We start from the raw sequence: 56,262 nt of genomic DNA, 5'->3' as shown, positions 1-56,262 counted from the left end.
ACCGGTCCCGTCCGCGCTGCCATGACGCACTTGCTGGTGTAGGTCTCCTGGTAGTCGACCGGCCGGCCGTTCCACTGCCCGCGCGCGTGGACGGTCACCGGGGCGAAGATCATCGGGCAGAAGACCTTCCTGTGCGGAATGCGCGCGATGTCGCCGTCGACGGCCGCGAGTTCGGCACAGGCCTCGGCCGCCTGCGCGAACCCCAGGGGCACGGGGTCGCACAGCAGCAGCTTGCCGCGCGTGTTGCTGGGCTGGGTCTCGCCCGGGGTGGCGGAGAGGTAGAGCCAGTTGCCGGGAAGAGGAAACGCGTTACGGGGTGCCGCCTGGGCCGGGCCCGCGGCAAGGAGGCCGACGGACGCCAGCAGGGCGCCTGCGGCCGCTGTCGCTCGGGTGATGTACGTCATTCCCGAACCATCGGCTCGGCGGCCCGCGTTCCCCACCCCGACTCACCCGAACGGAACCCGTACGGGCCCACGGTGGCGCGTCAGTTCGAATGCGGAAACGTCTCCTGGTGCGCAGCGAGCCGGAAGGCGATCCGCCCGAAGGCGACCTGGTCGCCCTCGTGGACCACGACGGCGCCCACCACACGGCGGCCGTTGACCGTCGTGCCATTGGTGGAGCCGAGGTCCCTGAGCACCCACATGCCGCCCTGCCGGCGCAGTTCGGCATGTACGCGGGAGACGGTCTCGTGGTTCAGGCGCAGCCCGCTGGCGGGGTCGCGGCCTATGCGCAGCGGATGGCCGCCCGCCGCCTGCGGCAGCAGCAGCTTGGGCAGCCGCTCGGCCTGCCAGGCCCGGCGCAGCCGTACGGTGAATCCGGAGACGGCCTCGACGGTGCCGAGGACCACGCGGGAGAAACGGTTCTCGCGAGGCAGGTCGGCGGTGAGGGCGGCGAGTTCGTCGGCACGGCGCGCGGCGAGCGCGAGTTCCATGCGGCGCACGAACGTGTCGTGCGACAGCCGGCCCATCGCGACGCCGTCTCGCAGCACCTGCACCGCCTTGTCGCGCTCCGCGTCGGACAGCCGCGCGGGGTACGTGGGGAACTCGAAGGACGACGTCACGCTGGTGATTGTCGGACAGTGAACCCCTGGTGTCCAGAAACGGGGGAAACGGCCGCCATGGGCGTGCGCTTCCACGACACCTGCCGGGAAAGGGCGGATTCGACGGCGGATTGATCGCTTTCGCGGCACGATGGACGGGCTACATCACGGTGAGCAGACGAAGGGGAACCGTCCGTGCAGTTCGAGGTGTGGGCACCACAGGCAGACCGTGTGACGCTCCATTGCGACGGCGCCACGCGCGCGTTGGAGCGCGATCCGGAGCGCGTCGGCTGGTGGACGGGACAGGCTCGGGCGCAGGACGGCTCGCGGTACGGGTTCGCGCTGGACGGCGGTCCGGTCCTGCCCGACCCGCGCTCGCGCCGCCAGCCGGACGGCCCGGACGGGCTGAGCGCGGTGGTCGACCACGGGCGGTACGCGTGGCGTGCCGCGTGGGCGGGGCGCGAGCTGCCGGGCGCGGTGCTCTACGAGCTGCACGTGGGCACGTACACCCGCGAGGGCACCCTGGACGCGGCCGCCGCGCGTCTGGAGCACCTGGCGGAACTGGGTGTCACGCATGTGGAGTTGATGCCGCTGTGCCCCTTCCCGGGGCGGCACGGCTGGGGCTACGAGGGCGTGTCGCTGTGGGCGGTGCACGAGCCGTACGGCGGCCCCGAGGCGCTGAAACGGTTCGTTGACCGGGCGCACGAACTGGGCCTGGGCGTCGTCCTGGACGTCGTCCACAACCACTTGGGCCCGTCGGGCAACTACCTGCCGCTGTTCGGGCCGTACTTCACGGACACGCACCACACGCCGTGGGGCGCCGCGGTGAACCTGGACGCGCCCGGCTCGGACGAGGTGCGCGCGTATCTCCTGGGCAGCGCGCTGGCGTGGCTGCGGGACTACCGGATCGACGGGCTGCGCCTGGACGCCGTGCACGCGCTGTACGACACGCGCGCGTGCCACTTCCTGGAGGAGCTGTCGGCGGCCGTCGACGACCTCGCCGGCGAGCTGGACCGCCCGCTGTCCCTGATCGCCGAGTCCGACCTGAACAACCCGCGGATCATCACCCCGCGCGCGGAGAACGGCCTCGGGCTGCACGCACAGTGGAACGACGACTTCCATCACGCCGTGCACACCGCGCTGACCGGCGAGTCCCAGGGCTACTACGCCGACTTCGCGCGCGCCCCCTTCGCCGCGCTCGCCAAGACGCTCACCGGCGGCTACTTCCACGACGGTACGTACTCGGCCTTCCGGGGGCGCAGCCACGGCCGGCCGCTGGACCGGGCGCGCGTGGCCGGGCACCGGCTGCTGGGCTTCAGCCAGACCCACGACCAGGTCGGCAACCGCGCGCAGGGGAACCGTCTTTCGGCCCTCCTCTCCCCCGGCCTGCTGGCCTGCGCGGCCACGCTCACACTGACCGCGCCGTTCACGCCGATGCTGTTCATGGGCGAGGAGTGGGCGGCGGGCACGCCCTGGCAGTTCTTCACCGACCACACGGACCCGGAGCTGGCCGAGGCGGTACGGCGGGGCAGGCGCCGGGAGTTCGCACAGCACGGGTGGGCCGAGGAGGACGTACCGGACCCGCAGGACCCGGCGACCCGGGAGCGGTCCTGCCTCGACTGGTCGGAGCCGGAACGCGAGCCCCACGCGCGCGTGCTGGCCTGGTACCGGCGGCTGATCGCGCTGCGCCGGGAGCAGCCGGACCTCACCGATCCCGACCTCGCCGACACGAAGGTGGCCTACGACGAGGAGGCCCGCTGGCTGGCGTTCCGGCGCGGGGACGTCCGGGTGGCGGTCAACCTGAGCAAGGAAGCGGCGGCGATCCCGCTGGGCAGCCGCCGGGCGCAGGTCCTCGCCGCGTGGGAGCCGGTGGCGGCGCCGGGCCCGGACGGGCTGCTGCAGGTGCCCGGGGAGTCGTGCGTGGTGCTGGTCCAGCCCTGAGCGGCCGCTACGGCTCCGTCTCCTCGTCCTGGAACTCGGTCACCCGCTCCAGCAGGATCGGTTCCCAGGCGCGCCGCAGCTGGGTTCTCAGCAGCGTCAGGGAACCCTGTGCGCGGCCCTCGAGATGGTCCGTGAGGCGGATGACGGTGTCGCAGCGGGCGAGCCACAGGCCGCGCAGGCAGGGGCGGGCGCCGTAACCGGCGAGGGTGGCGGCGCGGACGGCGGCCGGGGAGCCGACGGCCACGGCGAGCCCGGCGATGTCCTCGGCGGGATCGCCGAGGGTGGCCTCGGTCCAGTCCAGGATGCCGCGGACCCGTCCGTCGGCGCTGACCACCACGTGCTCGCCGGTGAGGCCGTGGTGAGTGAGGACGGCGGTGCCGGGCTGTGCGGCGAGCTGGGCGGCGCCGGGCGCGGTGAGCTGGTGCAGGCGGGCGGCGTCGAACTCGTCGGCGGCGGCGAGCCGTTCGGCCGCGTGCACGGCCATGCGGCGCAGCGCCTCCAGGGAGCGCGGGGCGCTGCGGGGCACGCCGAGCGTCTCGGCCTGCCGTGCGGGCACCGCGCGCAGTCCGCTGAGCAGCCCGGCGAGGTCGGCCTCGCCGACGGCGGAGACGTCGTGCTCGTCGGCGGTGCCGCCGGGCAGTTTGCTGTCGAGGGTGTAGGCGAGGCCGGGTGCCCAGTCGCCGTGGGCGACGCTGGTGGGGACAGCGACGGGCACGTGCGGGCGGAGCAGGTCGCGCAGGCGCAGTTCGCGGCGGCGGCGGACGGCGGCGTTGTGGTCGGGGGCGAGGCGCAGCACATGGCGGCCGCCGACCCACCAGGTGTGCTCGTGGCCCTCCGTGACGGGCCGGACGTCGGGTCCCCCGCTGCCGTTCGCGGTGTCCCTGCTCTCCTTGAGCAGCGAACGGACCAGTCTGCGGACGGTGTCCGCGGTGGGTGTCGGTGCCTGGGTCATGGGTCGCGCCGTAGCCGTTCCGGGGTGTCGTCGAGGGTGTGTCTCCTGGTCTCTCAGTCCACTATGACCATCTCACGGGTGGTGTTGTTGAGGCGGCGGCCGCCGTCCTCGGTCACCGTGACGATGTCCTCGATGCGCACCCCGAAGCGGCCGGGCAGATAGATGCCCGGCTCCACGGAGAAGCACATGCCGGGTACGAGGAGCTGTTCCTCGCCCTCGATCATGTACGGCGGTTCGTGGGTGGTGACGCCGATGCCGTGCCCGGTGCGGTGGATGAAGTACGCGCCGTATCCGGCGTCGGTGATGACCGCGCGGGCGGCGCGGTCGACCTCCTGGCAGGCGACGCCCGGGCGTACGGCCCGGAAGCCCTCCTCCTGGGCGGCGCGCACGATGTCGTGGACCGTGCGTTCCTCCTCGGTGGGCTCTCCGACGTGGACGGTGCGGGTGGTGTCGGAGCCGTAGCCGTCCTTGAGGCCGCCGAAGTCGAGGACGACCATGTCGCCGTCCTGGATGACGCGGTCGCCGACCTCGTGGTGCGGGTTGGCGCCGTTGGGGCCCGAGCCGACGATGGTGAAGTCGACCTGGGAGTGTCCGAAGCGGCGCAGCAGGTCGGCGAGGTCGTGGCCGACGTCGGACTCGCGGCGCCCGGCGAAGGGAACCTTCCGGATCTCCTCGAACGCCCGGTCCGCTGCCGCTCCGGCGGCTGCCAGGAGCTCCAGTTCGGCCGCGTCCTTGACGGCGCGCAGCATGGGCAGGGCGTCGGTGAGGGAGGCGTACGACGTGCCGGGCAGGGTGCGCTGGAGGCCCAGCAGGTGCATCGCCCAGGTGTTGTCGCTGATGCCGAAGCGCCCGTGGTCGTCGAGGAGGGCTGCGGTGACGGCGTAGGGGTCCTTGCCGTCGGTCCAGTCGCGCAGGGTGAGCGCGGTCGCGCCCGCCGCGTGTTCGGCGTCCGGGGCCTCCAGGGTGGGCACGACCAGCACGGGGGCTCGGCCGGGGGCGAGCACCAGCACGGTGAGCCGTTCGGTGACCGCGGTGGGCGTGTATCCGGTCAGCCACACCATGTCGGGTCCGGGCGCCACGAGCAGTCCCGCGAGGCCGGCATCGGCGGCGGAGCGCGCGGCGCGCTCCATACGGGCCCTGTAGTCGTCGGCGGTGAAGGGCGCGGGCGTACTACCGGTCATCCGGGCCTCCGGGCGCGGTCGAGGTGGCGGGGGCGAAGCGGTCTCGGGCAGCATCCTGCCCGGCCGGGCAGGGCGGCGCGAGCCGATCGCGAAGTCCCAGGGGCGCGGTTCGCGCAGACTGGCGCGGCATGGGGCCATCATGGCGCGTGGGGCGGGGGGTGACCAGCGAGTTTCGCCGGGTCCGTGGACGCGCTCGGCCTCACTCCGGCCCCGGTCAGGTCACCACCCCCGGAACGACCGTCAGCTGCTGGTAGCCGCCGCTGCGGTGGCGCACGGTGAGGGTCACCTCCCTTCCGGGGCGGGCGTGGGCGACGGCTCGGGCGAGGTCGGCGGCCGTGTCGATGCGGGTGCTGCCGAAGTGCAGCAGGACGTCGCCGCGGACCAGGCCTGCCGTGTAGCCGGGGCCGGGCACGTGGACGCCCACCACCAGGGCGCCCGGCTTCTCGGCGTCGACGGCCTCCACGCCCACGGTCGCGCCGGTCCGGGCCTCGGCGGGGCTCGGGGACGCGGAGGGGGCGGGCCGGGCCGAGGGGGCGGGCGGCGGGGCGTGGTGTTGCAGCTCGGCCAGCCTGCTCATGCCGATCACCGTGGCGCCGACCGTGCCGATGCCGACCCCGGAGAGCACCAGGACGGTCCCGGTGAACAGCCCGAACAGCACGGTCCTGATCCGCCGGCCGCGTCGGCGCGCGGCGTGCGGGCGCCGCGCGGGGCGGGGCGTGTCGCCCTCCCCCCGCTCCTGGCCGGGCATCGGTTTGGGACGCAACGCAGTATGTTCCATGGTTCGCTCGCCTCCGGGTGGTGCTCTACCCGGGGCGCCGGGCCGCGACGAGACTCGAACGAGTGAGACTGGCCGGAGGGTGGCGGAGGGTAGTCATAGCCGTCGAGGCGAAACGATGGATCAGCTGTCGGCCGCGCACCCGTCACCCACCGTCCACCATCCGCCGGACCAGCTCGGCGGCCGCTCCTGACGGTGCGCCGCCGTGCAGCAGTTCCGTGCGGTGGACGACCCGCGGTGCGGTGAGCGGCACGGCGACCGTGCCCGCTGCGCCGGTGGCCGTCGAGCGGGGCAGCAGGGTGAGGCCGTGGCCGGCGGCGGTGAGGGCGGTGAGGGTGCGCAGGTCGGTGCCTTCGTAGCGGACGGAGGGGCGGAAGGCGCCGCCGCCGCCCGCGGTGCGCAGCTGGGCGAGCGGGAGCGCCGCGTCGGGGGCGTCGAGCCAGCGCGCGTCGGCGAGGTCGCCCAGCCGCAGGCCGGTGCGACCGGCGAGGGGGTGGCCGGCGGGCAGCAGGACGCTGACGGGTTCCTCGGCGACGCCGTGCGTGGTCAGCGGCGCCACGTCGGGCAGCCGCAGCGGATCGCTGGGGGCGGCGAGACCATCGACCAGGCCGAGGTCGGCGGTGCCGGTGGCGACGGCGGCCGGGATCTCGTCCCGGGTGAGGACGCGCAGGGTCACGCCCGCGGCCGGGAGCGCGCCGAGGATGCCGGGGCCGAGCGCGGTCGGTGTGGCGGCGAGGGTCAGGCCGTGCGCGGGCGCCGCGGCCATGCGGGCGACGTCGGCGCGGGCCGCGTCCAGGCGCAGCAGCAGCGGGCCCACGTGTTCCAGGAGGCGTTCGCCGGCCGCGGTGGGCGTGACGGGCCGCCGGGTGAGCAAGGGCGCGCCGAGGTCCTGTTCGAGCGCGGCGATGTGCTGGGACACCGCGGACTGGGTGTAGCCCAGCTCGCGCGCGGCCGCGGAGAAGGAGGCGAGGCGCGCCACGGTGACGTACGTGCGCAGCAGATGCGGGTCCATGGGGACCAGGATCCCACTCCATCAGCAACGCTTATCGACCGTGCAGGAATCATCGTTGGACGTGAACCGGGGGCGCCGCCCAGGATGAACGGCATGACGAACACCGCAGCTCACACCGCCACCCTCGCGCTCGTCGGGGACCGCTCCCCCAACGTCGTCTCGCACACCCGGATCCCGCTCCTGCTGGAGTCCCTCGCCGAGCGCGACCGGCTGGTCCTGGACGCCTACTGGATCCCGACCGAGGATGCGGAGGCCGAGGGTGCGGTGCGCGGCTTCGACGCCGTCTGGGTGCTGCCGGGCAGCCCGTACCGCAGCGAGGCGGGCGTTCTCGCCGCCGTCCGCACCGCGCGGGAGGAGGGCATCCCGTTCCTCGGCACGTGCGGCGGCTTCCAGCACGCACTGCTGGAGTTCGCCCGGAACGTGTGCGGACTGGCCCGGACCGCGCACGCCGAGAACGACCCCGACGCCGAGGACCTGCTCATCGAGCCGCTGGCCTGCTCCCTGGTCGGTCACGAGGCCGCCGTGTCCCTCGAACCCGGCTCGCTCGCCGAGTCCGTGATCGGCTCGGCGCGCACGGTCGAGCGGTACTTCTGCGCGTACGGCCCTTCCCGCCACCTCGACACGCTGCACGCCCACGGCCTGCGCTTCTCCGGGCACGACGAGGACGGACAGGTCCGCGTCGCCGAACTGCCGGGCCACCCCTTCTTCCTGGCCACGCTGTTCCAGCCGGAGCTGTCCGGCGACGGCTCGCGCCCCCACCCGGTGGTGCGGGCGCTGGCGCGAGCCGCGGTCGAGCACGCGGGCCGGGTGGAGCGCCGACCCGCGTGAGGTGACCGGGATCAGCCGGTGTGGCCCCCGCCGTGGCCGCCGTGCGCCCCGCCGTGGTCGAACTTCATGGCTTCGGCCGGCATGACGACGAAGGGCCGCATCATGCCCATGTCCTCGTGCTCCAGCAGGTGGCAGTGGTACATGAACCGGCCGTAGGCCCCGTCGAACCGGCCCATGACGCGCAGGATCTGCCCGCCGGGGACGCGGAAGACGTCCTTGTGGCCCAGCTCGTTGGGCGCGAGCGGTATGGGGGTGCCCGCGTCGTACGCGATGGGCTTGCTGGTGCCGCCCACCGTCGGGTCGAAGCCCGAGACGTCGTACGCGTCCCGGCCCAGCAGCTGGAAGTCGGCCAGGTGGATGTGCATCGGGTGGACGATCGGCGCGAGGTTGAGGAAGCTCCACTGCTCGTAGCCGCCCTCGGCGATGGTGAAGCCGAGACCGTCGTTGAACGTCCGTGCCGTGCGCCGGTACGTCTTCGTCGTGCCATTGGCCCCGGTGAGCTGGATGACGCCGTCGGCGGGGAGCTGGAGGCCGCCCGGGTCCGCCACCTCGGTCATCTCCCAGATCTCCGGGTGGCCGCCGGCGCCCTTGGTGGCGGGCGGGGTGAGCACGATCAGGCGGTGGCCGTGCTCGATGTCGTGCGTGAGGCGGCGGAAGGAGCCGGAGAGCACCTCGGGCAGTTCGAAGGTGTCGCACATGCCGGTCTCGCGGACGCGGAACTCCAGGACCGCGGGATAGCGCACGTCGCCCGCCGGGTCGGACACGCCCGCGGGCTGGTTGCGGCCCTTGTTGACCAGCCGGAGCTTCCGGCCGGCAAGTCCCCTGAAGTCGACCAGCAGGTCGAACCGCTCGGCCGGGGCCGCGGTCAGCGTGGGCAGCGCGTCGTCGAAGTCGACCGGGACGGGGCGGGGCAGCAGCCCGCCGTCGCTGCCGATCTGGTGGAGGACGCCCGGCACCGGGTTGTCGTCCTCGTCCACCAGGACGAGGTTGTAGATGCGCGCGTTGGACGCGTTGACCAGCCGGAAGCGGTACCAGGCGTCGTCCACGTCGGCGTACGGCCAGATGCGGCCGTTGACCGTGGTGTACGGGCCGGTGAACGGGATGGAGACCGGCTTGCCCGTCTCCGGGTTCTGCTGCTGGACGATCACCGTCTTGTGCAGCAGCCGGCCGTTGAGACGGCCGTCCTCGTCCGTGTCGAGGTTGCGGTCGGCGAGCAGCAGCGGTATCTCCCGCTCCCCGGAGGGGAGGTGGAGGGCGTCCTCCTCGTCGTCACGGACGAGGTAGGTGCCGTACAGGCCCGTCATCACGTTCCACCGCGTGATGTTCATCGCATGGTCGTGGTACCACCACTGCACCGCCTGGTGGTCGTTCGGGTATTCGGACAGCTGGGCGTCGCCGTGTCCGACGGCGTTGTCGGCCCAGCCGTCGTTGCCGCCGCCGGTCTGGGCGCCGTGCAGGTGGGTCACCGTCCAGGCGGGCAGGGCGGCGACGTCCTTGTTCGGTTCGACGCCCTCGCGGCCGGGCTCGGTGGTGGCTTGCGGGCGGCCGTCGGTGCGCAGCGGCACCTCCACCGAGGTGACCGGGTACTCGCTGTCCTTCGGGATGCGGTTGGTCCAGGCGATGCGGATGCGCTGTCCGCGCCGCACCTCGATGGTCGGGCCGGGCACCTGTCCGTCGTACCCCCACATCAGGGTCGGCGGCAGCTGCGGGTGCAGGCGGACCCAGGCGGGGCGCAGGGCGATCTCCGTCTCGTGGGTCACGTCGGCGGACGCGGATCCCGGGCGCAGGACGGGCGGGATCGGTAACCGGGCGACGTACGGCGTCAGTTCGCCCGGTTCCGGTGCCTGCTCGTCCGCAAGACCCTTGGCGATCTTCTCGAAGATGTCGGTCAAGATCGAACACCCCCCGTGTTCTGTGTTTGTTCCCCTTGCCTCAGAAGACTCCTGGCGCCCCGCCGAGGTTCCCGGAATACCCCCTTCCGTACGAGAAAGTTGAGAAAAGGCCGGTGTGCGGTCAGCCGACGGGCAGCGCGGGCATCCGGTCCGGAACGAAGCCGTGGGTCCGGCGGGCGAGGTAGGCGGCCTTGTAGCGGTCGACCTCCCGGTGCCAGTGCAGGATGCCCGCCAGCCAGTTCTGCAGGTCGGCCACGTAGTCGCCCATGGCCTCGCGCGCCTCGGCCGACAGGCCGAAGTCGTCGTACAGGACGGGTAGTTCATGGGTGATGATGTGCTCGAACTGCTGCATGCGCTGGGTCATCAGGTCGTGGACGATGCCGAGCGCGGCCGGGTAGTCGCAACCGAAGAAGTTCTGCACGACGAGGATCGCGTTGTGCAGCTCGCCCTCATACTCGATCTCCTTCTGGTACGAGAAGACGTCGTTGGTCAGGCACGCGTAGTCCATGGCGGCGTTCTCCAGCGCCTGGACGGGGCCGGTGCGGTAGATCTCCGGCGGGATCGCGGGTCCCTGACCCCTGCGGCACATGCTCAGGGTGAGGTCGGAGCCGAAGGTGGCGCGGCGCATCTCCAGGTAGTCGACCGGGTCGGGGACGCGGTTCTGGAGCTGGTTGGACAGCTCCCACACCCAGCTCTCGGTCATCTTGTCGACCGACTCGCGCAGGGCGCGCCGCCGGCCGGGCGTCATGCCGGCGGTGGTGCGGGCCCACAGGTCGATCAGTCCGCGTTCCATGCCGTTGACCGGGACGACGGGTGTCTCCTCGCCGTCGACGGGCATGCAGGCCGACAGGCGGGCGGTGGTCAGCCGGGCGGCGGCCAGGTCGCGGCGGCCTCCGAAGACCAGCGGGTAGTAGTCGTCGCCGTAGGTGCCCCAGGCGAGCCAGTGGGCGCTGAGGTCGAGGGCCTCCGGTGTGGCGTCCGGGTCGAGTCCGGCCGAACACAGCGGGAGGTCGGACGCGGCGAGCTTGTCCTCGTCCCAGACACCCTCCTCCAGCATGCCCATGCGGTGCATCCACGCGGTCAGGCGGGGGCGGCACGCCTCCAGGTGCGGGCTCAGCTCGACCTGGTAGGGCATGTAGAAGTCGGGCAGCAGGGACGGGCCGACCTTCTGGAAGGGCACGTGCGCGTACGCGCGCAGGCGTTCCGCGGCGGCCGAGGCGAGCAGCCCGCCGACGTCGGCCGCGGAGGTGCCGGGACCGGTCAGCTTCTGCCAGGGCGCGACGGAGGTGGCGCCCTTGTTCATGTAGCGGCTGGAGCGCAGGTGCCACTCGTGGCCGCCGGACTGCCAGTCCTGAAGTCCCTTGGTGTAGGCGGCGACCGCGGCGACCTCGTCGGGCCCGAGCCCCTTCTCCAGGGCGACGGCGGGCACTTCGGTGAGCGCGGTGTGCTCGAACTGGTGCAGGCGCGAGGTGAGGATGTCGTTGACGGTCTCGGCGGCCTCCTGGGTGGTGCAGCCGAAGAAGGTCTCCAGGACGAGCACGCCGTTGCTGTTCTCGCCCTCGTCCTCGACCTCCCGCTGGTAGGAGAAGAGGTCGTTGCGCAGGTGGACCGCGTCGGAGAACGCCTCCATGAGCACCCTGAGCGGCCGCGTCCCGGCGACGGCGGCGGGCACCTCCGCGGTCGCGTATTCCACCAGCCCCGACGACCAGGGGGCGCCGCCCACTTTGCGGCGCATCTCGATGTACTCGACCGGGTTGGCGATCCGGCCCGCGTTCATGTTGGACAGCTCCCACATGGACTCGTTCAGCAGGTGCTCGGTGGCGACGGAGAAGCGCCGGCGCCAGTCGACGGACATCGACGGCACCGTGCGCCGCCACAGGTCGGCGAGGCCCGCCTCGACCGGGTTCTCCGGCTCCGGCATCGGGGTGGCCGGGTCCAGCGGCATGAACAGGGGCAGGCGGTCCAGGTGGGCCTTTCCGGCGGCGCGGTCCTGGGTGCGCTTGTACATGTCCAGGAAGTGGTCGTCGAAGAAGAACACCCACACGTACCAGTCGGTGATCAGCGAGAGGGCCGGACCGTCGCAGTCGGGGTGGGTGTAGGCGCACAGGAGCCCGTAGTCGTGCGCCTCCAGGTCGGCCTGGTCCCAGACCCCGGAGCCCTCCAGCATGCCCATCTCGCGTGCCCACGCCGTCGAGTGGGCGCGCGCCTCGTCGACGTGCGGGTTGAGCCGCGCGGGATACGGCATGTAGAAGTGCGGGAGTTCGAACGGCTGCGTCATGGCGGGGCCCTACCCGGGGTCCGGGAGGGCCATCCTCCGCGCAGCACATGATCACACCATCGCGTGAACTGCCGTCGGGACGGGGAACTTCCGCGGGTTTCCGTGGCGTTGGCCTTCGCTCACGACGAGTGCCGAAGGATCTCCTCGGCGGTCCAGGCCGGCGCGTCCGGGAGCGCCTCCGTGGTGACCGGCAGCCACAGGGAGGCGGACGACAGGGCCCCTTCCGCCAGGCGCCCCCGCTCGCCCCGTACGCTCTCCGCGCTCGCGTCCGTGCCGCCCAGGGGGCGTCCGGGGAGGTCGACGGCGGCCGGGAAGCCCGGCGGGAGCAGGAACAGGCCCGCGGTCGGTGCCAGGGTGGCCGGGTCCCGGTCGGCCCCTTCGGCGCGGGTCGTCAACTTCTCACGAACCCGGGCGAGTTGTACGCCATCGACGCCCGCGCCGTGCCATGCGTCGCCGTGCCGCAGGGCACGGCGCAGGGCCGCGTCGCTCTGTCCGCCGATCCAGACGGGCGGACCGCCCTCGGCGCGGGGCAGCACGCCGCGTCGCGCCGCGTCGTCGTCGCCGCGCCACCACCGCCGTACGACGGTGAGCTGTTCGTCGGCACGGCGGCCGCGCCCGGCGAAGGAGGCGCCGACGGCCGCGAACTCCACGGTGTCCCAGCCGGTGCCATCGTGAAGCGGCCACGGGAGAGTCGGCCGAGCGTGGCGGTCTGGTGGGCGAGGACAACGGGGTCGTACCGGTGCGGTGCCACTCCGATGCGCATGCCGTCCTCTTCTTCCCTGTGCCCGTCCCGTCCGGTGCGCGATACGCGATCCGACATCCCGGCGACCGCCGCCATGCCCCGTCCGCGCCCTTGCCGAGCCCCCGCGCCCGGGCCACGGTAGGCGCATGACCTCCTTCGTGCTGCCCCATGAGGTGCACGGCGACGGCGCCCACCAGGTGTTCGCCGTGCACGGCTGGTTCGCCGACCGGACCGCCTACGCCGCCGTCCTGCCGGACCTCGACCGCACCGCCTTCACCTACGTCCTGGTCGATCTGCGCGGCTACGGCGGGGCCAGGGACGCCGTGGGCTCCTATACGACGACCGAGGCGGCCGTGGACCTGGTGGAGCTGGCCGACCGGCTGGGCTGGGAGCGGTTCTCGGTGATCGGGCACTCCATGGGCGGGGCGGTGGCGCAACGGCTGCTGTCGGTCGCCCCGCACCGGCTGCGCCGGATCGTCGGCGTCTCCCCCGTGCCCGCCTCGGGGCTGCCGCTGCCCGGCGAGCAGGGCGTACTGTTCACGGACGCGGCGCACAAGCCGGAGAACCGGCGCGCGATCATCGACTTCACCACCGGGGGCCGCCGCCCCGCCGCCTGGCTCGACCGGATGGTCGACCGCTCGCTGGAGTGCAGCGACGCCAAGGCGTTCCGGGCCTGGCTCGACTCGTGGGCGGGGGACGACTTCCGCGCCGACGTCGAGGGCTGCGAGGTGCCCGCGCTGGCGGTGGCCGGCGAACTCGATCCGGCGCTGTCCCCGGCGCTGATGCGGCAGACATGGATGTCCTGGTATCCGCGCGCCGAACTCGTGGGGCTGCCCGGCGCCGGGCACTACGCCATGGACGAGACTCCGCTGGAGCTGATCCGCGCGGTGGAGGACTTCCTGCGGGCGGACGCGGCGGGCGAGGGCGAGCCGGCGTGAGTGTACGCGAGGCACCGCCGGTGCCCGACGTCTTCGACCCGCGCCGGTACGCCGCCGGGGTGCCGTACGCCGACTACCGCGTACTGCGCGACCACCACCCGGTCGCCTGGCAGGACGAACCGGAGGTGCTGGGCTGGCCGGAGGGACCTGGATTCTGGGCGGTGACCCGGCACACGGACGTGGTCCGCGTGCTCAAGGACTCGGCGACGTACTCCTCCTGCCTCGGCGCGACCCAGATCCGGGACCCCGACCCGGAGGACCTGCCGTTCATCCGGCGCATGATGCTCAATCAGGATCCGCCGCAGCACGGCCGGCTGCGGCGGCTGGTGAGCCGTGCGTTCACGCCGGGCCGCATCGCACGGTTCGCGGCGGTCGCACGCGAGCGGGCACGCGCCCTGCTCGACCGGGCGCTGGACGAGGCCCGGTCGGGCGACGGCACGGCCGACCTGGTCGCCGCCGTCACCGACGAGTACGCGCTGCTCAACCTGGCCGATCTGCTGGGGGTTGCGGAGAGCGACCGGCGGCTGCTGTTGCGGTGGACGCAGCGGGTCATCGGCTACCAGGATCCGGACGAGGCCGGTGTCCCGGTGCTGGACGCGGCGGGCAAGCCGGTCAATCCGCGTTCGCCGGCGATGTTGCGGGACATGTTCGCCTATGCCGGACAGTTGGCTGCATACAAACGACGACATCCCGCAGACGACATGATGACGACACTCGCCAACGACGCGGAACTCGCCGACGCCGAACTGGAGATGTTCTTCTTCCTGCTCACCGTCGCGGGCAACGACACCGTGCGCAGCGCGGCCCCCGGCGGACTGCTGGCCCTGGCCGAGCATCCGGAGGCGTACGAGCTGCTGCGCGCCGGGAAGGTTGGCATACAGTCTGCGGCCGACGAGTTGCTGCGCTGGCACCCGCCCGTGCTCACCTTCCGCCGGACGGCCGCACAGGACACCCAGCTGGCCGGCCGCCGGATCGGGGCGGGCGACAAGATCGTCGTGTTCCATGCCTCGGCCAACCGGGACGAGCGCGTCTTCGCCGATCCCGGCCGGCTGGACCTCGCCCGCACGCCCAACCCGCACGTGTCCTTCGGGGACGGCCCGCATGTGTGCCTGGGTGCCCACTTCGCCCGGCTGCAACTGCGGGTGCTCTACGAGGAGGTGCTGCGTGCCCTTCCCGGCCTGCGCCCCGCAGGTCCGGCCGGGCGGCTCGTATCCAACTTCATCAACGGTCTCAAATCACTTCCTGTGCATCTCGCTTGAGGCGTTCACCTGGATCAGCGCATGGGTGCCGCCGGTGCGCCAGCGTCGGCCCTGTGCCGCGACCAGCGCGGACTCGGTGGGTGCGGACAGGCCGGTGATCACGTCGGACTTCAGGGTGCGCAGGGCGGCGACGGGCCCGGGGAACCAGGCGGTCACGTCCTGGAACGGCGTGGTGGGCGGCCACAGCCGGTCGCCCACCAGACGGCGGTAGTTGAGGTCGCCCTTGAAGAGGGTCAGCGTGGCCGAGGCGAACTCGGCGCGCAGATCGTCCGGCAGATCGGCGTACGGCAGCGGGGCGCAGGAGAAGGGGTGGGCGCGTACGGTGAGGCGGCCGTCGGCCATGGCCGACCAGAGCACGCGCGCGTACCCGGCGGCCGCGCCCGGCGCCGCGGCCAGGCGTTGCAGGGCGTCGACCACGTCGGCGGCCGTGGCGTCGGAGACGTAGTACGGGTACGGCTTGACGTGCAGGACGGCCCGGCCGATCCGCCCCTCGGCGAGGAGATGGGCGATCAGGAGCAGGTCGGGGACGAGTTCGCGGCCCGCGTTGTCCGCGACCAGGCAGAGCGTGCCCGTGCCGGAGGGCGGCAGCAGCGACCACAGGGTCTCGCTGTCGTCGGCGACCAGGGCGGGGGCCGGCTCCGCGGCCTCGGTGCCGGCGGCGGAGAGGCGGAAGCCGAGGTCGGCGCGGTTGCCCCACAGCGAGCCGTGCAGCAGGGCGCGGGCGCGTTCCTCCTCCGGCCGGTCCTGGAGCGCGTCGAGTGCGGCCAGTTCCTCGTCGGTCTCCGGGGCGTCGAGTTCGGCCCGCTTGAACGGGCGGAAGGGGTCGATGCCCTGCCAGGCGCCCGGGCCGACGTGGCCGACGGCGCCGAGCAGCCGACGGTAGAAGTAGCTCTCGGACCACAGCCAGGGCACGTCGAACCAGGACCGGCCGGCGTAGTCGTCCAGCCCCCAGGCACGCCACCGGTCCCGGTCCCCCGCGTCCTCGGGCAGCGGTTCGATCACGCCTTCGGTACAGCTCTTCAGCAGCTCGTCCAGCGCGCGGTGCTGCCCGGGGCCGTACGGGAAGGCGTCCCGGACCTGCCGGATGATCGCGGGATGCCGCTCGGCCAGCACGCTGTGCGGGAACGAGCCGGGTTCGTTGCCGAGGAGCACGGGCGCGGCGGGGGTGACGGGCATGCCCGTCACCGTATCGCGCGGTTCAGCCGGTTCTGATCTCTCGCTCCAGCTGCGTGGCGAGGGTCAGATAACGGGGGCGGCGATGCACCGGCACCAGGCCCCGGACCATGAGGAGCCACATCTCCGCCACTCTGCGGGGCAGCCGCCCGACCGGCTCCAGGGAGCGGCCGGCGACCCGGGTGCCGACGAAGAAGCAGACGAGGGAATGAGCGACCACGCCCACGTCGATCTCGGTGTGCACGTCGGCCTCCTTGACGGCGCCGCTGAACTTCAGGGTGGCGAAGTCCAGCCACTCGGTGAAGGGATGCCTGAGCGGTGGCCGCAGGGTGACGTCCGCCGTGGCGAGGCGGAGTCCGGCGCGCGGTACCGGGTCCTCCACGGCGAGCCGGGCCATGGCGAACGTGGTGCGCATCAGGGACTCCAGGGAGGAGCAGCCACGGCCCTCGCTGTCGGCCATCACCTGCTGAGCCGCCTTGGCCTGGAGTTCCAGGATCGCGTGGGCCAGGTCCTCCTTGGCGGCGAAGTGGAAGTACAACGCCCCCTTGGTCACCTGCGCGTGCCCGACGATGTCACTCAGACTGGTGGATTCGTAGCCCTGACGGTCGAACAGATCGGCGGCGGCCGTAATGATCGTCGCTCGGGTCTGCTCAGCGCGCAATTGCCTCGCCATCGACTCACCCTCCTCGCATCCCATGCGAACGGGACACGCGGTTTGTTTTAACTCCACGCCTACAATAACTCACTGAGCGGCTTTGGGAGTCGACTGGGCCGACATTGGGTCGGAGACGCGCCACTCGCACCTACGACACCGGGGCACGATCTTTGCAATTAGCAAACCGACGACGGTATAAGGCTTCGATACAGCGGTCTCTGCCTGTTTCCGGAAGCCAACGGTCGACGGTCTCCAAACCTTTGACCGCCGCCACACAGGGCACAGGGGCCGCTCCCCGCCGGACCTTGAGGCAGATCAGAAAACAAACGGGCCGGTCTGCAACTCTCGCCGACCGGCCCCCCGTAGCCGCCGGGGGACGGCTGAACGCGGCGGACGGGTTCCCCGTACTGGACACGGCAGACCCCGTTCCCGCGCCCGCCGAGGAGACGTTCCGGATGACTCGGATGACCGCCCGCCTGAGCGTCACGGCGGCCGCTGCGGTGGCCCCGCTCCTGCTTCTGCCGTGGACGGCGGGGTCTGCCCAGGCGCACGGTGCCCCCACGGACCCGGTCAGCCGGGTCTACGCCTGTTCCCCCGAGGGCGGCAGCGCGAACCGGTCGGCGGCCTGCCGGGCGGCGATCACCGCGAACGGCGCCCCCTTCACCGCGTGGGACAACCTGCGCGTGGCGGGGGTGAACGGCCGGGACCGGCAGGTGATCCCGGACGGCCGGCTGTGCAGCGGGAACCTGCCGGCGTACCGGGGCCTCGATCTGGCCCGGCGGGACTGGCCGGCGACCCGGCTGACCCCGGGCGGCGGACTGACGATGACGTACGCCTCGACGATCGCGCACACCGGCACGTTCAGGCTGTACCTCACCAAGCCCGGCTACGACCCGGCGAAGCCGCTGAAGTGGTCCGACCTGCCCACGCGCCCCTTCACGGAGGTCACGGACCCGCCGTTGACGAACGGGGCGTACCACATCCGGGCGACACTTCCCGCGGACCGGACGGGTCGTCAGGTGCTGTACACGATCTGGCAGAACAGCAGTACGCCGGACACGTACTACTCGTGTTCCGACGTGGTGTTCAAGGGTGCGGGTGCGGCGGCGAAGGCCACCAGGACGCCCGCCCCCTCGCGGGCAGCGGCGAGCCCGCAACCCGCCGGGTCGGCGGCAAAGCCTTCGCCGGAGAGTCCGGCTGCCGCCGGGAAGAAGGGGACTTCATCACCGGCGGGCGACGGCGACGGCAACACGCCGGTGGCCGAGGCGACCCGCGCGGACGCGGGCCCCTCGGCGCCGTTGCTGGCGGGCGGCGCCGCCGCGGTGCTGGTGCTCACGGGGGGCGCCGTCCTTGTTCTGCGTCTGCGGCGACGCTGAAAATCCTCGGTACGGAGGTCAGTTGACGTAGACCCGGGCGCCCGCGTCGGTGACCGGGGCGTACTTCGCGGTGAAGTAGCCGCTGGCGAAGCACAGCGACGAACCGGAGGCCTTCGTGAACTGCTGGTTGGTGAAGGTGATGCTGCTGTCGCTGTTGTCGGTCTTCCCGGTCAGGCTCGCCGCCTGGTAGACGCAGGTGATGGTGCCCAGCAGGGTGCGCAGCTTGACCGTGGTCTGGATGGTGGAGCCGCTGGCCGGCGAGACGGTGAGGGTGCCGTCGGAGGCGACCGTCGCGGTGTAGGGCAGGTTGTCGACCGTGATGCCGCTGACGCCGAGCACGCCGACGACGTTGCTGGTGCAGCTGCCACTGTCGAAGGTGTGCCCGGTGACCGACTCGGTGGCCGTACCGGGTGCGGTCGGGTTGCCGGTGACCGTGGCGGTGAACTGCGACGACGTGCAGGTGACGCCGCTGGTGCCGGTCGCGCTGGAGTAGAGCGTGGCGGAGGTGCCACTGGCCAGCGGAGCGGTCAGGGTGTCGCCGACCGCGGCGGCGGTGCCACCGGCACTGCCCGTGGTCAGCACGGCGGTGCCGTCCGCGGAGGCGGGGACGGCCGCGGCGACGGTGAGCGCGGTGACGGTTCCGGCGAGGGCGAGAAGGGATCGCGTACGCATGCGGGTGCCTCTTTCCTGAAGTGGGGGGACAACGTGAGGTGAGGTGGGGGGTGAGGGGGTGGCGGTGATGCGCGTGGGGGAAAGGGGGACGCCGCCGCTGCCGGTCCGTGACGCCTTCTCCGTACGTGACGGACCGGCAGCGGCGGCCGGCCGGGCACCGGTCGAGGGCCTCGGGGGAAGGCCTTCGACCGGGCCGGGCAGGGAGCGGCCGGGCACGGGCCGAGGGGGGAGCGGCCGTGCCGGTGCCGCGCTGGTGAGCGGTTGCTGGGGAAGGCCGGGAAGCGGCGATGCCGCTCGGCGGATCCGGCGCCACGGATCCGAGGGAAACCAGGGAGAGTTGTAGACCTGATCAACCATCAACGTCAAGGCACTGCAAGGGAGTTGCCTCTGTTGACACCGGGTCGAATACCGCTTGCCGACCGGGCTCGTCGGCGCCCACGCACATCCGACACCGTTTTTTCACAACTCCCTTGACCCCTCAAAGTAACCGGCGGTAACTTCCTCGAAGGCTACTGCCGCGTAACGAGAAAGCCCTTGCATCCGCCGGGAGTGCGAGGAGGCGTGCGCAGCAGCCGCTGTCCGCGCCAGGACAACGCGCCACTGAAGCCCAACCCGCATTTGATCTATGCCCATGGGAGCAGACATGGCCTCGTCCCCGGACCTCTCGTCCGCCGACAACACCCCCGAGAACCCGGAAAGCGGTTCACCGTCCGACATATCAGCCGCATCTGGCACCGCCATCAGCGGCGAGAGACGGGGGCGGGTCCGGCTGCGCAGGGCCGCGGTCATGGCGGTGCCCGCCACCGTGGTCGCCGCGGGCCTCGCGATCCTCACCGCGCAGGGGGCGCTGGGTGTGCAGTTCGCGATCTCGGGCATGCCGTTCACGGTCACGGCGACGGAACTCAACGGCACCGGCTTCGAGCAGTTCGGCGGGCTCGACAACATGGCCGACGGCAGCCCGAACGCCGGGGACACCGGCGGCCAGGTGCTCGTCGTCACCTCCGCGATCAAGAACGCCACGCTCACCAAGCTGTGCCAGAGCGTCGACCTGGGCGGCACCAACCTGCTCATCACCGCGGGCGGCGGCGACCAGAAGGTGACCGCGAGCGACCTGACCACCGACTCGACCCTGCTGTCGGGCGACGCGGCGTTCAACAACATCGAGATCGGCAACGACGCCAGCACCCTGAACAAGGCGAACGCGAAGGGCCCGATCGGCGTCTTCAGTCAGCAGGCCGACACCGTGCACATCGGCAACCTGCGGCAGACCAACTACGCGACGACCGCCGGTGTGTTCAGGCTTCCCGGGCTCAAGCTCCGCTTCAGCGACTCGGGTTGCTGAACCGATGCCGGAGCGTCCACGTCAGGGACTGAGGCCCACCTTCCGCGGATGGCGGGCCCGCCGGCCGTTCTGGGGCGGGCTGCTGCTGGCCCTGGGCGGCGGCGAGATCCTGCTCACCGAGAAGGCCTCACTGAAGGTCGTGATGCACATCGGCATGCAGGGCCTGGCCGGCTATCTGCTGCCGACGCTGATGGTGCTGCTGGGCCTGCTGATCCTCTTCAACCCCGGCCAGCGGCTCTTCTACTCCCTCACCGGCATCCTGCTCTCCCTGGGCACCTGGCTCACCTCGAACCTGGGCGGCTTCTTCATCGGCCTCCTCCTCGGCGCCACCGGCTGCTGCCTGGCCTTCGGCTGGCTCCCCGACCAGGAGCCCCGCGTGAGCCGCCGCCGACGCCGCAAGCAGGCCCGGGCCGCGGCACAGGGCCTGGGAGAAGGGGCGGGCGAACCGGCCTGGAGCCGGTGCGTCAACGTCATCCCACACCATCCACCGAACGGGTGACCGGGGAACTTCCTCGCCCTTGCAGCGAGTTCATCGGGCAGGCGGACGGCAGTGGAACGCCGTGCGGATGACGCGAGGGATGAAGGGGCTACGGGGTCATGGTGTTCAAAAGGCTGCTGGGGGCGATCGGGGTCGGCGGCCCCTGTGTGGACACGGTGCTGGACGGCGGCGCGGCCCTGCCCGGCGGGTCGCTGGCGGGACGGATCCTGCTGAAAGGCGGCGAAACCGCCGTGGAGGTCGAGCACATCGGCCTGGAGCTGATCGCACGCGTGGAGGCGGAGCACGACGAGGGCGAAAACGAGGGCGCCGTCGTCTTCGAGCGGTTCACCGTCGGCGGCGGCTTCCGGCTCGGGGAGCAGAAAGAGCGAGAGCTGCCCTTCAGCGTGCCGCTGCCCTGGGAGACCCCGGTCACCGAGCTGTACGGCCAGCCGCTCGGCATCGTCCTCGGAGTGCGCACCGAGGTCGCGGTGGCCGGTGCCCGGGACGAGGGCGACCTGGATCCCCTCGCCGTCCGCCCGCTGCCCGTCCAGGAGGCGGTCCTGGAAGCCCTCGGTCAACTGGGCTTCGGTTTCCGCTCCGCCGACCTCGAGTACGGCCGCATCGGCGGTACGGGCCAGCAGCTGCCGTTCTACCAGGAGATCGAGCTGACCCCGGCCCCGCAGTACGCGCACGCGGTGAACGAGATCGAGCTGACCTTCCTCGCCTCCCCGGCGGGCGTCGAGGTCGTCCTGGAGGCGGACAAGCGCGGCGGCCTGTTCTCCTCCGGGCACGACGCGCTGACCCGGTTCACGGTGCGCCATGAGGACGCCGTCGCCCTCGACTGGAACAGAGAGGTGGACGGCTGGATCCACCGGCTGACCGAGCACCACGAGACCTACGGTGCCCACGCGGCGTACGGCCACGGAGAACCGCACACCGTCCACGAGTCCGGGCATCACGGCTCCGGCCCGGGGCTGGGCACGGCCGTGGCCGCGGGCGCGGCGGGCCTCGCCCTCGGTGTGGTGGGCGGCCTGGTCGCGGCCGAAGTCGTGGACGAGATCGGTGACTTCTTCGAAGGGGACGACGAGGAGGACGACGAGGACTAGGCGTCCGCCGGGATGCGCGACTGTCAACCCGGGGTGTGACGTCGAGGGGGGTCGATGAGTGTCACCAGCAGCCGGGGGCCGGCACCGACGCGGAACGGCGGCGCCCGCGTCGACCGCAGTCGGCACCCGCGGGGACACAGGTTACGCATGGCGCTCACCCTCGGTATGTCGCTGCTGGTGCTGGTCACGGCGGGCACCGGCTGGCTGTATCTGAAGCTGGACGGCACCATCCGTACCTTCGACGCCGGCGCTCTCTCCGACAACCGCCCCGAGGCCGGCTCCTCCAGGGGTGAGAACGTACTGGTCATCGGCTCGGACGCGCGCACCGACGGCAACGCGGCACTCGGCGGCGGCAACAGGGACGACATCGGCCGCTCCGACACGACCTTCCTGCTGCACATGTACGCCGACCACCGGCACGCCCTCGCGGTCTCCATCCCCCGCGACACCCTGGTGACCATCCCGCCGTGCCGGCTCCCGGACGGCAGCTGGACCAGGACGCAGCCCGGCACCATGTTCAACGCGGCCTTCTCCGTGGGGCAGACCGACAAGGGCAATCCGGCCTGCACCCAGAACACGGTGGAGAAGCTCACCGGGGTACGGGTGGACCACACGGTCGTCGTGGACTTCAAGGGCTTCGCGGCGCTGACCGAGGTCGTGGGCGGCGTGCGCGTGTGCCTGCCGAACGACGTCTACGAGAACGACCTCGACCCGAACCGCACCACCCGCGGCAGTCTGCTGTTCAGGAAGGGTGTGCAGACCGTCTCGGGGCAGCGGGCGCTGGACTACGTCCGCATCCGGCACGGCATCGGCGACGGCTCGGACATCGGCCGGATCAAACGCCAGCAGGCTTTCGTCTCCGGCCTGTTGAAGGAGGTGAAGAGCAAGGGGCTCACGCCGACGAAGCTGCTGCCGCTGGCCGACGCGACGGCCGGATCGCTGACCGTCGACACCGGGCTCGGCACCGCCGACAAGCTCATCTCGTTCGCCATGTCGCTGAAGGAGACAGACCTGCACAACACCGAGTTCGTGACCATCCCCTGGCGGTACTCGGGATCCCGTGTGGCGATCGTGGAGCCGGACGCCGGCGAGCTGTGGGCCGCGCTGAGAGCCGATCGCCCGATCGACGGCACGGACGTCGGCGGCAGGAAGAGCAGCGGCCGCACAGCCCGTGCGTCCGCCTCGCCGGTCTCCGGCGCGGGCATCGACGTGGCCGTCTACAACGGCACCGCGCTCAGCGGGCTCGCCGTCAAGGGCACCGCCGCGCTCCTGGCGGACGGCTTCACCGTCACCGGTACCGGCACCGCCGTCTCCCAGGCCCATGCCACGACGGTCGTCCAGTACGGTCCCGGCCGGGCGGCCCAGGCGCAGACCGTGGCCGAGGTGTTCCCGGGCGCCGAACTGGAGGAGATCGGCACGGCCCGGATCAACGTCGTCCTCGGGCGGTCGTACGCCGACTCCGCCCCCGGCACGGCCTCCGTCGCCGCGTCGCCGACGTCGGCCGCGGTACCGGCCGAGGTGTCCGACGGCGCGCGGTCCGCGGCCGACGACCCCTGCGCGGACCTGAGCTACGGCTGACGGAACTTATCGGCCATCCCATGAGTTTCTACGTTGCTGTAGAAGTTTCTGCAGAAGGTGCAGTGGACGTCTCTGCAGACGTTCCTGTCGAACAATCGACCGTGGATATGAGGAGTTCGCATGGCCCTGTGGGACCGCGTCAAGGAGTCGGCGTCGCAGATGCAGACCCAGTTGGTGGCGAAGAAGAACGACTTGAAGAGCGGTGCCTTCCGCGACGCGAGCATGGCGATGTGCGCGCTCGTGGCCGCAGCCGACGGCACTGTCGACCCGGTGGAGCGGCAGCGGGTGGCCCAGCTCATCGCCACGAACGAGGTGTTGCAGAACTTCCCGGCCGACGACCTCAGGCGCCGCTTCGAGGAGAACCTGAACAAGCTGACCACCGACTTCGACTTCGGCAAGGTGAGCGTGCTCCAGGAGATCGCCAAGGCGAAGAAGAAGCCCGCCGAGGCGCGCGCCGTGGTGCAGATCGGCATCGTCATCGGCGGCGCGGACGGCGACTTCGACAAGACCGAGCAGGCCGTGGTGCGCGAGGCGTGCTACACGCTCGACCTGCCGCCGCACGAGTTCGACCTCTGATCCACCGGGGTCTGCGGGAACCGGGAGGATGGGGGCATGCTCGACGACCTCGACCGTGCCCTCATCCACGCCCTGCACCTCGACGGCCGGGCGCCGTTCAGCAGGATCGCGGCGGTGCTCGGCGTGTCGGCACAGACCGTCGCCCGGCGCTACCGCAGGCTGCGCACCGAGGCCGGGCTGCGGGTGGTGGGCCTGGCCGATCCGCACCGGGCGGGCCGGAGCCAGTGGCTGGTGCGGCTCACCGCGGCGGCCCGGTCCGCGCAGGACATCGCCGGTGCGCTGGTACGGCGGCCGGACACGTCGTGGGTGAAGCTCACCTCGGGCGGGACCGAGATCACCGCGGTGATCCACGCCCCGCCCGCGGACGCCTCCCCCGACTCCCTCCTCCTGCGGGACATTCCGCGCACCGGCGGCATCACGGCCGTGTCCGCGCACTGCCTGCTGCACACCTATCTGGGCGGCCCGGCGAACTGGCGGCGCAGCGCCCAGGCGCTGGACGAGGAGCAGCAGGCGGCGCTGGCGTACCGGGCCACCACGGAGGCGGTACGACAGCCCGAGCCGGGTGACGCCGAGTTGCTGGGCGCGCTGGAGAAGGACGGGCGGCTCGGCCAGGGTGAGCTGGCGCGGGCGACCGGCTGGTCGCCCGCCACCGTGGCCCGGCGGCTGGCCGAACTGCGGGCGGCGGGCGCGCTGTTCTTCGACGTGGAGGTCGAGGCCGGGCTGTTCGGGGTGCGCGCCCGGGCGCTGCTGTGGCTGTCGGTGCGCCCGGCGGATCTGGAGGAGGTCGCCCTCGCCCTGGCCGGCCACGACGAGCTGGCCTTCGTCGCAGCGACCACCGGCCCCACGAACCTGGTCGCCCAGGCGCTCTGCCGTGACCCGGCCGACCTGCACCGCTATCTCACCCGGCGGCTCGGCGCGCTGCGCGCGGTCCGGACGCTGGAGACGAGCCCCGTGCTGCGCACCCTGAAGGCGGCGAGCCCGTCCCTGACGGACCTGTCCCGGCTGCGCCGGGGATCCGGCTGATCCCGGAATCGCACGAGCGCGAGGCCGTGCCGCATCCGGAGTGGGCCGCCCGGCTGGAGCGGCTCGCGGAGCTGCACGGTGGCCAAGCGGCCTTGGCGAACTCCGGTGCGGTACCGCCCCCCGCCAGGGGTGCGGGGCCGTGTCGACATGCGGCTGCGCCGCGATGGCGCGGCCGGCCCTCACCGGCCCGCGGGCGCATCACCGTGCTTCCCGCGGAGCGCTCAGCGCCGGTCCGGTGCGCCCACCCGGCTGCTCGCGGCCGCGCACACCGCCACGAGCGCCGTCGCCACCCAGCACGCGGCCTGGGCGGCGTGCGGCGCCGCGCCCGGGCCCCCGGTGCCCGCACCGGCGAGGTACACGCTGCCGAGCACCGCCACGCCCAGGGTGGCCCCGAGTTGCTGGACCGCGTTGAGGAGCCCGGCCGCCGAGCCGATCTCCTGGGGGCGCAGCGGGTGCAGGGCGAGGGTGAAGAAGGCGGGCGTGAACAGGCCGGCACCGAGGCCGATCAGGGCGAGGCCGGGCAGCAGCGCGGCCGGGTAGTGACCGGGGGCGGTCGTACGGTAGGCCGCGACGGCGGCGAGCAGGCCGGTGAGCAGCACGCCGAGCCCGTACGGCATCACCCGGCGCCCGTAGCGCCGTACCAGACGGGCGCCGGCGAGCCAGGACGCGATCGCGAGGCCGGCCGACCAGGGGATCAGGCTCAGGCCCGCCGCGAGCACGCCGGTGTGCGCGCCGAGCTGGAGCTGGAGGACGACCACCGTGGTCATCCCGTTGGTCACCGCGAAGAAGGCGGTCGAGGTGACGAGGGCGGCCAGAAAGCCCCGGTGGGTGAAGAGGCTGGGCTCCAGCAGGGGCCGGGCCGAGCGCCGCTGGTGCCGTGCGAACACGGCGAGGGCGAGGAGTCCGGCGAGCAGCAACACCCAGCGCTGCATGGGGAGTTGAGTGACATCGGCGCCGATGAGGGGGTACACGACGAGACCGGTGCCGGCCGCCGCCAGTGCCGTACCCGGCCAGTCGAAGGCCGGCCGGATCGGCGCCCGGTCCTCCGGGAGCAGCGGGGCGAGGGCCAGGACCACTGCGGACACGGGCACGTTGACGAGGAACGCGGCTCGCCAGGAGGAGCCGAACAGATCGGCGTGGGTCAGCACACCGCCGAGGACGGGTCCGCAGACGGCGGCCAGGCCCATGACAGGGCCGATGCTGCCCAGCGCCTTCGCCGTCTCCTCCCCGGAGAACATCGCCTTGATCAGCCCGATGGTCTGCGGAATGACCAGGGCCGCCGCCGCGCCCTGCACCGCCCGGAAGCCGATCAGCAGGCCCGCCGAGGGTGCCAGGGCGCAGGCCACCGAGGCCGCTGTGAAGGCCACAACGCCGAGGACGAACAGGCGGCGCCGGCCGGCCAGGTCGCCGAGCCGGCCGCCGGTGATCAGCAGCACCGCGAACGGCAGGGTGTAGGCGGTGCCGAACCACTGGACGTCGGAGACCGAGCCGCCCAGATCGGCGTGGACGGCGGGCGCGGCGACCTGCACGACGGTCGCGTCCAGCAGGTTCATCGCCTCGCCCAGCAGCAGGGCGGCCAGGGCGGGCCAGCGCCATCGGTACGCCTCGGCGGGCAGCACGCGTTCCGTGGTCATGGGGGTTCCTCTCGCACTCGTCACGCACCGGCCCCGGACCGGGCCGGTCATGGGTCAGCGTGGGAGCGCGAGAGAGGCGAACTCCAACCAGGCGGGGAAGGATGAGGAATTCTTCCTTCGCACCCGTCCCCGGTGCGGAAAGCTCACGACCGTACGACCGGCTACCGCCCGTCGTCCGGGATGTCGAAGCGGTCGAGGTCGCGCAGCCAGGCCCGGGCCGTGCTGTCGGACGGCGCGCGCCAGTCACCGCGCGGCGAGAGGGAGCCGCCGGCCGAGACCTTCGGCCCGTTCGGCATGGCCGAGCGCTTGAACTGCGCGAACGCGAAGAAGCGGCGGCAGAAGACCTCCAGCCAGCGCCGGATCTCCGGCAGGTCGTACGCCACCCGATCGGACTCGGGGAAGCCCGGCGGCCAGGCGCCGGCCTCCCGGTCGTGCCAGGCGTGCCAGGCCAGGAAGGCGATCTTCGACGGCCGGAACCCGTGGCGCAGCACGTGGAAGAGGGTGAAGTCGTGCAGCGCGTACGGGCCGATCTTCGACTCGGTGGACTGCAGTTCCTCGCCGGGCACCAGCTCCGGGCTGATCTCGGTGTCGAGGATGGCGGCCAGCGTCCGGCCCGTGCCCTCGTCGACCTGGCCGCTGCTGACGACCCAGCGGATCAGATGCTGGATCAGCGTCTTCGGCACCCCGGAGTTGACGTTGTAGTGGCTCATCTGGTCGCCCACACCGTAGGTGCACCAGCCGAGCGCCAGCTCCGAGAGGTCACCGGTGCCGAGCACGATGCCGCCGCGCTGGTTGGCCAGCCGGAACAGGTAGTCGGTGCGCAGCCCGGCCTGCACGTTCTCGAAGGTGACGTCGTACACCGGCTCGCCGGACGCGAACGGGTGTCCCATCTCCTGGAGCATGAGCCGTGCGGTCGGCGAGATGTCCAGCTCGGCCGCGGTGACGCCGAGCGCGCGCATCAGCTGGTGGGCGTTGTCCTTGGTGTGGTCGCTGGTGGCGAAGCCGGGCAGGGTGAAGGCCAGGATGTCACTGCGCGGGCGGCCCGCGCGGTCCATCGCCCGGGCCGCGACGATCAGTGCGTGCGTGGAGTCGAGGCCGCCGGACACCCCGATGACGACCTTCGGGCCGCCGATCGCCGCCAGCCGCTGTTGCAGGGCCGCGACCTGGATGTTGTACGCCTCGTAGCAGTCCAGGGCGAGACGGTCGGGGTCGGCGGGCACGAACGGGAAGCGTTCGACGCGGCGCCGCAGCCCGAGGTCGGCCGTCGGCGGGTCGAGCCGGAACGGCACCCGCCGGAAGCCGCCGGTACGCGCGGCGTGGGCGCGGCGGTTGTCGTCGAACGTGCCCACCCGCTGCCGCTCCTGGCGCAGCAGGTCGAGGTCCACGTCGGCCACCGCGTACTGGTCGTCGAGCGGGAACCGGTCGGTCTCGGCCAGCAGCACACCGTTCTCGTAGATCATGGTCTGGCCGTCCCAGGACAGGTCGGTGCTCGACTCGCCCAGTCCGGCCGCCGCGTAGACGTACGCGGCGATGCAGCGCGCGGATGCCGAGCGGCACAGCAGCCGCCGGTCCTCGGCGCGGCCGACCGTGATCGGGCTGCCCGAGAGGTTGGCGAGCACGGTCGCGCCGGCCAGTGCCGCCTCCGCGCTCGGGGGCACCGGGACCCACATGTCCTCGCAGATCTCCGCGTGCAGTACGAGGCCGGGAACGTCCTCCGCCTCGAAGAGGAGGTCGACGCCGAACGGCACGGTCGCGCCGCCCAGCCGGATCGTGCCGCCGCGCTCGTCCTCGCCCGAGGCGATCTGCCGCCGCTCGTAGAACTCCCGGTAGTTCGGCGGGTAGGACTTGGGCGAGACGCCGAGGACCCGGCCGCGGTGCACGATCACCGCGCAGTTGTAGATCCGGTGGCGATGGCGCAGCGGGGCGCCGACGACCAGCACCGGCAGCAGATCCGCGGACCCGGCCACGATGGTCTCGAGCGCCTCCTCGACCTGGTCGAGCACTGCGTCCTGGAGCAGGAGGTCCTCGATCGAATAGCCGGTCAGGCAGAGCTCGGGGAAGACGGCGACGGCGACCCCCTCCTGTGCGCACCGGCGTGCCTGACGCAGAACGGATTCGGCGTTGGTGTGCGGGTCGGCGATGGCGGAGTGGCCCGTACACGCGGCGATGCGTGCGAAGCCGTGCTGGTAGATCGACCAGAAGTTCAACGTGGCTTCCTCAGGAACAGGACGGATGGACACCTTGCCAGTGGATCACATCCGATGCGCACGCCGTCGCCGGAGGGGCATCGGTGCTCACAGCTGCGCGAGTCCCGGCAGGAGCCCGGCCGCCGTCGTGATGTCGCCGGTCAGCGGGCGGTCCTCGGTGCCGGTCGGAAGGGCGGCGGCCGCGAGGGCGAAGGCGGGATACGGGGGTGCCACCGGGTGCAGCCGCAGCGCCCGTACGGCGGCGACCAGTTCGCAGGCCAGAACGGTGGCATACGCGTCGGCGGCCCGTGCCGTCTGGCGGGCGGCCTGGCCGGCGAAGCTGGCGGCCTCCTCCAGACCGCCGGAGAGGACAGCGTGCCCCGTCGAGGCGGGTGCGGCACAGGAGCGCAGTTCCGCGAGCGCCGAGTTGGCCGTGTACTCCAGGATCATCGTGCCGGAGCTGCCTGCGGGGCCGGAGGCGAGGAAGGCGGGCAGGCCGGTGAGGCCGGGGCGGCCGAGTGCCGTCAGGCGGGCGGCGGAGAGCTGGGCGGTCTGCAGCAGGGCCAGGTTCAGACCGTCCAGGGCCAGGCCCAGCGGGGCCGCGAAGAAGCCGCCGTGGTGGTAAAGCCGGCCGTCGGGGGCAAGGACCGGGTTCTCCGTCGGGCAGTTGATCTCGACCTCGACGATCCGGCGCAGCGCGTCGCAGGCCTCCAGGGCGGCGCCGTGCGCCTGCGGAAAGGCCCGGAAGCCGAACGGGTCCTGAATGCGGCGTCCGGCGGACGGAGGTCCCGCCTGTCCGGGCGCGGCCGGGACGGTGGCCGGCCGGTCGGGCATCCCGAGCAGCCGCCGCACCTCTGCGGCCGCACGGGCCGGGCCGGGGTAGGGCCGCAGGGCGTGCACGGGAGCGGCGTACGCCTCCGCCGACCCGGAGACGGCGGCGAGCGAGAGCGCTGCCACCGCGTGCGTGGCCCGCAGCAGCACATCCACCTCGTACCAGCCGAGCGCAGCCTGCCCCAGCGCAAGGGCGTTACTACTCAGCAGAGCCAGCGCATCCCCCGGCCTGAGGGTGACGGGAACGGGAAGGCCGGGCCGGGGTTCGACGGGACAGAACTCCACGGCGCACCCCTCCCCGAGACCGGAGGCGGCGGGGCCGACCCCGCCAGCGAGAGACCCGGCCGGCGGGGGCTCCGCAGAGGCGGCCTCAGCGGACACAGACACCCCAGCGCCAGGCCCAGCAGGCAGCAGCTCCGCACGGCCAGGCCCAGCAGGCAGCCGCTCCCCACAGCCAGGCCCAGCAGGCAGAGGCACCGCAGAGCCGGAATCCGCACCACAAGCCCCGCCAGCGAGAGACCCGGCCGACAGCGGCTCCACAGCGCCCGACTCAGCAGACACAGACACCCCAGCGCCAGGCCCAGCAGGCAGCCGCTCCCCACAGCCAGGCCCAGCAGGCAGAGGCACCGCAGAGCCGGAATCCGCACCACGAGCCCCGCCAGCGAGAGACCCGGCCGACAGGGGCTCCACCGAGGCGGGCTCAGCAGACACAGACACCCCAGCGCCAGGCCCAGCAGGCAGCCGCTCCGCACAGCCAGGCTCAGCAGGCAGAGGCACCTCAGAGTCGGAATCCGCAGCACGAGCCCCGGCAGGGCTGGGCTGTGCAAGCCGGGACGGGCCCTCTTCCCACGCCTGCCGCGCGGCTGGCTCGGCCCTCACCGGCTCTTCCGCGCGGCGAACGCCAGGCCCGGTTCCGGCCGACACCTGCGCCCCACCAACCCCCGCCCCAGGCCCGGCCGGCATCTCCACCCACCGCGCCCCGTCCTCTGTCCGTGCCGGCCCCCTCAACCCCGTCGGCAGCCACTCGGCCCCCCGCGTCTCCCCGGCCGTCGTCCAGGGCCGCTCGCCCAGCAGTGTCAGTCCCGTCTGGGCCAGGGCCGTCAGGTCGGCGGTGCCGATGGCGCCGTACTCGTTGACCGCGGGGTGGACGCGCAGGCGCAGGGCCTCGGTGAGGGCGGTGACGAAGGACGGGTGGATGCCGGAGCCGCCGGCCAGGAGCTGGTTGGCGCGGACGGCGAGCATCGCGCGGATCTGGCGGGGCGGGAGCAGGGGGCCCGCCCCGCCCGCGTGGCTGCGCAGGAGGCGCAGGCCGTGGGCTGTCTCCTCGGCGGGGTCGACCCGCACCGAGCGGTGGGCGCCGACGCCCGTGCCGCGGCCGTACCAGCGGCCGGTGGCGGCGAGCCGGTCGGCCTGCTCGCGGGCGCGGTGCAGCCGGTGCAGGGCCCCGGGGTCCACGGCAGGGTCGGCGGCGCCGTCGGCGAGGCGGACCAGCGCGGGCAGACCGAGGCCGGTGCCGTCGAGCACGACGCGGGTGTCCCCGGCCTTCGGGGGCACCCGCGTCGTCGGGTCCACGGCCCTGTCCGCGCCGCGTTCGGTCAGCCGAGACCGGCGGACTTCAGCCAGGCCTGGGCGACGTCCAGCGGGTCCTTGTGCTGCGACTGCACCTGGATGTCCAGGTCCAGCAGGGTCGCCGTGTCCAGCTTGGCCGAGACGGCGTCGAGCGCGTCGGCGCCCTTCTGGGGCAGGACGCTCTTGTTGACGAGCGGCTGCACGTTCTCGAAGCCGAAGAGGTTCTTAGGGTCCTGCAGGACGACGAACTTCTCCTTGGCGATGGTTGTGTCCGTGGTGAAGATGTCCGCCGCCTGCACGGCGTTCTTCTTCAGCGCCGCCTGGGTGAGCGGGCCGCCCGCGTCCAGCGCCTTGAAGGACTTGAAGTCCAGGCCGTAGACGTCCTTCAGGCCGACCAGGCCCTGCCGGCGGGTCTGGAACTCCGGCGAGGCGCCGAGGGTCAGGTCCTTCGCGAGGTCCTTCAGGTCGGCGATGGAGGACTTCTCGGTGAGGTTGTACTTCTTCGCCGTGGCCGCGTTGACCGTGACGGAGTCCTTGTTCTGCGCGGGCGAGGGCTTCAGCAGGGTCAGCTTGGAGTCCAGCTTGGCCTCGATGGCCGACGTGGTCGCCTCGACGGTCTTCGGGGCTGCCTTCGGGTCGAGGTAGGCCAGCAGGGCGCCGTTGTACTCGGGCAGGACCGACACGGAGCCGCTCTTGAGCAGACCGTAGGTGGTCTCGCGGCTGCCGATGTTCGGCTTGTAACCGACCTTGATTCCCTTGGCCTTGAGGGCCTCGCCGTAGATGTCCGCGAGCAGGATGCTCTCGGCGAAGTTGTTGGATCCGACGACGACGGTGTCGCCGCTCGCCTTGCTGTCCGTAAGGGGGTTGCTGCCCTTGCCGTCGGTGGAACCACAGCCCGCCAGCAGGGCCGTCGTCGCCGCGAGGGCGACCGCCGCCGCGCCTCGGTTTTTGAGGATGGGCCTGCTGATGCGCTTGATGGAAGTCACCCACTGATCCAATCCAGCCAGTTCTCGACCAGTCAAGTGCCTCCAGGTCACTGATTGGCTTCGATCCGCGACCAGTTGGCAGCTCCTTGTAACGGATTCTTGATCTGAGCCGAGCTGATTGATGCTTCAAGAACACGGTAGTCTCACGGCAGTTGAAATCGGTCACAGCGGTGCACGGGGCCCGCTTCCGCCGTAAGGCACCCCCTTTGAAGGAGGCCCGGTGTCCACGAACCAGGTGGACGCGCCCGCCCGGCATGCCCCGGTACACCGTGGTGCACGAGGCTTCGCCGACCGCTGGCCCTTCCGGCGCAAGCTCAACCTGCTCGTCGGCATTCCGCTCGCCGTCGTCGCCGTCCTGCTGTCGTACCCGGTCACCGACCTGGTCCAGCAGTCGGACAGCGCCGAGTCGGCGGCCCGGCTGGTGCGGGACAGTGCGCAGGTGGCCCGGCTGGTGGACCGCGTGGAAGCCGAGCACCAGCAGGCGATCCTGCTGTCCGCGCGCTACGAGTCCGGCTACGCCAAGCCCTCGCTCGCCGCCTACCGCGCGGCGCAGGAGTCGGTGAACGACCAGGTCAGAAACGTGCGTGACACCTTCGGCGGCCGGTTGCCGGACACCGAGGAGCAGGCCCTCAGGGCTGTCGACGGCCTGTCCAGCCTGCGCCAGAGCGTCGAGGAGGGCTATCTCCCGGCCGACAACATCGACCCGGCCTACACGGATGCGGCGAGCGACGTGATCGACGGTCTCCGTCTCGACCGCACCACCACGCTCGCCACGACCTTCACCGGCAACCTGCTGGACTCCCTGCTGCGCGCGGACGCGGCCCACGGCGCCTTCGAGACCAGCGTGTTCTCGGCGGCCACCGGGGACACCAACGCGCTGATCGAGTTCACCAACGCGGTCGGCTCCTACGACCTCTACGTCCACCAGCGGGACCGATTCTCCCGGTTCGCCACCGAGCGCCAGGCCCAGCTGCTGGCCGCCATCGAGCGCTCCCCCGCACAGCAGAAGATCGACGATTCCTACGCCGCGTTGCAGATCGATCCCACCCAACTGGAGGCGGGCAGCCGGGAGGAGATCCGCCGGGCGGTCCAGGACGCGCTGAGCAACTACCCCGACTACCCCGAACAGGCTGCCACCCGGCTGAAGATCACCACCTCGCTGATCGGCCAGATCGCCGACCGCGCCGACGACGCCGCCTCCTCGGCGAAGTGGCACGCGGGCCTGCTGCTGTACGGCGCGCTCATCGGCTTCGCGCTGTGGATCGCCTTCGCGGTGCTGGTGCGCCGCTCGGTCGTCCGGCCGGTGCAGGCGCTGACCGGGGCCGCGCAGGAGGTCGCCGAGGTCGCCGGGCGCGAGCTGGCCCGGGTCGCGGAGGACGACGCCGAGGACGACGGGCCGCCCCGGCTGCGGGACATGCCGGTCACGGCACGCGACGAGATCGGCGACCTGGCCGAGGCCTTCAACCGGGTGCAGACCACCGCCGCCGCCCTGCTGGCACGCCAGGTGCTCAGCCGCCGCAACACCGCGGAGATGTTCGGCAACGTCGGCCGCCGCGTCAGCAACCTGACCACGCGCCAACTCGCCCTGATCGACGCCGTGGAGCGCGGCGAGACCGACCCGGCGCTGCTGGAGCGCCTCTACTCCATCGACCACATCGCCGTACGCCTGCGCCGCAACGCCGACAGCCTGATGCTGCTCGCGGGCATCCGGGAGACGATGCCGGCCGGCGGGCCCACGGCGCTCTCCAACGTCGTGCGGGCCGCGCTCGGGCAGATCGAGGGCTATCAGCGGGTACGGCTCTACGCCGCCTCGGACGCCCTGGTCGAGCCGGACACCATCGGCGACCTCACTCTGATGACGGCCGAACTCGTCGAGAACGCCGTGTCGTTCTCCCCCGAGGACAGCCCCGTCGAGGTGACCGTCCGCTCCGGCGCTGACGGCGCGCATGTCGTCATCACCGACCACGGTCTCGGCATGAGCGCCGAGCGCCTCGGCGAGGAGAACGCCCGCCTGATCCGCCGCGAGCGCCTCGACCTGGTGCCGACGAAGGTGCTGGGCCTGTTCGTGGTGGGCGCGCTGGCCCGCCGCTGGGAGATCGGGGTCGAGCTGACCCGCACGCCGGGCGGGGGCGTGACGGCGGAGGTGACGCTGCCGGCCTCGCTGCTGCTGACGACGGGCCCGGTGGCAGACCCTCCCGCCGGGCCCGTCGCCGTGGCACCGGCGGCCGCGGACGCCTCCTGCGGACCGGTACCGTCCGACTCCGCCGGGGAGCAGACCGAACCCGCAGGTCACCTGCCCCGCCGCGTCCCGAGCCGCGAGGCAGCCACACCCGAGGAACAGCCGCAGCCCGTCCCGCCGGGCACCGGCCGCCCCCTGCGCCGCCGGGTCCGCGGGGCCACGCTCCGTACGACCGCCGACGCGGCCCGGGCCGTGCCGCAGGCGGCCCGCCCCCGGGACGCGGAGGCGGAGCGCAGCGCGCTGGAGGAGTTCGAGGCTGCGGTGGAACGCGCCCGCAAGGACTGCGAGACCGCACACCAGGCGCACCCCCACCCCGAGAGCGCTCTCGCTCCCGCGCCCACACCGACCCCGCCGCACGACCCGAACCATCTTCCGGAAGGAGCCGAGCAGTGAGCACGTCGACGGATGACACCCCGACGGGCGGCAGCACGCCGACCGACCTGCAGGCAGCCGCAGCCGACTTCACCTGGCTGCTGAACCGATTCGCGACCGAGACCGCAGGCGTCGTCGACGCGATCGCCGTCTCCTCCGACGGCCTGCTGATCGCCGTGTCCGAGCTGCGCGAACGCGCCCACTCGGAACGGCTCGCCGCGATCGTCTCGGGCATCACCAGCCTGGCCGCCGGCGCCTCCGGCAACTACGGCCTGGGCGGCCTGAACAAGGTCATCATCGACCTGGAGGGCGGCCATGTCATCGTCTCCGCGATCGGCAGCGGCGCCGTACTGGGCGTGGTCGCCGACAAGGACGCCAAGCTCGGCAACATCGCCTACGAGATGACACTGTTCGCCAACCGCGCCGGTGCCGCCCTCAGCCCGCAGTTGGTGCTGGAGCTGAAGAACAGCGTCGGCGCGACGTCGGCACGCTGAGGAAGAGAAGGTATCCATGGCGGACGCCACCCCGGGCCCGGACCCGGTCGGCCCCGCCCCCGCCGTACGGCCGTTCCTGGTCACCGCCGGCCGGGTGGCGGACGCCGCCCCCGGCCGGTCGTTGCCCGTGGAGACCCAGGTGGTGGCCACCGCCGCCGGTCTCGACGCGCTCGGCCGGCTCTCCTTCGAGCGGTACGACATCGTCGCCGCCTGCCGGCTGCCGCAGTCGGTCGCGGAACTCGCGGCCCGGCTGCGGCTGCACCTCAACGTGGTCCGTGTGCTGGCCGAAGACCTGCGCGAGGCGGGGCAGCTGGCGGTGCACGTACCCGACGCCGCAGCCACCCACGACGCCTCCGTCCTGCGCAGGGTTATCGACGGCCTGAGGGCCGTCTCCGACTCCCGAGGGGTACCGAGTGACACCGACTGAACCGCTCACCGGGGGCGTGGCCGCGGCCACCGCCCTGCGGCCGCCGCTGCCGGTGAAGATGGTGATCGCGGGCGGCTTCGGCGTGGGCAAGACCACCGCCGTCGGCTCGGTCTCGGAGATCGAGCCGCTGACCACCGAGGCCTCGGTCACCGAGGTCGCGGCGGGCGTGGACGACCTCACGCACACCCCGCGCAAGACCACCACCACGGTGGCGATGGACTTCGGCTGCATCACCATCGACCCGACGCTGAAGCTGTACCTGTTCGGCACGCCGGGGCAGGAGCGGTTCGGGTTCATGTGGGACGACATCGTGGAGGGCGCGGTCGGCGGCCTGGTCGTCGTCGACACCCGCCGTCTGGACGACTGCTATGCGGCCGTCGACTACTTCGAGCACCGGGACATCCCGTTCGCGGTGGCGGTCAACGCCTTCGACGGGAAGGTGGAGCACACGCTGGACGAGGTCCGCTGGGCCCTCGACGTCTCCGACGGCGTCCCGGTCGTGGTGTTCGACGCCCGCGAGCGCGGCTCGGTGCGGGACGCGCTGCTCGTCGTGCTCGAACTGGCGCTGGCCCGCACCGAAGCCTGACCCTCAGCTGCTCCTGCGCACGCCCGGCGAGACCGTGAGACGGGAGACCAGCCAGAACACGGCCAGCGTCGCGAGCGCCATCCCGGCGACCAGGGTGGCGCCGCCGACGACCTTCTCGTAGTTCTTCTGGTAGAGCCCGTCGATGATGTAGCGGCCGAGGCCGCCGAGGCTCACATAGGCGGCGATGGTGGCGGTGGAGACGATCTGGATGGCGGCCGTGAGCAGACCGCTCAGGATCAGCGGGAGCGCGACCGGGATCTCCACCTGGAACAGGACCCGGGTCTCGGACATCCCCATGCCCCGCGCGGCGTCGACCGGGGACGGGTCGACGGAGCGTATCGCCTCGAAGGTGGTGACCAGGATCGGCGGTACGGCGAGCGCCACCAGCGGGATCATCACCGGCAGCAGGCCGAACCCGATCCAGATGAACAGCAGCACCAGCAGGCCGAAGCTGGGCAGCGCCCGCCCTGCGGTGGCGACCAGGGCGAGGACGTTCCCGCCGCGCACGGTGTGCCCGGTGACCAGGCCGACGGGCAGTGCGATGGCGGCGGCGATCGCGAGGGCCTGAAGGGTGTAGTGGAGGTGCTCGCCGACCCGGGTGGGGATGCCGTCGTAGCCGTGCCAGTGGGAGCTGTCGCTCAGGAAGGCGTGGACGAAGTTCAGTACGTTCACCGGACGGCGCCCTTCCTCGGCATCCAGGGGGTGAGCAGGAGCCGTACGAGGATCAGCGCGACGTCGGCGAGGATCGCCAGGGCCGCGATGGTCAGCACCGAGGTCACGGCGAGTTCGGGGCGGTGGTAGATGTTCGCGTCGTTGAGCAGGTTGCCGAGGGCGCCCTGGTTGCCGATGAGCATGCCGACGCTGACCAGGGAGATGCTGGACACGGTCGCCACCCGCAGGCCCGCGATGATGGCGGGTACGGCGATGGGCAACTGGACCTGGAGATAACGCCGTACGGGTCCGAAGCCCATGGCGGTGGCGGCGGCCAGCGTCTCCGGTGGCACCGAGCGGACGCCGTCCACGATCGCCGGGACGAGCACCACCAGGCTGTACACGGCGAGCGGGATCATCACCGTGGTCTCGGTCTGGCCGGTGTAGTCGATGAGCACGACGAAGAAGGCCAGGGACGGGATGGCGTACAGCACGATGGTGAGGCCGAGCACAGGCGCGTAGAGCCAGCGGAAGCGCACGCACAGCTGGGCCAGGGGCAGCGAGACGAGCAGCCCGGCCAGCACCGGCAGCAGGGCCTCCCGCAGGTGCAGGCCGATCAGGCCGAGGTAGCTGTGCTGGAGGTCGCTCGGGATGTCGAAGAAGCCGCTCATCGCGCGGCCTTCGCGTCCGGCCGGCCCTCGGCGTGGGCGGCGCGGATCGCCTCGCCGATCATCTGCTGGGAGACGACACCGACGGCACGCCCCTCCTCGTCCACCGCCACGGCCCAGCCGGTCGGCGAGAGCACGGCCCCGTCGAGCGCGGTGCGCAGCGAGTCCTTGCCGGGCACGAACGGCCGTCCGAACGGCAGCAGTCGGTCCCGGTCGATCGCTCCGGCGGCGAGGTCGTCCGGCGCACCCCAGCCGAGCGGCTTGCCGTCGGTGTCCGTCACGAGAAGACAGGGGGCGGCTTCGCCACCGGAGGCGAGCTTCTCCGTGCCCGCGTCGATCGCCACGACCGGCGCGGTGTGCAACTCCAGTTCGGTGGACGGGAAGAAGGACAGTCGCCGGATGCCCCGGTCGGCGCCGAGGAAGTCCTCCACGAAGGGGTCGGCGGGTACGCTGAGCAGTTCGGCGGGCGGGGCGAACTGGGCGAGCCTGCCGCCGGTGCGCAGCACGGCGACCATCGTGCCCAGCTTGACGGCCTCGTCGATGTCGTGCGTGACGAAGACGATCGTCTTACCCAACTCGTCCTGGATTCGCAGGAGTTCGTCCTGCAGTCCCTTGCGCACCACCGGGTCGACGGCGGAGAACGGCTCGTCCATGAGCAGCACCGGCGGGTCGGCGGCGAGCGCCCGGGCCACGCCGACGCGCTGCTGCTGGCCGCCGGAGAGCTGGTAGGGGTACCGCTTGGCGAGCGAGGTGTCGAGCCCGACCCGCTCCATCAGTTCCGCCGCCCGCGCCCGCGCCTTCTGCTTGCTCCAGCCGAGCAGCCGGGGCACGGTGGCGATGTTGTCGAGGATGGTGCGGTGCTGGAAGAGACCGGCGTTCTGGATGACGTACCCCATCGACCGGCGCAGGGTGTTGACCGGCTGCTGCCGGATGTCCTGGCCGTCCAGGAGGATGCTGCCCTCGCTGGGCTCCACCATCCGGTTGATCATCCGCAGGGTCGTCGTCTTGCCGCAGCCGGAGGGGCCGACGAGGACGGTGATCGCGCGGTCCGGTATCTCCAACGACAGCCCGTCGACGGCAACCGTGCCGTCCGGGTACCGCTTGGTGACTGCATCTATCCGTATCAAAACGCCGCGTATCCTTCGGTTTTGGCGAAGCTGGGCCGTTGCCGGGAGAGTCTAGACGGCGAGTGTTACAGCACTTTGGCGGGAGAGCGCCTGGCAGCCCGGCGTGACCGGGCTGTGGGCGGTCCTGGTGCCGGCCGCGGCCCTGTACACCTGGAACCTGTCCTCCCTGACCGGCAACTCCTTCTACGACGTGGCCGTCTACAGCGGCACGAAGAGCTGGAAGGCGTTCTTCTTCGGCGCGCTCGACTCGGGCAGCTTCATCACCGTCGACAAGCCTCCGTTCGCCCTGGGGGTGATGGGTCTGTCCGCCCGCCTCTTCGGCTACGGCACCTGGCAGCTGGTGCTGCCGATGGCCGCGGCAGGCGTCGGCTCGGTGGCGGTGCTGCACCGGCTGGTCAAGCGGGACTTCGGGCGCGGCCGCCCTGCTGAGGGCCGTACGCACCGGCAGGCTCGTGCCGCTCGTGCGGTCCGGCGTGGCGATCGGCTGCGCGTTCAACACGAAGACCCTCGATCGCACCGTACGAGCGCCCTGCGCGCGGCCGCCCCGGATCGGTCCTGGTCCTGGTCCGCGCTGGCGCACGCGGGCGCCTGAACGGACGGGCAAAGACCGGTCCGGGTCATCGGGGTGCGCGCGGTCAGGCCTGCGAGGTACGTGCGGTCAGCCCGTCACCTCAACGCCGTCCAGCATCTCCGCGGCCGCCTGCCGCGCGTGGGGCCGTGCCGCGAGGACCGCCACGTCGTCCTCTGCGTGGCGCGCGTCCAAGGTGGTCAGGATGGTGTCCAGAACGTCGCCCACGCCGTGGCCGGTGGTGAAGCGCAGGGCGGACAGGCGGGCCAGGGAGCTGTCGATGTCCTCGCCGCGGCGCTCCACGAGCCCGTCGGTGAAGAGCACCAGGGTCTGGTCGGGGGCCAGCTTGTGGGTGGCCGACTCGTAGCCGCCGAAGCCGGTGCCGAGCGGCGGCCCGACGGGCACGGGCAGCGGTGTGGTCAGACCGTCCCCGCTGATGAGCACGGGCGGCAGATGACCGGCGCTGGCGAGCGTGACCTGCCCCCGGCCGGGGTCGATCCGCGCGAGCAGACAGGTGGCCGGCCTCCGCTCGGCCTCGCCGGAGGCGATGTCGTCCATCTGCCGCAGCACCCGGTGCGGGGGCAGGTCGGAGGAGGCGATGTAGCGCAGCGAGGAGCGGTAGGCGCTCATGTCGACGGCGGCCTCCAGGCCGTGGCCCATCACGTCGCCGACGACCAGCAGGGTGCGGCCGAAATGGAGCCGTACGGTCTCGCACCAGTCGCCGCCGACCAGCACCCGGCTGCTGCCGGCCGGGAGGTAGCGGACGGCGACGTCCAGGTTCGGGTGCGGCCGGCCGGGTTCCGCCAGCAGCGCGCGTTGCAGGTCACCGGCCGTCTGGCTGACCTGGTCATAGGCGCGGGCGTGCCGGATGTGGGAGGCGGCGCGTTCAGCGAGGAGGGTCAGCCGCTCGGCCTCCGGACGGGTGAACCTCGCTCCGTGCCGCGCCGAGACCAGGACGCCGTACTGGTCACTGCCGCTGGTCAGAGGCACGCAGAGCGCGGGCAGGCCGCGGATGCCCGGCGGCTGCTGGATCCAGGGCTCCGGCTGTCTGTCGGCGGCCGGAGTGCCCGCCTCCCGGGCCACGGCCGTGGCCCAGCGGGCATCGGGCAGCACATCCGATTCCCCGGCGACCGCCTCGTAACCGGAGACGGTCTTCCCGAACCGGCGCATGACCGCTGCCCCGCCGCCGGTCAGCCGTACGGCGGCCCGGGTCAGCTCGGCGCAGGTCGTCTCCTCGTCGAGCGTGGTGCCGATCCCGCCGGCGGCCGCCCGCAGCGCCTCCAGCCGGACCGCGTCGCCCTCCGGCTCGCCGGCCTCGTCCTCCCTGCGGTGGCCGCCGGGAGGCAGGGGCCTGCGCCGGGCCTGGATCCAGCGCACGACACCCATCACTCTCACAGAGTCTCAAACCGGAGCGGGCCGGGCACCAGCCTCTGGTGTCCCGGCCCGCTTCTGGAGCCCCGGAGGTCTCAGGCCTCGTCCGGGGCCAGCCGCAGCGAGATGCTGTTGATGCAGTACCGCTGGTCGGTGGGGGTCGGGTAGCCCTCGCCCGCGAAGACATGGCCGAGGTGGGAACCGCACCGGGCACAGCGGACCTCGGTGCGGACCATGCCGTGGGAGCGGTCCTCGACCAACTCCACCGCGTCGGTGTCCTTCGGGTCGTAGAAGGACGGCCAGCCGCAGTGCGACGCGAACTTGGTCGTGGAGGTGAACAGTTCGGCACCACAGGCCCGGCAGGAGTAGACGCCCTTGGCCTTGGTGTCCGTGTACTCACCGGTGAAGGCCGGCTCGGTCGCGGCCTGGCGCAGCACGGCGTACTCGGCCGGGGTCAGCTCTGCACGCCACTGCTCGTCCGGCTTCTCTACGTCGTACGACATGAGCCTCAGCCCCTCTACTGCTGCGACAGACGGTCCAGGATCTGCGGGCCCAGGTCGGTCACGTCGCCTGCGCCCATGGTGAGAACGAGATCACCGGGCTTCGCCATTCCCGCGACCACGGCCGGGATCTCCGCCTTGTCGTGCACGGCGGTGACGTCGGCGCCCGCCGCACGCGCGGCGTCGATGATCAGCTCGCTGGTCACCCCGGGGATCGGGTCCTCGCGGGCCGGGTAGATGTCGAGCACGAGGGAGCCGTCGGCGAGGGTCAGCGACTGGCCCATCTCCTTGCCCAGCTCCTGGGTGCGGGAGAAGAGGTGCGGCTGGAAGACCACGAGGATGCGCGCGTCACCGGCGGCGGCCCGCATGGCCTCCAGGTCGGCGGTCATCTCCGTGGGGTGGTGGGCGTAGGAGTCGATCACCTGCACCCCGGCCGCCTCGCCCTTGAGCTGGAGGCGCCGCTTGACACCGGTGTAGGCGGCCAGCGCGGGCGCCAGCTCCTCGGCGGGAATGCCGAGGGCGGCACCGGCGGCCAGCGCGGCAACCGCGTTGTGCGCGTAGTGGCGGCCGGGAACGGAGACCGCGAAGGTCAGCTCCCGCCCGTCCAGCACCACGGTGACCTGGCTCTTCAGCCCCTGCGGTACGACGGCCAGGACCCGCACGTCTGCGTCCTCGGCCGCCCCGTACGTCACGGTCTTCACCGATCCGGCCAGCCGCCGGGTCAGCTCCCGCGCACCCTCGTGGTCTGCGGAGATCACCAGCGTGCCGCCGGGCACGATCTTCCCGGCGAAGGTCTCGAAGGACTCGTAGATCTCGTCCATCGAGGCGTAGTTGGCGTGGTGGTCCAGCTCGACGTTGAGGACGATGGCGACCTCGGGCGCGTACTTGTGGAAGCTGCGGTCCGATTCATCCGCCTCGGCCACGAAGATGTCGCCGTCGCCGTGCAGCGCGTTCGAGCCGGGCACGTCCAGGTCGCCGCCGATGGCGTACGACGGCTTCAGCCCCAGCTCGGAGAGCGAGACGGCCAGCATGGAGGTGGTGGTCGTCTTGCCGTGGGTACCGGCCACGGCGATCGGACGCAGCCCCTGCATCAGCGCGGCCAGCGCGTCGGACCGGTGCACCACGGGGATGCCCAGCTCGGCGGCGCGGGCCAGCTCCGGGTTGTCCTTGCGGATCGCCGAGGAGACGACGACACAGCTCGCGTCGTCGGCGAGGTGCCCGGCGACATGCCCGATGTGCACGGTCGCGCCCAGCGCCCGCAGCGCCTCGGCGGTCGCCGACTCCTTGGCATCACTGCCGGCCACCCGAGCCCCACGCTGCGCAAGAATCTTGGCGATCCCCGACATCCCGGCTCCGCCGATGCCGATGAAGTGCGGTCGGTCCATGGCGGTGGGAAGGCCGGGTGCCATGCATGTCTCCATAAGATCCGGTACGAGCGAGAGCAGCCCTAGCCTATGTGCTGAAACACCGGTGCCCTTGCAAGGGGCGAGCGGTGACTTGCCCAGGGGCGCGGGGAACTGCGCGACCAGCCACTACGCACCCGCACCCGCCCACGCACCACTCCCCCACGGCGACTAGGCCTTACTGTGCGAGAACAACTTCAGCACCGGCACCCCCACCTTGTGCCGAGCCCGAGAAGCCCAGTCCCGATGAAAGAACTCCTCCACATAGTGAGGATCGGTCAGCACGATCACCTCATCGGCACCGACTTCGGCGACCAAGGACTTCAACGCATCCAGCGGATGATCCTCGACCAACCGCCCCTCAGCCTCGCTGCCCGCCGCCCGCAGAGCCTGCAGAGACACATCAAGGGCCTGCTGACCGACGCTCCGCGCCTCCTCACCCTCGGGCGTCTCCCCCTCACGCCGGGCCTCGTCCAGTTCGCCGAGGGCAATGTCGTCGATGGCCCGCAGCAGGCGGTCCGCCTGGTCGCCGCGCGGCTGGAGCAGGACGTGGAAGGTGACCGGCTCGTCCCCGTGCAAGGTGGTGACGAACTCCACGTCGGCGGACGTCAGGGCCTTCTCGATCATCAGAACGCTTGTGAACACCAGGCGCCTCTCTCCTCCGTGGGCCCGGCAGGGCCCTGCGGAAACCATCCTGCCCCGCGATCGCACGGGTAGTGCCGGACTAAGTGTGCCCGCCGGAAGCGAAACGGAATGGCATATTCCGCCGATTTCAGGACCGACGGTAGCGACTGAACAGAAATCCGTCCTCTTCCAGCAGGGACACGAGTTCGAAACGGCGCGGGACGGCGACGGACGGCCCGCCGGCGATGCGCTGCGCGTCCCCCGCGGTGAGCATGGGCGAGAGGGTCAGGCACAGCTCGTCCAGCACCCCCGCGGCCACCATCTGGCCGAGCAGCCGGGGCCCGCCCTCGGTGAGCTGCCGGGTGTGGCCGAGGCCGGCGAGCGCGCGCACCGCGCGGGCGGGGTCGACCCCCGAGCCCTCCCCGGCGACGAGCACCCGGGCGCCGGCCTTCTCGGCGGCGGCGACCCGGTCCGGGGCCGCGGCGGCGCCGGTCAGGATCACCGTGGGCACCAGGGGCGAGGTGAACAGCGGGAGGGAGAAGTCCAGCTCCAGGCCTGCGGTGACGACCGCGATCGCCGGGGCCGGGCCCTGCCCGGCGGCCTTGCGGGCCGCCGCGAACTCCGCACGCGCGCGTGCGGGACGGTACCCCTCCTGCCGTACCGTTTCCGCGCCCACGACGATCACGTCCGCGAGCGCGCGCAGGGTGCCGAAGACGCGCATGTCGGCCGCGCTGGAGATGGGCTGGGAGTGGCCCTCGTGCTGGGCGGCGCCGTCGAGGGTCGAGACCATGTTGGCCCGCAGCCACGGCCGCAGGGCGCCGGTGCCCGGCTCCGGGTAGGCGTAGGCGGCGGCCAGCTCGGCGAGGCTCCACTCGCGGTTCACCAGGGCATCGGCCCCGGCAGGCCCTCCGGGCACACCGGGCGCATGAGCCCCATGGGCCCCGGCCGCCCCGCTCACCTCCTGCCCCTCCACGCCCCCGCCGAAGGCCCGGGCTGCTGTCTCGTCGGTCACAGGGAACAGGCGTCGCATGACGTGCAGTGTGGCACGGCGCTTAGCATGGACAACCGTGTCGTCCTCCACCGCAGCTCCCGGTTCCAGCCCTCTGCTCGACGCGGGCCCCCTGTCCCTGTGCGCCCGTGAGCCGCACGTCCCCGCAGACCGTCTGGTCGCCGAGATGGTGCCGCCGCCGCGCTTCGACTCGGTCCGCTTCGCCACCTACATCCCGGACCCGAACCAGCCCAGCCAGACCGATGCCGTGCAGGTGCTGGAGGGCTTCGCGGCCGGGCTCGGCGGCGCGCACGCCTCCGGCGCCGGCCGGCGCGGCTTCTTCGGCTTCGGCCGGGCCAAGGCACCCAAGGCCCCGGCCGGCCCCCGCGGTGTCTACCTGGACGGCGGCTACGGCGTCGGCAAGACCCACCTGCTCGCCTCCCTCTGGCACGCCACCCCGGCCGAGCCGGCGCTCAAGGCGTTCGGCACGTTCGTGGAGCTGACCAACCTGGTCGGCGCGCTCGGCTTCCAGCAGACCGTGCAGACGCTCGGCGGCCATCGCCTGCTGTGCATCGACGAGTTCGAGCTGGACGACCCCGGCGACACCGTGCTCGTCTCCACGCTGCTCGGCAAGCTGGTCGAGGCGGGCGTGGCGCTCGCGGCCACCTCCAACACGCTGCCCGGCAAGCTCGGCGAGGGCCGGTTCGCGGCCGCCGACTTCCTGCGCGAGATCCAGGGCCTGTCCGCCCACTTCCGCGCGCTGCGCATCGACGGCGAGGACTACCGCCACCGCGGCCTGCCCGAGGCTCCGGCGCCGTTCACCGACGAAGAGGTGACGAAGGCGGCATACGCCACCGAGGGCGCCTCGCTGGACGACTTCCCGCATCTGCTGGAGCACCTGGCCCAGGTGCACCCGAGCCGGTACGGCGCCCTGACCGACTCGGTGACGGCGGTGTGCCTGACCGATGTGCGGCCGGTTCCGGACCAGTCGACGGCGCTGCGGCTGGTGGTGCTGGCGGACCGCCTGTACGACCGTGAGATCCCGGTGCTCGCCTCCGGACTGCCCTTCGGCCGGCTGTTCAGCGAGGAGATGCTGAACGGCGGCTACCGCAAGAAGTACTTCCGCGCGATATCCCGGCTCACCGCGCTGGCCCGGGACGCCAAGGGCCTGGTCGGCTCGTAGCCGACGCTCGTTATTCGATCAACACCCAACCTGTCAAGAGCCGGATCGCGCCACGCGACCGGCTCTTTTCACGCTCTCTTGGGCTCGTAACGCGCAGTTAACCCTGCAAACGACTTTGCCGGGTTAATGTGCTTCTTGACCATCCATTGACTAATGCTTGGCGCATGCAAGAAGCGTGAACTTTCGGAAGGGGGGCTCATGTTCCGAGGCACAACGGCCCGGACTGTGATCGCTCTCTTTACCGTCGCCTTGCTCGCCCTGCAGTTCTTCGCGCCCACCGGAACCTTCGCATCCGCGCACACGCTCAGTCATGCGAAGGCCAAGGCCGTATCCGGAACTGTGCCCTCCTCGAAGCCCGTGCGCAACGGGGCGGACACCCTCCGCGACGGCGGCTGCTCGCAGCAGACCCTGAGCACCCCGCACCTCCGCGACCGGCAGCGCAGCTCCGCGCACGGGTGGCCGTCGGAGCGCCCGCCGATATCCCGGCAGGCGGTCTCCCCGCAGACACCGGCCGCATCCTGTGCCCCGCACCACCGCACCACGAGATCGTCCAGAGCCCACTCCCCGGCAGCACTTCAGGTCTTCCGCTGCTGAGAGCCGCGGCTCGTCCCCCCACGAACGTCGTGCAAGCCCGACGCGCCAGTGCGGCGCGCCAGGAGGAATCCACATATCATGCAGCCCCTCATCGACAACGCCCGTACCTTCGGACAGCGCCCTGAGGAGTTCGCCAAACTCGCCGAAGGCCAGTCTCCGCAGGTGCTGTTCATCACCTGCTCCGATTCCCGGGTCGTCCCGGCCCTGATCACGGGCGCCCGCCCCGGCGAGCTGTTCGAGCTGCGCACCGCGGGCAACATCGTCCCGCCGTACACCTCACAGCACCCCACCAGCGAAGCCGCCACCATCGAGTACGCCGTGGAGGTGCTCGGCGTCCGCGACATCGTCGTGTGCGGCCACTCGCACTGCGGCGCCGTCGGCGCGCTGGTGCGCGGCGACGACCTGACCGCCGTACCCGCCGTGCGCGACTGGCTGGCGCACGCCACCCCGCGCCCGGCCGGCGCGGCCGAGGACCCGGAGGTCGCCGAGGGCGTCCAGGGCCATGTCCTGACCCAGCTGCTGCGGCTGCGCTCGTACCCGTGCATCGAGCGCAAGCTGGCGCAGGGCCGGCTCGGCCTGCACGCCTGGTACTACGAGGTGCACACCGGCGCCGTACGCGCCCACCGCCCGCAGTCCGACACCTTCGAAGCCCTGTGAGCGCGCCGATGAACAACAGTCTCATATCCCGTTTCCCCCACCTCAGGCAGGACTTCGCCGCCTCCCTCGTGGTCTTCCTGGTCGCGCTTCCGCTGTGCGTGGGCGTGGCCGTGGCCTCCGGGGTGCCGGCCGAGCTCGGGCTCGTCACCGGCATCGTGGGCGGCCTCGTCACCGGGCTGATGCGCGGCAGCAGCCTCCAGGTGTCGGGGCCGGCCGCCGGGCTGACCGTGCTCGTCTTCGAGGCGGTCAAGGAGTTCGGACTGCCGGTGCTCGGCGCCGTCGTGCTCGTCACCGGCCTGCTCCAGATCCTCATGGGCGTGCTGAAGCTGGGCCGGTACTTCCGGGCCATCTCGGTCTCGGTCGTCGAGGGCATGCTGGCCGGTATCGGTCTCGTACTGATCGCCGGTCAGCTCTACCCGGCCCTGGCGGCGAAGGCCCCCGACTCGGGCCTCGGCAAGATGGCCGGGCTGCCGGGCGCGTTCCTGGACGCCCTCGGCGACGGGAAGGCGCTCGCCTCGCTGGCCCTGTGCGCGGGCACCATCGCGGTCCTGGCGCTGTGGAAGCACGCCCCGGCGAAGCTGCGTACGCTGCCGGGGCCGCTCGCCGCGGTCGGCCTCGCCACGCTGGCCACGCTGGTGCTGAGCCTGCCGGTGGCGACCGTCGAGGTGAAGGGGCTGCTGGGCGCCATCCAGCCGCCGCCGCTGAGTGCCTTCGCCGACCTCGCGGGTGTCGGGGTGATCGGCACGGTCGTCGCGTTCACGCTGATCGCGTCCGCCGAGTCGCTGTTCAGCGCGGCGGCCGTGGACCGGCTGCACGACGGGCCGCGCACCGGGTACGACAAGGAACTGGTCGCCCAGGGCGCGGGCAACGCGCTCTGCGGGCTGCTCGGCGCGCTGCCGATGACCGCGGTGATCGTGCGCAGCGCGGCCAATGTGCAGGCCGGCGCCCGCACCAAGGCCTCCCGCGTGCTGCACGGCGTCTGGCTGCTGCTGTTCGCCGCCCTGTTGCCGGGTGTGCTCGCCTACATCCCGATCCCGGCGCTCGCGGGCATCCTGGTCTACTCCGGCGCCAAGCTCGTGCCGGTCGGGGCGCTGGCCGTGCTGTGGCGCGAGCACCGCGGCGAGGCGCTGATCCTGGGCGTCACCGCCGTGTCGATCGTGGCGGTCAGCATGTTCGAGGGCGTGCTCATCGGACTCGCCCTGGCCATCGTCAAGACGGCCTGGGAGGCCTCGCACGTCCGGATGGAGGTCGTCGACAAGGGCGCGGGCCCGATCGAGGCGTACCTGTCGGGCAACGCGACCTTCCTGCGGCTGCCGAAGATCCTCGACAGCCTGGAGTCGCTGCCCCAGGACCGCCCGGTCCGCCTGAACCTGTCCGGCCTGCACCACCTGGACCACGCCTGCCGTACGGCCCTGGAGAACTGGGCCGAGCGGCACAGCGCGGCCGGTACCGAGCCGGTCCAGGTCACGAAGCCGGACGAGCCCGCCAGAGCCACGGCCGCCTGACACCGGGCGGCCACCGCCGGGCCGGGGCGCCGACGCCCCTCGGCACCCCTGCCCGGACCCCGCTGCCCGGCCCATGGCTTCCGCCCCGGGCCGGGCATATCGTTACAGCAGCGGACAGAACGTAGGCCTCTCGGTGAGGAGGTCATCATGCTCCAGGAGCTGCTGGGCGCCGCCGCCGCGCTGGGCTCCGTCGGCCTCGTGTATCTCGCGATGGCAGCACGGGTGGTCAAGCAGTACGAGCGCGGTGTGCTGTTCCGGCTCGGGCGGGTCGCAGGTGAAGTACGCGAGCCGGGTCTGACGCTGGTGATCCCGTTCGTGGACCGGCTGCACAAGGTCAACATGCAGATCGTGACCATGCCGATCCCGGCCCAGGAGGGCATCACCCGCGACAACGTCACCGTGCGGGTGGACGCCGTCGTCTACTTCCGGGTGGTCGACTCGATCAGCGCGCTGGTGAAGGTCGAGGACTACAAGTTCGCGGTCTCACAGATGGCACAGACCTCGCTGCGCTCGATCATCGGCAAGAGCGAGCTGGACGATCTCCTCTCCAACCGGGAGAAGCTCAACGAGGGCCTGGAGCTGATGATCGACAGCCCGGCGGTCGGCTGGGGCATCCAGGTCGACCGGGTGGAGATCAAGGACGTGTCCCTGCCGGACGCCATGAAGCGGTCCATGGCCCGCCAGGCCGAGGCCGACCGGGAACGCCGGGCCCGGATCATCAACGCCGACGCCGAGCTGCAGGCCTCCAAGAAGCTCGCCGAGGCCGCCGCGCAGATGTCCGACCAACCGGCCGCACTCCAACTGCGACTGCTGCAGACGGTGATGGCGGTGGCGGCCGAGAAGAACTCCACGCTGGTCCTGCCCATCCCGGTGGAGCTGCTGCACTTCCTGGAAAAGGGCCAGCAGCAGCCCGCGCCGATCGGCGACGGAAGGCAGCGTTCCGGCTAGCGTGCCGGGCATGCGCAAGGGTTGGGTGATCGCCGTGGCCGCGATGGCCGCCGTATCGGGGTGCGGGGACGGGGGCGGCTCGACCTCGGCCCCCTCCCCCACCGCCTCCCACCGGCTCACGGTGACGAGCCCCGCGTACGCCGACGCCGGCACGATCCCGCGGCGCTACACCTGCGAGGGCGAGAACGTCTCACCCCCGCTCGCCCTCGCCGGCGTACCCGCGCACACCGCCTCCCTGGCCCTCCTGCTCCAGGACCCCGACGCCCCGCGTGGCACCTTCACCCACTGGCTGGCGTGGGACATCGACCCGCACACCGCGCACCTCACCGCAGGCGAACACCCGACGGGGGCGGCCGAGGGCCGCAACGGCTTCGGCAGGACGGGCTACGGCGGCCCCTGCCCGCCCCGCGGCGACCGCCCGCACCCCTACGTCCTCACGGTCTACGCCACCGACCGCCGCCCGGACCTCGCCGCCACCGCCACCCCTGACGACCTGCTGCAGGCCCTGTCCGGCCACACCCTGGCGACGGGCACCCTGACCGGCTGGTACGGGCGGTAGCCGCCCGCCGCCCACCGCGCGGGTGACGGCACCTCCACGCTTGGGTGCATAGCACCGCAGAGCAGATCAATAAGTACTATTTTCATATTGTGATCTCAGTAGCACGCAGTGTCACCGCCGCCTGCGCCCTGGGCGCGGCCCTCGCCGCCTGCGGTACCGCGGGCACCCCCGGCGCCAAGCCCGCTGGCTCCGCCTCCCCGTCCGCCACGCGTCCACCCGTGCTCGCCCCGGGCCCGGGCCGCCTGACCCCGGTGTTCGAGCACGGTCCGCGCACGCTCGGCAAGACCGTCGCGCTGACCTTCGACGCCGACATGACCGCCGACCAGGGGCCCCGCGCCGCCGCCGGCGAGCACTTCGACAACCCGGACCTCATCGGCACGTTGCGCACGCTGAAGGTCCCGGCGACCATCTTCATGACCGGCCGGTGGGCCGAGCAATACCCCGCCCAGGCCCGCTCACTCGGCCACGATCCGCAGTTCGAGGTCGCCAACCACTCCTACAGCCACTACGCGTTCACCGACGACTGCTACGGCCTGCCGACCGTCGCCGAGGACCGGATGAAGACGGACGTCGAGCGGGCGTACGCCGCCCTCCGCAAGGCGGGCGTGCCCCACGCACTGCCGTACTTCCGCTTCCCCGGCGGCTGTTACGACCGCCAGGCGCTGCGCGCGCTCAGCGGGATCGGGGTCACCGCGGTGCAGTGGGACGTGGTGAGCGGTGACGCGTTCGCCACCGACGCCGACGCGGTCGCCCAGCAGGTGCTGGACGGTGTGAAGCCCGGCTCGGTGGTCGTCATGCACTGCACCCGCAGCGCCGCCCCGACGACCGAACAGGTCGTCCGCACGGTCGTGCCCGAACTGCGCAAGCAGGGCTACCGGTTCGTGAAGGTCTCCGAGCTGATCGGCGAGACGAACGGCCGGCCGAGCGGGGGCCGGCAGGAGGCACCGCGCACCGCCCGCTCAGGGTGACCGGCGGGAGGTGAGCGCGCAGGCCGCCGCGAACGCCCCGGCGGTGACGAGGGCCGCCCCGGCCAGCGGCAGCAGCGGCACCGGGACCCGGCCGGACTGCGAACCGGTCACCAGGCCGCCCACCGCGGCCTGGGCCGGAGACCCCGCGAGCACCGCCGACAGCAGCGCGGCCAGCAGCATCGCCGGCACCGCGCGGCCGGGGGAGCGCAGCAGCGGCCGGTTGGTGAGCGCGCCGACGGCACTGCCCAGCAGGGCGCAGACGAGGGCGGCCAGGAGTCCGGCCGCACCGGCCCTGAGCGGCGGGACGTGGACCCGGTGGCCGTTGCTCACCGGGTCGCTGACCAGCGTCACGACCAGGGTCGTCACGACCCCGAGCAGCGCCGAGGCGAGCAGCGCGGTCAGCAGGCAGGCCAGGTGGGCGCGGGCGGGGCCGCGCGCCGCGGCGACGCAGGCACGGGCGGCGTCCGGCTCGTTCGTGACGCAGATCCGCACCAGCCAGGCGGCCACCGGCAGCAGACCGGCGGCCGCGTAGCCGAGCGAGTCGAGCACCGGCTGGCCGCTCTGTACGCCGATGGCGAGGAAGGCGGCGTAGAGGATCACCGGCGGCAGCCAGCGCTGGGAGCGCAGCAGCAGGTCGGCCTGGTAGCGCAGGAGAGCGGTCATGGGCGGCTTCCGGGGTCGGGTGGGGTGGTGCCGTCCGCTCCGACGCTCACCACGTGCCAGGGCGGGCGGGCCGTCAGCAGGACGCGCAGCAGGACGTCCGAGTGGGAGGCGGGGACGGTGAGGCGGTGGGTGCCGGGGACGGTCTCCGCCGCCGCGGCAACGGTCCGCAGCGCGTCGGGCGGCAGTTGCCGGCCCGGCGGGCCCTGCACGACGACGAGGGTGACCGGCCCGGTGCCGACGTCCGGTGAACTCACGCTGTCCGTACGGCGTTTGAGGCCTCCCTCGACGACGGTGTAGGTCGCGTCGGGCACCCCGGCCAGGCGGCGCGGGTCGTGGTCCACGAAGACGACGGCGCCCCCGGCGGCGGTCCGTTCGGCCACCGCCCGCTCCAGTTCGGCGCGCGCGGCCGCGTCCAGCCCGGTCCATGCCTCGTCCAGCACCAGCAGCTCCGGTTCGGCGAGCAGGGCCTGGGCCACCGCGACCTTCTGGCTGCTGCCCTTGGACAGCCGCGCCATCGGCGTATCGGCGTAGGCGGCGGCACCGAAGCGCTCCAGCCAGCTGCCTGCGGCGCGTTGCGCGGTCCCGCGGCTCAGGCCGTGCACCGTGCCGAGGTGGGTGAGATAGCCGAGGACGGTGAAGGGCAGCGCCGACGGGAACCGCTCCGGGACGAACGCCGTGTGCGGGCGGCCGGTGATGCGGCCTTCGGTCGGGGAGTCGAGGCGGGCGAGGAGGCGCAGGAGGGTGGACTTCCCGGTGCCGTTGGCTCCTTCGATGCGGGTGAGGGTGCCGGGCGCCACCGCTAAGTCGACGCCGCGCAGTACCCAGGGGCCGCGGATGCCGTAGCGGCGGCCTACGGCGGTCAGTCGCAGGTCACGTTGCATGGGGTGATTTTGTCCGGTCTCGCGGTAGGGGGTGATCTTGAGTCCGGTGTGCGAGACGTCGGTGGCCGGTGGCTCAGTTCCCGGCGCCCCGTAGGGTTGGCCGTTGTGAGCCATGTTCCTGCGCCCCCGAGTGACAGCCCCTTCCAGGCTGAGCGGAATCCTCGTGACGAGGCGCCCCAGTTCGTGTTGCCCCTCGTCGTCCGGATCGAGCGGAGTGCTCCTCCTGCCCGTACCGACGCGCTGGAGACGGCTGCCCGGGCCGTGCTGCTCCTGCTCGGTGATGAGCGGGCCGTCGGGGACGGGGAGTGGGCCGCGGCCGTGCGGGACTGGGAGGACGCGCGGATCCGGAAGGTCGTGCGGCGGGCCCGGGGTGCCGAGTGGCGGCGGGCCGAGGCGCTGCCCGGGATCACGGTGACCGGGAAGTTTGCGGAGGTACGGGTGTTCCCGCCGGTTCCGCTGGACGGCTGGCCCAAGGAGCTGGCCAAGCTCCAGGTGTCGGGAACGGACCTGGACGATCCGGAGCCGCCCGTCGGGGCCGACCGCGGGCAGCCGGTGCTGTGGCTGAACCCGGAGCTGGAGATGTCGGCCGGCAAGGCGATGGCCCAGGCGGGGCACGGCGCCCAGCTGGCCTGGTGGGCGTTGTCCGACGAGGCGCGGACCGCGTGGGCGCAGGCCGGGTTCCCGTTGGCCGTGCGCACCGCCGGTCCGGGCCGGTGGCGCGAGCTGACCGGTAGCGGGCTGCCGTTGGTGCGGGACGCGGGGTTCACGGAGATCGCACCGGGCTCCTGCACGGTGGTCGCCGACCATCCCGCGCTGCGCTAGGGGGCAGTGGGTGCTGCGCACCACCGTGGACATCGCCTCGGTCGAGGACGCGCAGGAGCGGCCGGTACGGCGGTGACGGCGCTGCGGTGGGACGCGGAACCTCAAATGTTGCTCTGAAGCCGGGCCGGCGGGGATTCGGATCCGGCCGCCCGGGCCATACCCCCGTCATTCGAACAGGGGGTGGGGCCATGCGGCGACTGGGCACGGGAATCGGCTGGCGGCCGGAGATCGCGGACGCCGTGGAGCGCATGCCGGGCATCGACTGGGTGGAGGTCGTGGCGGAGAACGTCTGCCCCGGCCACCTCCCGGAGTCGCTGCTGCGGCTGCGCGAGCGCGGGGTGACCGTGATCCCGCACGGCGTCTCCCTCGGCCTCGGCGGCGCGGACCGCCCCGACGAGGGCCGGCTCGCGGCGCTCGCCGAGCGGGCGGAGGCGCTCGGGGCGCCGCTGGTCACCGAGCACATCGCGTTCGTACGGGCGGGCGGCGCGCTCACCGCCTCCCCGCACCTGGAGGCCGGCCACCTGCTGCCGGTGCCGCGCACTCGGGACGCCCTCGACGTGCTGTGCGAGAACGTGCGGATCGCCCAGGAGGCGCTGCCGGTGCCGCTGGCGCTGGAGAACATCGCGGCGCTGTTCTCCTGGCCGGGCGAGGAGATGACCGAGGGGCAGTTCCTGGCCGAGCTGGTCGAGCGGACCGGCGTACGGCTGCTCATCGACGTGGCCAACCTGCACACCAACCACGTCAACCGGGGAGAGGACCCGGCCGAGGCGCTGGCCCTGCTGCCGCTGGAGGCCCTCGCCTACGTCCATGTCGCGGGCGGCTTCGAGCGCGACGGCGTCTGGCACGACAGCCACGCGCACCCCGTGCCGCGCCCGGTGCTCGACATCCTGACCGGCCTCGCGTCCCGCACCACGCCGCCCGGAGTGCTGCTGGAGCGCGACGAGAACTTCCCCGAACCGGCCGAGCTGGAGCGGGAGCTGGCGGCGATCCGGGGAGCCGTGGCGGCGGGGCGGGTGACCTGCGCGGGCCGCCCTGCGGCGACGGTCACCGCCGGCACGGGAGGGGGCAACGCCGTCCTGGCCCCGCCCGGGGCCCGGCAGCGGCTCGGTGTCGCCCAGGCCGCGGTGCTGTCCTCGCTGGTGGCCGGGACGCCGGTGCCGGAAGGGTTCGACCGGGCGCGGCTGGGGGTGCAGGCGCGGGCGCTCGCGGCGAAGCGGGCGGATGTGGTGGCGAAGGTGGCGCCCGAACTGCCGGTGCTGCTCGGGGAGGGGTACCGGGGGGCGTTCCTCGAGTACGCGCGGGCACGGCCGATGAGCGGGGGGTACCGCCAGGATGCGCTGGACTTCGCGGGGCAGTTGCTGAAGACCGGGCGGCCGCAGGACGCGAAGGTACGACGGCAGCTACGGGAGTGGTGGCTGGACCGCGCGGGCCCGGCCCCACGCCCCCACGGCCTGACGGCCCGGGCGAGGGTGCTGCTGCGGCGAGGGTGAGAGCACGCCCCGAAGGGGCGCGGGGCCGTGCCGACATGCGGCTCCGCCGCGTGGGCGCGACCAGCCACGACGCAGCCGCAGCCGCAGGACCGCCCGCAGCTCGGCGGCGCTGTGCCGGGCCGCCCCGAACCCCGCAGTAATATGCCAAGCCCGCACCCGCAGCATCCTGGAGTGCGGAGCAGGAGGCACCATGCGACCGCGACCCCCCATCAAGGGCCGAGGCATATTCAGCGGCACCGGGCTCATCATCACGGGCCTGGCGGCAACAGCGGCAGCGCTGCTCTTTCCGATCTGGTCGTACGCCGGCCGGCCGGACGCGACCGACGCGAACGTGCTCAGCGCACAGACCGTGACGACCCCGTACGGCCCTTTGTCCGCGCAGGACCGGGACTTCATCACCAAGGTCCGCCTCGCGGGCCTGTGGGAGCTGCCCGCCGGACAGCTGGCGGAGCGCAAGGGCACCACACAGGCCGTACGCGACGCCGGGCAGCACCTCGTCGACGGGCACACCTCCCTCGACGCGCACGTCCGCACCACGGCCTCCCAGCTCGGTGTGCCCCTGCCCAACGAGCCCAACGAGCAGCAGAAGCAGTGGCTCGCCACCCTGACCGCGGCTCAGGGCCAGGAGTTCGACCGCCGGTTCGCGGGCATCCTCAGGCTCGCGCACGGCCGGGTGTTCTCCCTCGTCGCCCAGGTCCGCGCCGGCACCCAGAACTCGCTCGTCCGCGACCTCGCCGACGACGCCAACGCGACCGTACTGGACCACATCAAGGTCCTGGAGGCGACGGGGTACGTCGACTTCTCCGCGCTGGCCCGTGACCTGGCGGCGTCCTCCTCCCCCGTTCCGACGCCCCCGGCGGCCGACCCCGCCTCCGCGGTTCCGGTCGTGCCCTCGCCGTCGGCGACGTACTCCCTGCCGCCCGCCGCCTCCGGCCCGCCACCGGCGAACAGCCCCTGACCTGCGGGAAAAACGGAACGTCACATACCGGCAACACTCTGTCCGGATAGTGAACAGGGCATGGCAATTCCCGGGGCCCGTGACATAGAAACGCCTCATGTTCTGGGTCCTTCTCCTCCTCCTGGCCTGGGCCTTCGCGGGCACGGCCTGCACCCGGCTGTGCCTGGCCGCCGTACGCGCGGCGGCCGGGGACACGGGGGTCACGACGGCGCATCGCGGGCACGATCTGACGCTGTACGAGGCGGCGTTCCTGTCCGGCGGACCGGCGCGGGTCGCCGATGTGACCATGGTCTCCATGGCCCGCCAGCGTCGGCTGCTGCTCGCGCACACCGGGTGGGCGACGGTGGTGGACCCGCGGGGCCGCGACGAGATGGAGCAGTCCGTCATAGGGGCGATCGGGCCCGAGGGGCAGTCCCGGATCGCTCCCGTGCGGGCCGCCGCGGCCGGGGCCGAGGCCGTACGGCGGCTCGCCGACGGGCTGGTGCACGCGGGGCTCGCGGTGCCCGACGGTGCGCGCACGACGGTGGCGGCCGGGATCCGCCAGGTGCGGGCCGCCGCGCTGGTCGTGCTCGCGCTGGGCCTGACCGCGCTGCTGATGCCCGCCCAGACCGGTACGTCGCGTCTCCTCGTCGCCCTGTGGTTCGCCCTCCCTCTCACGCTCGCCCTGAGCTGCCTGGCCATCTCCCGGGTCGAGGCGCATCCGTACTCGCGCTGGGCCTCCCCGGCCGGGCAGCGACTGCTCGGGGCACTCGGCACCCGTCGGCAGGCCGGGGACGGCGGCGACGAGCGGTCCTTCCTCACCTCCGTCGCCGTACGCGGCATCCGCGCGATCGGCGAGCCGGAGCTGCGCGCCGCCTTCACCCACCGCGACCAGCCCTGGCGGGAGTGAAGCCGGCTCCGGGGGCGCATAAGGGGCATTGACGGCGACACCGGCGGGGCGGTGCTTGCCTTCACCGTCGACCGGCCGAAACATCCCTTGTGTTGTAGCCGGGCC

At 72.4% G+C, this 56,262-nt stretch carries 52 protein-coding genes and 2 pseudogenes (1 of these 54 cut by a window edge); 27 read left to right on the top strand and 27 right to left on the bottom strand.

Annotated elements, in window-relative coordinates; genetic code table 11:
* Window positions 1-404, bottom strand: partial view of an SSI family serine proteinase inhibitor gene (locus tag AQI88_RS13880; protein WP_066997497.1) — the 5' portion only. It extends 19 nt beyond the left edge of the window; 404 of the gene's 423 nt are visible here — the first part of the coding sequence; the start codon lies at window positions 402-404; its stop codon lies off the left edge, out of view.
* A gap of 80 nt (window positions 405-484) precedes the next feature.
* Window positions 485-1,060 (bottom strand): DUF1707 and FHA domain-containing protein, encoded by a 576-nt coding sequence (locus tag AQI88_RS13875; RefSeq protein ID WP_066997494.1) that lies wholly within the window; start codon window positions 1,058-1,060, stop codon window positions 485-487.
* 174 nt (window positions 1,061-1,234) lie between these two features.
* On the opposite strand from AQI88_RS13875, the gene treZ reads away from it, so the two are divergent.
* Window positions 1,235-2,980, top strand: a complete 1,746-nt coding sequence (gene treZ, locus AQI88_RS13870; RefSeq protein WP_066997492.1) for a malto-oligosyltrehalose trehalohydrolase — start codon at window positions 1,235-1,237, stop codon at window positions 2,978-2,980.
* A 7-nt stretch (window positions 2,981-2,987) separates the two neighbouring features.
* On the opposite strand, the gene AQI88_RS13865 is transcribed toward treZ, so the two are convergent.
* From AQI88_RS13865 to AQI88_RS13850, 4 genes are all read right to left on the bottom strand, one after another.
* Window positions 2,988-3,932, bottom strand: coding sequence for an aminoglycoside phosphotransferase family protein (locus AQI88_RS13865; protein WP_066997489.1), 945 nt, complete (start codon window positions 3,930-3,932; stop codon window positions 2,988-2,990).
* A gap of 53 nt (window positions 3,933-3,985) precedes the next feature.
* Window positions 3,986-5,113, bottom strand: a complete 1,128-nt coding sequence (locus tag AQI88_RS13860; RefSeq protein ID WP_066997486.1) for an aminopeptidase P family protein — start codon at window positions 5,111-5,113, stop codon at window positions 3,986-3,988.
* 214 nt (window positions 5,114-5,327) lie between these two features.
* Entirely contained in the window at window positions 5,328-5,891 is a 564-nt protein-coding gene (locus AQI88_RS13855; protein ID WP_066997484.1) for a PDZ domain-containing protein, read from the bottom strand.
* Window positions 5,892-6,033: 142 nt separating this feature from the next.
* Window positions 6,034-6,900 carry a LysR family transcriptional regulator gene (locus AQI88_RS13850; protein WP_066997482.1) on the bottom strand — a complete coding sequence of 289 codons (867 nt, stop codon included), beginning with the start codon at window positions 6,898-6,900 and terminating at the stop codon, window positions 6,034-6,036.
* A 93-nt stretch (window positions 6,901-6,993) separates the two neighbouring features.
* Between AQI88_RS13850 and AQI88_RS13845 the strand changes: the two genes are divergently transcribed.
* Window positions 6,994-7,728, top strand: a complete 735-nt coding sequence (locus tag AQI88_RS13845; protein ID WP_066997465.1) for a CTP synthase C-terminal region-related (seleno)protein — start codon at window positions 6,994-6,996, stop codon at window positions 7,726-7,728.
* Between the two features lie 11 nt (window positions 7,729-7,739).
* On the opposite strand, the gene phsA is transcribed toward AQI88_RS13845, so the two are convergent.
* The 3 genes from phsA to AQI88_RS13830 all read right to left on the bottom strand — a co-directional run bounded on the left by phsA (window position 7,740) and on the right by AQI88_RS13830 (window position 12,548).
* Window positions 7,740-9,620 (bottom strand): O-aminophenol oxidase PhsA, encoded by a 1,881-nt coding sequence (gene phsA, locus AQI88_RS13840; protein ID WP_066997462.1) that lies wholly within the window; start codon window positions 9,618-9,620, stop codon window positions 7,740-7,742.
* A gap of 121 nt (window positions 9,621-9,741) precedes the next feature.
* Window positions 9,742-11,898, bottom strand: a complete 2,157-nt coding sequence (cyc2, locus tag AQI88_RS13835) for a germacradienol/geosmin synthase Cyc2 (protein WP_066997459.1) — start codon at window positions 11,896-11,898, stop codon at window positions 9,742-9,744.
* A gap of 119 nt (window positions 11,899-12,017) precedes the next feature.
* On the bottom strand, window positions 12,018-12,548 hold the full coding sequence (locus tag AQI88_RS13830) for an LLM class flavin-dependent oxidoreductase (RefSeq protein WP_066997456.1): 531 nt from the start codon (window positions 12,546-12,548) through the stop codon (window positions 12,018-12,020).
* Window positions 12,549-12,786: 238 nt separating this feature from the next.
* Between AQI88_RS13830 and AQI88_RS13825 the strand changes: the two genes are divergently transcribed.
* Both AQI88_RS13825 and AQI88_RS13820 read left to right on the top strand, forming a co-directional pair.
* On the top strand, window positions 12,787-13,578 hold the full coding sequence (locus AQI88_RS13825; RefSeq protein WP_066997453.1) for an alpha/beta fold hydrolase: 792 nt from the start codon (window positions 12,787-12,789) through the stop codon (window positions 13,576-13,578).
* Window positions 13,575-14,837: a cytochrome P450 gene (locus AQI88_RS13820; RefSeq protein ID WP_066997450.1), complete on the top strand. Its 1,263-nt coding sequence runs from the start codon at window positions 13,575-13,577 to the stop codon at window positions 14,835-14,837. Before AQI88_RS13825 ends, AQI88_RS13820 begins: the two co-directional genes overlap by 4 nt.
* On the opposite strand, the gene AQI88_RS13815 is transcribed toward AQI88_RS13820, so the two are convergent.
* A complete protein-coding gene (locus AQI88_RS13815) occupies window positions 14,814-16,013 on the bottom strand; it encodes a damage-control phosphatase ARMT1 family protein (protein WP_066997447.1) in 1,200 nt (399 codons plus the stop codon). The genes AQI88_RS13820 and AQI88_RS13815 overlap by 24 nt on opposite strands.
* A 22-nt stretch (window positions 16,014-16,035) precedes the next feature.
* Complete coding sequence (locus tag AQI88_RS13810; RefSeq protein WP_066997444.1) at window positions 16,036-16,683, bottom strand: ScbR family autoregulator-binding transcription factor; 648 nt, start codon at window positions 16,681-16,683, stop codon at window positions 16,036-16,038.
* A gap of 437 nt (window positions 16,684-17,120) precedes the next feature.
* Between AQI88_RS13810 and AQI88_RS13805 the strand changes: the two genes are divergently transcribed.
* Window positions 17,121-18,041, top strand: a complete 921-nt coding sequence (locus tag AQI88_RS13805) for a lytic polysaccharide monooxygenase auxiliary activity family 9 protein (RefSeq protein WP_066997441.1) — start codon at window positions 17,121-17,123, stop codon at window positions 18,039-18,041.
* Window positions 18,042-18,059: 18 nt separating this feature from the next.
* On the opposite strand, the gene AQI88_RS13800 is transcribed toward AQI88_RS13805, so the two are convergent.
* Entirely contained in the window at window positions 18,060-18,713 is a 654-nt protein-coding gene (locus tag AQI88_RS13800; RefSeq protein ID WP_066997438.1) for a Tat pathway signal sequence domain protein, read from the bottom strand.
* A gap of 643 nt (window positions 18,714-19,356) precedes the next feature.
* On the opposite strand from AQI88_RS13800, the gene AQI88_RS13795 reads away from it, so the two are divergent.
* The 6 genes from AQI88_RS13795 (at window position 19,357) to AQI88_RS13770 (ending at window position 24,816) form a co-directional block, all read left to right on the top strand.
* Complete coding sequence (locus AQI88_RS13795) at window positions 19,357-20,055, top strand: DUF6230 family protein (protein WP_066997436.1); 699 nt, start codon at window positions 19,357-19,359, stop codon at window positions 20,053-20,055.
* 4 nt (window positions 20,056-20,059) lie between these two features.
* Window positions 20,060-20,554: a DUF6114 domain-containing protein gene (locus AQI88_RS13790; protein ID WP_066997433.1), complete on the top strand. Its 495-nt coding sequence runs from the start codon at window positions 20,060-20,062 to the stop codon at window positions 20,552-20,554.
* A gap of 98 nt (window positions 20,555-20,652) precedes the next feature.
* Entirely contained in the window at window positions 20,653-21,639 is a 987-nt protein-coding gene (locus AQI88_RS13785; RefSeq protein ID WP_066997430.1) for a sporulation protein, read from the top strand.
* Window positions 21,640-21,693: 54 nt separating this feature from the next.
* Window positions 21,694-23,217 carry an LCP family protein gene (locus tag AQI88_RS13780; protein WP_066997427.1) on the top strand — a complete coding sequence of 508 codons (1,524 nt, stop codon included), beginning with the start codon at window positions 21,694-21,696 and terminating at the stop codon, window positions 23,215-23,217.
* Between the two features lie 120 nt (window positions 23,218-23,337).
* Window positions 23,338-23,793, top strand: a complete 456-nt coding sequence (locus tag AQI88_RS13775; RefSeq protein ID WP_066997424.1) for a tellurite resistance TerB family protein — start codon at window positions 23,338-23,340, stop codon at window positions 23,791-23,793.
* A gap of 36 nt (window positions 23,794-23,829) precedes the next feature.
* Window positions 23,830-24,816, top strand: a complete 987-nt coding sequence (locus AQI88_RS13770; protein WP_066997421.1) for an Lrp/AsnC family transcriptional regulator — start codon at window positions 23,830-23,832, stop codon at window positions 24,814-24,816.
* Window positions 24,817-25,037: 221 nt separating this feature from the next.
* Here the strand turns inward: AQI88_RS13770 and AQI88_RS13765 are convergent, their stop codons facing one another.
* The 5 genes and pseudogenes from AQI88_RS13765 to AQI88_RS13750 all read right to left on the bottom strand — a co-directional run bounded on the left by AQI88_RS13765 (window position 25,038) and on the right by AQI88_RS13750 (window position 32,022).
* Entirely contained in the window at window positions 25,038-26,450 is a 1,413-nt protein-coding gene (locus AQI88_RS13765; protein WP_066997418.1) for an MFS transporter, read from the bottom strand.
* 161 nt (window positions 26,451-26,611) lie between these two features.
* Window positions 26,612-28,657, bottom strand: coding sequence for an NAD(+) synthase (locus AQI88_RS13760; protein ID WP_066997415.1), 2,046 nt, complete (start codon window positions 28,655-28,657; stop codon window positions 26,612-26,614).
* An 87-nt stretch (window positions 28,658-28,744) separates the two neighbouring features.
* Window positions 28,745-29,752 carry an aromatic amino acid lyase gene (locus AQI88_RS49065; RefSeq protein ID WP_425264570.1) on the bottom strand — a complete coding sequence of 336 codons (1,008 nt, stop codon included), beginning with the start codon at window positions 29,750-29,752 and terminating at the stop codon, window positions 28,745-28,747.
* A gap of 753 nt (window positions 29,753-30,505) precedes the next feature.
* A pseudogene (locus AQI88_RS49060) lies at window positions 30,506-30,991 on the bottom strand (aromatic amino acid lyase); the annotation flags it as partial.
* Between the two features lie 71 nt (window positions 30,992-31,062).
* Window positions 31,063-32,022, bottom strand: coding sequence for an ABC transporter substrate-binding protein (locus AQI88_RS13750; protein ID WP_066997411.1), 960 nt, complete (start codon window positions 32,020-32,022; stop codon window positions 31,063-31,065).
* A gap of 220 nt (window positions 32,023-32,242) precedes the next feature.
* On the opposite strand from AQI88_RS13750, the gene AQI88_RS13745 reads away from it, so the two are divergent.
* Genes AQI88_RS13745 through AQI88_RS13730 form a run of 4 tightly spaced genes read left to right on the top strand, consistent with a single transcriptional unit; the run spans window position 32,243 to window position 36,140 of the window.
* Entirely contained in the window at window positions 32,243-34,654 is a 2,412-nt protein-coding gene (locus tag AQI88_RS13745; RefSeq protein WP_066997408.1) for a sensor histidine kinase, read from the top strand.
* Window positions 34,651-35,127, top strand: a complete 477-nt coding sequence (locus tag AQI88_RS13740; RefSeq protein ID WP_066997405.1) for a roadblock/LC7 domain-containing protein — start codon at window positions 34,651-34,653, stop codon at window positions 35,125-35,127. The genes AQI88_RS13745 and AQI88_RS13740 overlap by 4 nt, the downstream gene beginning before the upstream one ends.
* A gap of 16 nt (window positions 35,128-35,143) precedes the next feature.
* A complete protein-coding gene (locus AQI88_RS13735; protein WP_066997402.1) occupies window positions 35,144-35,554 on the top strand; it encodes a DUF742 domain-containing protein in 411 nt (136 codons plus the stop codon).
* Window positions 35,541-36,140 (top strand): GTP-binding protein, encoded by a 600-nt coding sequence (locus AQI88_RS13730; RefSeq protein WP_066997398.1) that lies wholly within the window; start codon window positions 35,541-35,543, stop codon window positions 36,138-36,140. Before AQI88_RS13735 ends, AQI88_RS13730 begins: the two co-directional genes overlap by 14 nt.
* A gap of 3 nt (window positions 36,141-36,143) precedes the next feature.
* On the opposite strand, the gene AQI88_RS13725 is transcribed toward AQI88_RS13730, so the two are convergent.
* From AQI88_RS13725 to AQI88_RS13715, 3 genes are read right to left on the bottom strand one after another with little or no spacing between them, the layout of a single operon-like run.
* Window positions 36,144-36,812, bottom strand: coding sequence for an ABC transporter permease (locus tag AQI88_RS13725; RefSeq protein ID WP_066997395.1), 669 nt, complete (start codon window positions 36,810-36,812; stop codon window positions 36,144-36,146).
* The gene (locus tag AQI88_RS13720; protein ID WP_066997393.1) at window positions 36,809-37,462 is read right to left on the bottom strand and encodes an ABC transporter permease; all 654 of its coding nucleotides are present in this window, start codon (window positions 37,460-37,462) and stop codon (window positions 36,809-36,811) included. The genes AQI88_RS13725 and AQI88_RS13720 overlap by 4 nt, the downstream gene beginning before the upstream one ends.
* Window positions 37,459-38,586 carry an ABC transporter ATP-binding protein gene (locus AQI88_RS13715; RefSeq protein ID WP_066997390.1) on the bottom strand — a complete coding sequence of 376 codons (1,128 nt, stop codon included), beginning with the start codon at window positions 38,584-38,586 and terminating at the stop codon, window positions 37,459-37,461. Before AQI88_RS13715 ends, AQI88_RS13720 begins: the two co-directional genes overlap by 4 nt.
* A gap of 112 nt (window positions 38,587-38,698) precedes the next feature.
* Here AQI88_RS13715 and AQI88_RS13710 point away from each other — a divergent pair.
* Window positions 38,699-39,116 (top strand): annotated as a pseudogene (locus AQI88_RS13710) (glycosyltransferase family 39 protein); the annotation flags it as partial.
* A 128-nt stretch (window positions 39,117-39,244) separates the two neighbouring features.
* Here the strand turns inward: AQI88_RS13710 and AQI88_RS13705 are convergent.
* From AQI88_RS13705 to AQI88_RS13685, 5 genes are all read right to left on the bottom strand, one after another.
* Window positions 39,245-40,540 (bottom strand): PP2C family protein-serine/threonine phosphatase, encoded by a 1,296-nt coding sequence (locus AQI88_RS13705; RefSeq protein ID WP_244184134.1) that lies wholly within the window; start codon window positions 40,538-40,540, stop codon window positions 39,245-39,247.
* A gap of 80 nt (window positions 40,541-40,620) precedes the next feature.
* On the bottom strand, window positions 40,621-41,028 hold the full coding sequence (msrB, locus tag AQI88_RS13700) for a peptide-methionine (R)-S-oxide reductase MsrB (protein WP_066997381.1): 408 nt from the start codon (window positions 41,026-41,028) through the stop codon (window positions 40,621-40,623).
* Window positions 41,029-41,042: 14 nt separating this feature from the next.
* Window positions 41,043-42,434 (bottom strand): UDP-N-acetylmuramate--L-alanine ligase, encoded by a 1,392-nt coding sequence (gene murC, locus AQI88_RS13695; RefSeq protein WP_066997378.1) that lies wholly within the window; start codon window positions 42,432-42,434, stop codon window positions 41,043-41,045.
* A 165-nt stretch (window positions 42,435-42,599) separates the two neighbouring features.
* The gene (locus AQI88_RS13690; RefSeq protein WP_208615775.1) at window positions 42,600-43,073 is read right to left on the bottom strand and encodes an indole-3-glycerol phosphate synthase; all 474 of its coding nucleotides are present in this window, start codon (window positions 43,071-43,073) and stop codon (window positions 42,600-42,602) included.
* 127 nt (window positions 43,074-43,200) lie between these two features.
* A complete protein-coding gene (locus AQI88_RS13685) occupies window positions 43,201-44,082 on the bottom strand; it encodes a pyrimidine reductase family protein (RefSeq protein ID WP_079057553.1) in 882 nt (293 codons plus the stop codon).
* 37 nt (window positions 44,083-44,119) lie between these two features.
* Between AQI88_RS13685 and zapE the strand changes: the two genes are divergently transcribed.
* From zapE to AQI88_RS13650, 7 genes are all read left to right on the top strand, one after another.
* Complete coding sequence (zapE, locus tag AQI88_RS13680; RefSeq protein ID WP_066997374.1) at window positions 44,120-45,223, top strand: cell division protein ZapE; 1,104 nt, start codon at window positions 44,120-44,122, stop codon at window positions 45,221-45,223.
* Between the two features lie 225 nt (window positions 45,224-45,448).
* Entirely contained in the window at window positions 45,449-45,817 is a 369-nt protein-coding gene (locus AQI88_RS42990) for a hypothetical protein (protein ID WP_244184127.1), read from the top strand.
* Window positions 45,818-45,895: 78 nt separating this feature from the next.
* Window positions 45,896-46,474: a carbonic anhydrase gene (locus tag AQI88_RS13670; protein ID WP_066997368.1), complete on the top strand. Its 579-nt coding sequence runs from the start codon at window positions 45,896-45,898 to the stop codon at window positions 46,472-46,474.
* An 8-nt stretch (window positions 46,475-46,482) separates the two neighbouring features.
* Entirely contained in the window at window positions 46,483-47,979 is a 1,497-nt protein-coding gene (locus tag AQI88_RS13665; RefSeq protein WP_066997365.1) for a SulP family inorganic anion transporter, read from the top strand.
* 147 nt (window positions 47,980-48,126) lie between these two features.
* A complete protein-coding gene (locus AQI88_RS13660) occupies window positions 48,127-48,927 on the top strand; it encodes a slipin family protein (RefSeq protein ID WP_066997362.1) in 801 nt (266 codons plus the stop codon).
* A gap of 10 nt (window positions 48,928-48,937) precedes the next feature.
* Window positions 48,938-49,486: a YbhB/YbcL family Raf kinase inhibitor-like protein gene (locus tag AQI88_RS13655; RefSeq protein ID WP_244184125.1), complete on the top strand. Its 549-nt coding sequence runs from the start codon at window positions 48,938-48,940 to the stop codon at window positions 49,484-49,486.
* An 89-nt stretch (window positions 49,487-49,575) separates the two neighbouring features.
* Entirely contained in the window at window positions 49,576-50,454 is an 879-nt protein-coding gene (locus tag AQI88_RS13650; protein ID WP_066997359.1) for a polysaccharide deacetylase family protein, read from the top strand.
* Here AQI88_RS13650 and AQI88_RS13645 read toward each other — a convergent pair.
* Window positions 50,446-51,117, bottom strand: coding sequence for an ABC transporter (locus AQI88_RS13645; RefSeq protein ID WP_066997356.1), 672 nt, complete (start codon window positions 51,115-51,117; stop codon window positions 50,446-50,448). The two genes, AQI88_RS13650 and AQI88_RS13645, sit on opposite strands and share 9 nt — an antisense overlap.
* A complete protein-coding gene (locus AQI88_RS13640; protein WP_066997353.1) occupies window positions 51,114-51,998 on the bottom strand; it encodes an ABC transporter ATP-binding protein in 885 nt (294 codons plus the stop codon). The genes AQI88_RS13645 and AQI88_RS13640 overlap by 4 nt, the downstream gene beginning before the upstream one ends.
* Window positions 51,999-52,103: 105 nt before the next feature.
* On the opposite strand from AQI88_RS13640, the gene AQI88_RS13635 reads away from it, so the two are divergent.
* The 4 genes from AQI88_RS13635 (at window position 52,104) to AQI88_RS13620 (ending at window position 56,157) form a co-directional block, all read left to right on the top strand.
* Window positions 52,104-52,820: an aminoacyl-tRNA hydrolase gene (locus AQI88_RS13635; RefSeq protein ID WP_066997350.1), complete on the top strand. Its 717-nt coding sequence runs from the start codon at window positions 52,104-52,106 to the stop codon at window positions 52,818-52,820.
* A 188-nt stretch (window positions 52,821-53,008) separates the two neighbouring features.
* Window positions 53,009-54,310 carry an MbnB/TglH/ChrH family RiPP precursor modification enzyme gene (locus AQI88_RS13630; RefSeq protein ID WP_066997346.1) on the top strand — a complete coding sequence of 434 codons (1,302 nt, stop codon included), beginning with the start codon at window positions 53,009-53,011 and terminating at the stop codon, window positions 54,308-54,310.
* Between the two features lie 190 nt (window positions 54,311-54,500).
* Complete coding sequence (locus tag AQI88_RS13625) at window positions 54,501-55,268, top strand: DUF4142 domain-containing protein (protein WP_066997343.1); 768 nt, start codon at window positions 54,501-54,503, stop codon at window positions 55,266-55,268.
* A gap of 97 nt (window positions 55,269-55,365) precedes the next feature.
* Entirely contained in the window at window positions 55,366-56,157 is a 792-nt protein-coding gene (locus AQI88_RS13620; protein WP_066997340.1) for a TIGR04222 domain-containing membrane protein, read from the top strand.
* Window positions 56,158-56,262: the final 105 nt, after the last annotated feature.

Source organism: Streptomyces cellostaticus (assembly GCF_001513965.1).
In the GTDB taxonomy this organism is placed as follows: Bacteria; Actinomycetota; Actinomycetes; order Streptomycetales; family Streptomycetaceae; genus Streptomyces; species Streptomyces cellostaticus.
Note: the sequence above shows the minus strand (reverse complement) of the source record. Positions and strands in the feature narration are given on the sequence as shown.

Bases quoted from the DNA above. Each gene is read 5' to 3' on its own strand.
- AQI88_RS13645 (WP_066997356.1), bottom strand. From the start codon at position 51,117: ATGACCGCTCTCCTGCGCTACCAGGCCGACCTGCTGCTGCGCTCCCAG.
- msrB (WP_066997381.1), bottom strand. From the start codon at position 41,028: ATGTCGTACGACGTAGAGAAGCCGGACGAGCAGTGGCGTGCAGAGCTG.
- AQI88_RS13705 (WP_244184134.1), bottom strand. From the start codon at position 40,540: ATGGGTGTCGTGCGCTGGATCCAGGCCCGGCGCAGGCCCCTGCCTCCC.
- AQI88_RS13780 (WP_066997427.1), top strand. From the start codon at position 21,694: ATGAGTGTCACCAGCAGCCGGGGGCCGGCACCGACGCGGAACGGCGGC.
- AQI88_RS13810 (WP_066997444.1), bottom strand. From the start codon at position 16,683: ATGGCGAGGCAATTGCGCGCTGAGCAGACCCGAGCGACGATCATTACG.
- AQI88_RS13805 (WP_066997441.1), top strand. From the start codon at position 17,121: ATGACTCGGATGACCGCCCGCCTGAGCGTCACGGCGGCCGCTGCGGTG.
- AQI88_RS13785 (WP_066997430.1), top strand. From the start codon at position 20,653: ATGGTGTTCAAAAGGCTGCTGGGGGCGATCGGGGTCGGCGGCCCCTGT.
- AQI88_RS13665 (WP_066997365.1), top strand. From the start codon at position 46,483: ATGAACAACAGTCTCATATCCCGTTTCCCCCACCTCAGGCAGGACTTC.
- AQI88_RS13720 (WP_066997393.1), bottom strand. From the start codon at position 37,462: ATGAGCGGCTTCTTCGACATCCCGAGCGACCTCCAGCACAGCTACCTC.
- AQI88_RS13865 (WP_066997489.1), bottom strand. From the start codon at position 3,932: ATGACCCAGGCACCGACACCCACCGCGGACACCGTCCGCAGACTGGTC.
- AQI88_RS13775 (WP_066997424.1), top strand. From the start codon at position 23,338: ATGGCCCTGTGGGACCGCGTCAAGGAGTCGGCGTCGCAGATGCAGACC.
- AQI88_RS13685 (WP_079057553.1), bottom strand. From the start codon at position 44,082: ATGCGACGCCTGTTCCCTGTGACCGACGAGACAGCAGCCCGGGCCTTC.
- AQI88_RS13815 (WP_066997447.1), bottom strand. From the start codon at position 16,013: ATGCCCGTCACCCCCGCCGCGCCCGTGCTCCTCGGCAACGAACCCGGC.
- AQI88_RS13640 (WP_066997353.1), bottom strand. From the start codon at position 51,998: ATGCAACGTGACCTGCGACTGACCGCCGTAGGCCGCCGCTACGGCATC.
- cyc2 (WP_066997459.1), bottom strand. From the start codon at position 11,898: ATGACGCAGCCGTTCGAACTCCCGCACTTCTACATGCCGTATCCCGCG.
- AQI88_RS13845 (WP_066997465.1), top strand. From the start codon at position 6,994: ATGACGAACACCGCAGCTCACACCGCCACCCTCGCGCTCGTCGGGGAC.
- AQI88_RS13795 (WP_066997436.1), top strand. From the start codon at position 19,357: ATGGCCTCGTCCCCGGACCTCTCGTCCGCCGACAACACCCCCGAGAAC.
- AQI88_RS13630 (WP_066997346.1), top strand. From the start codon at position 53,009: ATGCGGCGACTGGGCACGGGAATCGGCTGGCGGCCGGAGATCGCGGAC.
- AQI88_RS13790 (WP_066997433.1), top strand. From the start codon at position 20,060: ATGCCGGAGCGTCCACGTCAGGGACTGAGGCCCACCTTCCGCGGATGG.
- AQI88_RS13670 (WP_066997368.1), top strand. From the start codon at position 45,896: ATGCAGCCCCTCATCGACAACGCCCGTACCTTCGGACAGCGCCCTGAG.
- murC (WP_066997378.1), bottom strand. From the start codon at position 42,434: ATGGCACCCGGCCTTCCCACCGCCATGGACCGACCGCACTTCATCGGC.
- AQI88_RS13625 (WP_066997343.1), top strand. From the start codon at position 54,501: ATGCGACCGCGACCCCCCATCAAGGGCCGAGGCATATTCAGCGGCACC.
- AQI88_RS13800 (WP_066997438.1), bottom strand. From the start codon at position 18,713: ATGCGTACGCGATCCCTTCTCGCCCTCGCCGGAACCGTCACCGCGCTC.
- AQI88_RS13735 (WP_066997402.1), top strand. From the start codon at position 35,144: ATGGCGGACGCCACCCCGGGCCCGGACCCGGTCGGCCCCGCCCCCGCC.
- AQI88_RS13850 (WP_066997482.1), bottom strand. From the start codon at position 6,900: ATGGACCCGCATCTGCTGCGCACGTACGTCACCGTGGCGCGCCTCGCC.
- AQI88_RS13620 (WP_066997340.1), top strand. From the start codon at position 55,366: ATGTTCTGGGTCCTTCTCCTCCTCCTGGCCTGGGCCTTCGCGGGCACG.
- AQI88_RS13770 (WP_066997421.1), top strand. From the start codon at position 23,830: ATGCTCGACGACCTCGACCGTGCCCTCATCCACGCCCTGCACCTCGAC.
- AQI88_RS13860 (WP_066997486.1), bottom strand. From the start codon at position 5,113: ATGACCGGTAGTACGCCCGCGCCCTTCACCGCCGACGACTACAGGGCC.
- AQI88_RS13655 (WP_244184125.1), top strand. From the start codon at position 48,938: ATGCGCAAGGGTTGGGTGATCGCCGTGGCCGCGATGGCCGCCGTATCG.
- AQI88_RS13855 (WP_066997484.1), bottom strand. From the start codon at position 5,891: ATGGAACATACTGCGTTGCGTCCCAAACCGATGCCCGGCCAGGAGCGG.
- AQI88_RS13765 (WP_066997418.1), bottom strand. From the start codon at position 26,450: ATGACCACGGAACGCGTGCTGCCCGCCGAGGCGTACCGATGGCGCTGG.
- AQI88_RS13825 (WP_066997453.1), top strand. From the start codon at position 12,787: ATGACCTCCTTCGTGCTGCCCCATGAGGTGCACGGCGACGGCGCCCAC.
- AQI88_RS13660 (WP_066997362.1), top strand. From the start codon at position 48,127: ATGCTCCAGGAGCTGCTGGGCGCCGCCGCCGCGCTGGGCTCCGTCGGC.